Raw genomic sequence first — 56,293 nt, 5'->3', positions numbered from 1 at the left:
CCGTCGCCCCCGCCGTCTCCCCCGGTCCCGCGTCGCGCGGGCTCCCCGTCTCCATACCGCCAGCGTACGTAGGGGAGACTGTGTCCATGACTCCTACGACGGAGACCACGGTCGGGATCGGCGGTGCCGCGGAGAGCACCGACATGGTGCTCAACATCGGGCCCCAGCATCCGTCCACGCACGGCGTGCTGCGACTGCGGCTCGTGCTCGACGGCGAGCGCATCAAGCGCGCGGAGCCGGTGATCGGCTACATGCACCGCGGTGCGGAGAAGCTCTTCGAGGCGCGCGACTACCGCCAGATCATCATGCTCGCCAACCGCCACGACTGGCTGTCGGCCTTCTCGAACGAGCTCGGTGTGGTCCTCGGCGTGGAGCGCATGCTCGGCATGGAGGTTCCCCCGCGCGCGGTCTGGACGCGCACGCTCCTCGCGGAGCTGAACCGGGTGCTGAACCACCTGATGTTCCTGGGGTCGTATCCGCTGGAACTCGGCGGCATCACGCCGGTCTTCTACGCGTTCCGCGAGCGCGAGGTGCTCCAGAACGTGATGGAGGAGGTCTCCGGCGGACGCATGCACTACATGTTCAACCGCGTCGGCGGCCTCAAGGAGGACCTGCCGTCCGGATGGGCCGCACGCGCGCGTGACGCCGTCGCCGCCGTGCGCTCCCGCATGGACGTCTTCGACGACCTGGTCCTAGGCAACGAGATCTTCCGCGGGCGCACGCGCGACGTCGGCACCCTCACACCCGAGGCCGTGCACGCGTACGGCGTGAGCGGCCCCATCGCCCGCGCCTCGGGCGTCGACTTCGACCTGCGCCGTGACGAGCCCTACCTCGCCTACGGGGAGCTTCAGGACACCTTGAAGGTGGTCACCCGGACCGAGGGCGACTGCCTGGCCCGCTTCGAGATCCTGCTGGAGCAGACGCACAACGCCCTCGACCTCGCGGACGCCTGCCTCGACCGGCTCGCGGACCTCCCGCCCGGGCCGATCAACCAGCGGCTGCCGAAGGTCCTCAAGGCTCCCGAGGGGCACACGTACGCGTGGACCGAGAACCCGCTCGGCATCAACGGCTACTACCTGGTCAGCAAGGGGGAGAAGACCCCGTACCGGCTGAAGCTGCGCTCGGCCTCCTACAACAACATCCAGGTCCTCACCGAACTGCTGCCGGGCACGCTCGTCGCGGACATGGTGGCGATCCTGGGGTCGATGTTCTTCGTGGTCGGGGACATCGACAAGTAGAGATCACATCGAAGATCACACCGGAGATCGCACCGCGGTGGCGAGCGGGTCCGGAATGCCGACCGGCTGGAGGAGCCACCCGAAGTCGCCCAGTCCGCCCGCCGCGGTGAGTTCGGCGGCCTCTCCGGCGCTCGCGAGGGCGCGTACATAGGCCACGGGATCGGTGGAGGCGAGCGCGAGCGGAGGGCGTGCGCCGGTGATGCCCAGGGCGCGCAGCGCCTCGCGTTGCGGGACCAGGTGCGCGCCGGGGAGTGCGCACGCGTCCAGCGCGACGTGCGCCGTGATGTCGCACGACCCGTCCGGCACGGGCGCCGTCTCCCGCCCCTCGCGGAAGCCGGTGAGCGTCCCGCACAGCGGACGCGTCCCCACCGTGTGCGCGTAGTCGACGGCGACCGCCAGGCCCCGTTCGACGGCGGCGACCGCCGAGGCCCACGCCTCGTCCCTGGGCGCGCCGATCTCGGCGCGCAGCCCTTCCTCGGGCGGCAGCGGCCACCACCGTTCCAGCCACCGCGCCCCGGCACCGCCGACCGGCTCCCCGAGCCGCTCCTGCCCGTCGTCCCGTACGAGCACCAGGCGCGCCTCGCCCGCCGGGTCGACCTCGGCGACCTCCACCGGCACGTTGTCCAGCCACTCATTGGCGAACAGCAGGCCCGTGATCCCGCGCGGGGGCTCGGTCAGCCACTCGATCCGGTGATCGAGACCGTCGGGACGGTCGGCGACCTCGACGGCGTACGCGCGCGTGCGGGCCTGCACGTCGGTCGGCAGCGCGGCCAGGACCCCGGTGGCCAACTCGCCCCGCCCCGCCGCCATGTCGACGAAGTCGAGGGTCGCGGGCCGGCCGAGGGCGTCGTCGACGCGGCCCAGCAGCCGCGCCACGGCCCCCGCGAACAGCGCGGACGCGTGCACGGACGTACGGAAGTGCCCGGCCGGCCCCTCGGACCTGCGGTAGAAACCGCCCGGCCCGTACAGGGCGGCCTCCGTCGCCGTCCGCCACCCACGCCACTCACCGGTCGCTCCCGTGCCCACCGGGCAAGGCTAGGGCCTGTCGTCCGAGGGCACGCAATCAACAAAACTCCACCTTGGGGAGTACGCCCGCCGGGTACGGATCGGTCCTCCGGTTGACCCCGGCACTCACCGGCCTTCCCTACGCTGGGTTACGTGCAGCGCCTCTATGACTTCCTCCGACGCCACCCGACCTGGGTCGACTGCTTCTGGGCGGTCTTCCTGCTCGGGGTCTCGCTGGTCGGCGAGAACGCCCGTCAGGAAGCCGTGGGCACCGACTCCCCGGCGGCCGTCGGGCCGATCGTCGTCCTGTTGTGCCTGGTGATCGCGTTGCGCCGGCGCATGCCGGAGAAGATGCTGCTGCTGACGATCGCGGTCGGAGCGGCGCAACTGATGCTGGACGTCGCGACCGGCGCCGCCGACTTCGCCATGCTGGTGATCGTCTACACCGTGGCCGCGACCGGCGCACGCTGGGCCTCCCGGCTCGCGCTGGCCGTGGGTCTGTGCGCGGCCGCCCTGGCGCACATGCGCTGGCCGAACGAGCACACCGGTCCCCTCGGCAATTTCGCGGAGGTCGTCTTCACGACCGTGCCGTTCGCCCTCGCCTGGGTGCTCGGCGACTCGATCCGCACCCGCCGCGCCTACTTCGCGCAGCTGGAGGAGCGCGCCGCCCGGCTCGAGAAGGAGCGCGAGGCGCAGGCGAAGGTCGCGGTCGCCGCCGAACGCGCCCGGATCGCACGCGAGCTGCACGACGTCGTCGCGCACAACGTCTCCGTGATGGTCGTGCAGGCCGACGGCGCCGCCTACGTCCTCGACGCCGCGCCCGACCAGGCGAAGAAGGCGCTGGAGACGATCTCCTCCACCGGCCGCCAGGCCCTCGCCGAGATGCGCCGCCTGCTGGGCGTGCTGCGCACCGGCGAGCACCAGGAGGGCGGCGAGTACGTTCCGCAGCCCGACGTCGAGCAGATCGACGACCTGGTCGAGCAGTGCCGCACCTCCGGCCTCCCGGTCGACTTCAGGATCGAGGGCACCCCGCGCCCGCTGCCCAGCGGCGTCGAACTCACCGCGTACCGCATCGTCCAGGAGGCGCTCACCAACACGCGCAAGCACGGCGGGCCGAACGCGGGTGCGAGCGTGCGCCTGGTCTACTTCGACGACGGCCTCGGCCTGCTCGTCGAGGACGACGGCAAGGGCGCCCCGCACGAGCTGTACGAGGAGGGCGGCGCCGACGGCCGGGGCCACGGCCTGATCGGCATGCGGGAACGGGTCGGCATGGTCGGCGGCACCCTGGACGCGGGCCCCCGCCCGGGCGGAGGATTCCGCATCAGTGCCCTGCTCCCGCTGAAACCCGCGCACTGACACCACGCACGCCCCCTGTTGACACCTGTCAGACCCCCTCTGTCACCACCTGCTGACAGAGACGCACGGAAACCCAGGACACCCAGATGGAAGAGGCCCGATGACGATCCGCGTGATGCTCGTCGACGACCAGGTGCTGCTGCGCACCGGGTTCCGGATGGTGCTCGCCGCCCAGCCGGACATGGAGGTCGTCGCGGAGGCGGGCGACGGCGTCGAGGCCCTCCAGGTGCTGAGCTCGACCGCCGTCGACGTGGTGCTGATGGACGTCCGCATGCCGAAGCTCGACGGCGTGGAGACGACCCGCCGGATCTGCTCCGATCCGGAGCCGCCGAAGGTACTGATCCTGACCACCTTCGACCTCGACGAGTACGCCTTCTCCGGGCTCAAGGCGGGTGCCTCCGGCTTCATGCTCAAGGACGTGCCGCCCGGCGAACTCCTCGCCGCCATCCGTTCCGTGCACAGCGGCGACGCCGTGGTGGCCCCGTCCACCACGCGCCGTCTCCTCGACCGGTTCGCGCCGATGCTGCCCGCCACCGGCGGGGAGCCCCGGCACAAGGAGCTGGAGCGGCTCACCGAGCGCGAGCGCGAGGTCATGGTCCTGGTCGCCCAGGGCCTGTCCAACGGGGAGATCGCGGCCCGTCTCGTACTGTCCGAGGCGACCGTGAAGACCCACGTGGGCCGGATCCTGACCAAGCTGGGGCTGCGGGACCGGGTGCAGGTGGTGGTGCTCGCGTACGAGACCGGGCTCGTACGGGCCGGCGGCCACGGCTGATCGGACGGGCTCGAACGGCCCCGGCCCGAGGACCGACTGCCGGGGCCCCTACCTGAGGACCCCCTCCAGGAAGTCGCCGCCCAGCCGGGCCACCACGGCCACGTCCAGCTGGTGCAGGACGTACCGGCCGCGTCGACGGGTGGTGACCAGGCCGGCCTTCTTCAGGACGGCGAGGTGGCGGGATATCTCGGGGGCGGTCATGCCGTGCACCTGGGCCAGCTCGCTGGTGGAGTAGGCGCTGCGGGCCAGGTTGCGGCAGATGCGCATGCGGACGGGGTGCGACAGGGCGGTCAGCCGCAGGGTGAGCTGCTCGACCGACGGCGGCGCGGCGAGCTCCGGCGACCCCATCGGGTAGTGCAGCACAGGCTGCCAGCCGTACCGGTACAGGACGCTCAGGTGCGGCCAGCCCAGGCTCGTCGGGATGAGCAGCAGGCCGCCGTCGCCGGTCGCCGTACGGCCGCCGGCCAGCTTGTCGACCGTGATCCGCGCGGCGGCCTCGTCGAGGGTGACGACCGGGGACACCGACGCCAGCGCCTCACCCAGCCCCTTGCGCCGCAGCAGGTCGGTCTTGTGCCGGGCGTCCGCCGCGAGCTGGTGGCGCAGGCGGGACCAGGTCCCGGCGAAGAACGCCTGGTCGCAGTCCTCCAGGAACTGCCGCAGCCAGGCCCGTATGCGGGGCGGGTCGTCCAGCAGCCGCTGGCTGAACCGCACCTGGCGCGGTCCGCGGGTGGCGGCCAGCTCCAGCGCCAGCCGCTGCGCCTCGGGGTTGGTGAGCGCCCCCAGCCGCTGGGAGTGGTAGGGCACGGCGCAGGTGAACTCCAGGGCCGCGTCCACGAACTGCTCGTCCGTCAGCTTGTCCAGCAGGTCGAGTTCCTCGGCCAGGCCGGCACCCGGGAGCGCGCTCCCGCCGGCGATGCCGGCGCACGGCACGAAGAGGTCCGAGAACGTCGTCCGCCACAGGAAGTCCGCCTCGCACATGCGGTCCGCCAGGTGCGGGTCGAGCCCGGCGGTCACGCTGGTAACCCAGCCCTGCAGGCCCGGATGGTGCCCCGGCTCGGACAGCGCGTGCAGCGCCATGCCGAGCTCGGCCAGGGGCGAGGGGACGACGGCGACCCTCTCCGGCCGCAGCCCCGCGATGTCGATGTCCACGCTCATGTCCACATGGTGCACCCCACCACTGACAGCGCCCCGCCGATTGACGGCGCCCGTCAATCGGCGCGACGCCACCGTCGGGATCGGCGCACCGTGGGAGCACCGGGGCAGCCGCGGAGCCCGAACACCACGTCCCGAGAAGGCGATCCGTCATGACCATCACCCAGCAGTACTTCCTCGACACCTACCGGGCCCGGCAGCTCGGCGAGCCGACGCCGCCCGCGCCCGGCGCGAACGACTGGCAGGTCGTGCGCGAACTGCGTGACCGCCGCCGGTTCCAGGCGGTCCTCGCCGGGCGCCCGGCCCACGGCCGGCTCCGCCGGGCCCTGGGCCGCCGGCTTCGGCCGCGCTCCACGGGCTGACCTCCTCGGCCGCGTTCCACGGGCCGGCCTCCTCGGCCGCGTTCTACGGGCTGACCTCCTGGCCGCGTTCTACGGGCCGGCCTCCTCGGCCGCGTTCCACGGGCCGGCCTCCTCGGCAGCGTTCCACGGATGTTGACCCGCAAAGGGCCTCCTCACAGCGTTCTATCGGCCGATCTCGTCGGCCGCGCTCTCCCGGCCGGCCTCCTCGGTCAGCCGGGAGACGAACTCCGCGACCGCCGCCTTCACGTCGTCGGCCGTCCACTCCAGGCCGGAGGCGCGTATGCCGACCTCGGTCCAGGCCATGCCGGGGAACCGCGCCTCCCAGGCGTTGCCGAAGAGCGTGGTCCCCGTCTCCTCGGCCGTGCGGATCGCGGCCTCCGAGACGGTACGGGCGTCGTACGGCAGCCAGACCTGGAACTCGAACGTGTGCGGCTCGGCCGGGTGCACGCGCGTCCAGGGCAGCCCGGCCGCCGCGAAGCCCTCGCGCAGCGCGGCGGCCACCACGCGCGCGTGGCGCACGTAGTCGGGCAGCCGGGGCAGCTCCCGCTCCAGCCCGACGAGCGCCGCCAGCGCCGTGGGGAACTGCTGGAACACCATGCCGCCGTACCGGTGCCGCCACGCCCGCGCCTCCTCCACCAGCGTCTTCGGCCCGGCGAGGGCGGCGCCGCCGTAGCCGTCGAGGGACTTGTAGAACGACACGTAGACGCTGTCGGCGAGGTCCGCGATCTCGTCCAGGGGGCGGCCGAAGTGCGCTGTCGACTCCCACAGGCGCGCGCCGTCGAAGTGCACCACCGCGTCCCGCTCATGGGCCGCCGCGACGACTTCGGTGAGCTCTTCCCAGGTGGGCAGCACGAAACCGGCGTCCCTGAGGGGCAGTTCGAGCATCAGCGCACCGAAGGGCTCGTCGAAGTCACGCACCTCGTCGGCGGTGGGCTGCCGTGACTCGCCGCCGATGTGGACCGGACGCAGCCCGCTGACCTGGCTGAAGGCGTGGCGCTCGTACACCTCCGGGTGGGCGAGCGGGTGCAGGGCGACGGTCGGGTTGCCGGTGCGGCCCGCCCAGCAGCGCAGGGCGATCTGCTGGGCCATGGTGCCCGTCGGGAAGAACGCGGCGGCTTCCTTGCCGAGCAGTGCCGCGACCTTCTCCTCCAGGGCCTCGACGACTCCGTTGCCGTAGATGTCGGCCCGTTCGTCGAGGTCATGGACGTCCGGGGCGTGCTCCAGCAGCGCCAGGCGTTCGCGGAGCGTGCCGAGCCAGCCCGCGCGCGCGAGGGTGCGCTTCGAGCGCTGGTGGGCCCCGATGCGCCGCTCCCGGTGCCCCGCGCGCCACTCCTCTTCGGCGGGCTGCTCGGTCCCGCCGTCCACCTGCTCCGTCGTCTCACTCATGCCGGGGATCATGCCGTGGCCCCCGGGAACGGTCACCCGTATTTCCCTCGGCCGCGTCCTCCCCGCCACCCCGCATACGGGCCCGCTCCGTGTGGAACTACCCACAGCCTGTGGACAACCGATCGGCCCCTCGAACCGATCGCGTTAACATGACGAGAAATCGTCCGGTACCCGGAGCGGACTGGAACGGGAAGGTCACGGTCGCGTGAGTACAGTCCAACAACCAGACCCCAAGGACCGCCCCGCGCGGCTCACCGTGGGCGTCGTCGGCGCAGGCCGCGTGGGCCCCGCGCTCGCCGCGTCCCTCCAACTCGCCGGTCACCGCCCGGTCGCGGTCTCCGCGGTCTCCGAGACCTCCCGGCGGCGGGCCTCGGAACTGCTGCCCGGCGTGGCGGTCGTACCGCCCGCCGAGGTGCTGGAGCGCGCCGACCTGGTGCTGCTGACGGTCCCCGACGACGCCCTCCCGGGTCTGGTGTCGGGCCTCGCCGAGACCGGGGCCGTGCGGCCGGGACAACTGCTCGTGCACACCTCCGGGCGGTACGGCGCGAAGGTCCTGGACCCCGCCCTGCGCGCGGGCGCGCTGCCGCTGGCCCTGCACCCGGCGATGACCTTCACCGGCGCGCCGGTCGACGTCCAGCGTCTCGCCGGGTGCTCCTTCGGTGTGACCGCGCCGGACGAGCTGCGGCTGGCCGCCGAGGCCCTCGTCATCGAGATGGGCGGCGAACCGGAGTGGATCGCCGAGGAGAGCCGACCGCTGTACCACGCGGCGCTGGCCCTGGGCGCCAACCACCTGGTGACGCTGGTCGCCCAGTCCATGGAGCTGCTGCGCGCGGCCGGCGTGGCCGCTCCCGACCGGATGCTCGGCCCGCTGCTGGGCGCCGCGCTCGACAACGCGCTGCGCTCCGGTGACGCGGCCCTGACCGGCCCCGTCGCGCGCGGGGACGCCGGCACCGTCGCCGCGCACGTCTCCGAGCTGCGCAGGCACGCCCCGCAGGCCGTCGCCGGCTACCTGGCGATGGCCCGCGCGACGGCCGACCGGGCCCTCGCCCACGGGCTGCTGAAGCCCGAGCTCGCTGAGGACCTCCTCGGGGTACTCGCCAACGGGACCGACGGCGCCGAGGGAGAAGCCGGATGACGACCCTGCTGAGCACCGCCGACGAACTGCACGCACGCGTGCGCAGCGGTCGCCGTGCCGTGGTGATGACGATGGGCGCCCTCCACGAGGGCCATGCCACGCTCGTCCGCACCGCCCGGGAGATCGCCGGACCGGACGGCGAGGTCGTCGTCACCGTCTTCGTCAACCCACTGCAGTTCGGCAAGGGTGAGGACCTCGACCGCTACCCGCGCACCCTGGAGGCCGACCTCAAGATCGCCGAACAGGCGGGCGCGGACGCCGTGTTCGCCCCGTCCGCCGACGAGGTCTACCCCGGCGGCGCGCCCCAGGTCCGCGTCAGCGCCGGGCCCATGGGGGAGCGCCTGGAGGGCTCCTCCCGCCCCGGCCACTTCGACGGCATGCTCACCGTCGTCGCCAAACTGCTGCACCTCACCCGCCCCGACGTCGCCCTGTACGGACAGAAGGACGCCCAGCAGCTCGCCCTGATCCGCCGCATGGTCCGCGACCTCAACTTCGGCGTCGAGATCGTCGGCGTACCGACCGTGCGCGAGGACGACGGCCTGGCCCTGTCCAGCCGCAACCGCTACCTCGCGCCCGACGAGCGGCACACCGCGCTCGCCCTGTCGGGCGCGCTCTTCGCGGGCCGCGACCGGCACGCCGCCCAGGAGGCGCTGCGCGCGCGGGCCCGCGAAGTGCCCGCCACGCACGCGCGTGCCGAGGCGCTCAGTGCCCTGGGGGAGTCCCGCGCGGCGGCCGACGCCCACGCCGTCGCCAAGGCCGCCCCCGGCGGGCCCGCGGCCGTCCGCGCGGCCGCACGCCTGGTCCTCGACGACGCCGCCCGCCTCTCCCCGCCGCTCGTCCTCGACTACCTGGCCCTGGTCGACCCGTCCGACTTCACGGAGATCGGGGACGACTTCACCGGCGAGGCCGTTCTCGCCGTCGCCGCCCGGGTCGGGACGACCCGGCTGATCGACAACATCCCGCTGACCTTCGGAGCCGCCTCGTGACCAGCACAGGCATACGACTGCACGCGCCCGCCCCCGGGTGGTCCATCTCCGCGGACGTGGTGGTCGTCGGCTCCGGTGTCGCCGGCCTGACCGCGGCCCTGCGCTGCGAGGCCGCCGGCCTGCGCACCGTCGTCGTCACCAAGGCACGCCTCGACGACGGCTCCACCCGTTGGGCGCAGGGCGGCATCGCCGCGGCCCTCGGAGAGGGCGACACCCCGGACCAGCACCTCGACGACACGCTCGTGGCGGGCGCCGGCCTGTGCGACGCGGACGCGGTACGCCTCCTGGTCACCGAGGGCCCCGACGCCGTACGGCGGCTGATCGCGACCGGCGCCCACTTCGACGAGTCCTCCGAAGGGAACCTGGAGCTCACCCGCGAGGGCGGCCACCACCGCCGCCGCATCGCCCACGCCGGCGGCGACGCGACCGGCGCGGAGATCTCCCGGGCCCTCGTCGAGGCAGTCCGCGCGCGTGGACTGCGCACCATCGAGAACGCGCTCGTCCTGGACCTCCTCACGGACGCCGACGGCCGCACGGCCGGTGTCACCCTGCACGTCATGGGCGAGGGCCAGCACGACGGCGTGGGAGCCGTGCACGCGCCCCACGTGGTCCTCGCGACCGGCGGCATGGGCCAGGTCTTCTCCGCGACCACCAACCCGTCCGTCTCCACCGGCGACGGCGTGGCCCTCGCGCTGCGCGCGGGAGCGGAGGTCAGCGACCTGGAGTTCGTCCAGTTCCACCCCACCGTGCTCTTCCTCGGTATTGATGCGGAGGGCCAGCAGCCCCTCGTCTCCGAGGCGGTGCGCGGCGAGGGCGCCCACCTGGTCGACGCCGACGGGGTGCGCTTCATGGTGGGACAGCACGAGCTCGCCGAACTCGCCCCCCGGGACATCGTCGCCAAGGGCATCACGCGCCGCATGTTGGAGCAGGACGCCGAGAACATGTTCCTCGACGCCCGGCACTTCGGCGCCGACATGTGGGAGCACCGCTTCCCGACGATCCTCGCCGCCTGCCGTGCCCACGGCATCGACCCGGTCCACGAGCCCATCCCGATCGCCCCGGCCGCCCACTACGCCTCCGGCGGCGTCCGCACCGACGACCACGGCCGGACGACCGTTCCCGGCCTGTACGCGTGCGGCGAGGTGGCCTGCACCGGCGTCCACGGCGCCAACCGGCTCGCGTCCAACTCCCTTCTGGAGGGCCTGGTCTACGCCGAGCGCATCGCCGCCGACATCGCCGACGGCCGGGCCGAGAACGGCCTGCACGCCCGCGTGCCCGCCCCCGTTCCACAGCCCGAACAGCCGGCGCACCCCCTGCTGGGTGCGGAGGCCAGGTTCGCGATCCAGCGGATCATGACGGAGGGCGCGGGCGTCCTGCGCTCCGCCGACTCCCTCGACAAGGCCGCCGACCAACTCCAGCGGCTGCACACCGAGGCCCGCGACGCGCTCGCCGAGAACGGCAAGACCGCCGAGCCCGGCGTCGACACCTGGGAGTCCACCAACCTCCTGTGCGTGGCCCGTGTCCTGGTCGCCGCCGCCCGGCTGCGCGAGGAGACCCGCGGCTGCCACTGGCGCGAGGACCACGCCGAACGCGACGACGCGGCATGGCGCCGCCACATCGTCGTACGGCTGAATCCGGACCGCACACTCGCCGTACAGACCACCGATAGCGCAGACTTCCCCCCGACCCGGCAGCAGCCGGCTCAGCGTCCCCAGGAGCAGTGACAGAAGTGACCACCCCCGACCTTCCCCTCGCCCAGAACGGCGGCTGCGGCGACGGCTGTGCCTGTGGTGCCGAAACCGACGAGCAGTATCTGGAGTGCGGGCTGGACCCCGCGCTCGCGCAGCTCCTGGCCGACGCCGGACTCGACCCCGTCGAGGTCGAGGACATCGCCAACGTCGCCATCCAGGAGGACCTCGACCACGGCGTGGACGTCACGACGGTCGCCACGATCCCCGAGGACGCCGTGGCCACCGCCGACTTCACCGCGCGCGAGGCGGGCGTGGTGGCGGGCCTGCGGGTCGCCGAAGCGGTGATCTCAGTGGTCTGCTCGGACGAGTTCGAGGTCGAGCGGCACGTGGACGACGGCGACACCGTGAAGGCCGGGCAAAAGCTCCTGTCGGTCACCACGCGCACGCGTGACCTGCTGACCGCCGAGCGCAGCGCCCTCAACCTGATGTGCCGCCTGTCGGGCATCGCGACCGCCACGCGCGCGTGGGCGGACGCCCTGGAGGGAACGAAGGCCCGCGTGCGGGACACCCGCAAGACAACACCGGGGCTGCGCTCCCTGGAGAAGTTCGCCGTCCGCTGCGGCGGCGGGGTCAACCACCGCATGTCCCTCTCGGACGCGGCCCTCGTCAAGGACAACCACGTGGTCGCCGCGGGCGGCGTCGCCCAGGCCTTCAGGGCCGTACGGGAGGCCTTCCCGGACGTGCCGATCGAGGTCGAGGTCGACACCCTGCACCAGCTGCGTGAGGTCGTGGACGCGGGCGCCGACCTGATTCTCCTGGACAACTTCACGCCGGGGGAGTGCGAGGAGGCGGTGGCCGTCGTCGGCGGGCGCGCGCTGCTGGAGGCGTCGGGCCGGCTCACGGTGGAGAACGCCAGGGCGTACGCCGACACGGGCGTCGACTTCCTGGCCGTGGGAGCCCTCACCCACTCCTCGCCGATCCTCGACATCGGCTTGGACCTCCGAGCGGCCGAGTAGGAGCGGGAGCCGGCCATGCTGCTGACGATCGACGTGGGCAACACGCACACCGTGCTGGGCCTGTTCGACGGCGAGGACATCGTCGAACACTGGCGGATCTCGACGGACGCGCGCCGGACCGCCGACGAGCTGGCGGTACTGCTCCAGGGGCTCATGGGCATGCACCCGCTCCTCGGGGACGAACTGGGCGACGGCATCGACGGGATCGCCATCTGCGCGACCGTGCCGTCGGTGCTGCACGAGCTGCGCGAGGTGACCCGGCGCTACTACGGCGACGTCCCCGCGGTGCTCGTCGAGCCGGGCGTGAAGACGGGGGTACCGATCCTCTTCGACAACCCCAAGGAGGTCGGCGCCGACCGCATCATCAACGCGGTCGCGGCGATCGAGCTGTACGGCGGGCCGGCGGTCGTCGTGGACTTCGGTACGGCGACCACGTTCGACGCGGTCAGCGCGCGCGGGGAGTACGTCGGCGGGGTCATCGCCCCCGGTATCGAGATCTCCGTGGAGGCGCTCGGCGTCAAGGCCGCGCAGCTGCGGAAGATCGAGGTGGCCCGGCCGCGGAGTGTGATCGGCAAGAACACGGTCGAGGCCATGCAGGCGGGCATCGTCTACGGGTTCGCCGGGCAGGTCGACGGGGTCGTGAGCCGGATGGCGCGCGAGCTGGCGGAGGACCCCGACGACGTGACGGTGATCGCGACGGGCGGGCTGGCGCCGATGGTCCTCGGCGAGTCATCGGTGATCGACGAACACGAGCCGTGGCTGACGCTGATCGGCCTGAGACTGGTGTACGAGCGGAACGTGTCGCGGCTCTGAGCTCGCGGCGACGGCGGCGAGGGAGGGCGGGCGAGCCGAGCGGTTGTCGCGCGGCTCGCCGCCCCGACCCCGCGCCGGTTGCTCTCCGCGTCGGGTCCTGGCGGCGGGAGTCCTCCTTGGCGGTGGCCGTGCGTGAGGGCTCCCCCGCGTGATGGGGGTGTGGCGGCGGGACTCGGCGGTGGCCTTGCGTCGACGTTCGGCGGCGTGGGCTTGGTGGCGTGGGCTTGGCGGTGGCCATGCGTGACGGGGGCTTGGTGGCGTGGGCTTGGCGGTGGCCATGCGTGACGGGGGCTTGGCGGCGGCCCTTGCGGCTGCTCTCCTGACGGCCCGCGGCAGCGGCCTCCCTGTGACTGTGACTGTGACTGTGTCGCGGCGGGGCCTGGCGGTGGCCCTCATGCCGGCGCTGTGGCGGTGACCTTGGCCGCTGCCGACCCGCGGCGATCCGCCTGTGACGGCGCTCTCGTGGCGGCTCTCCGCAGCCGCCCTCCGGTGACGGCAGTCCGAGAGGGGTCCGCGGCTGCCCTCCGCACAGAGCCCTGCGTGACGGCGTCGGGTGACGGCCCTCCCTTGGCGGCTGCCCTCCGCGACAGCCCTGCCTGCCGCCCTCGGGTGACGGCCCTCCGCGAGTGGTCCTCTGCAGCCACTCTTACCGTCCTGGGTTGAAGCCTTCCGGACGGTCCCGGGTTGAAGCCTTCCGGACGGTCCCGGGTTGAAGCCTTCCGGACGGTCCCGGGTTGAAGCCTTCTGGACGGTCCCGGGTTGAAGCCTTCCTTACGGTCCCGGGTTGAAGCCTTCTGGACGGTCCCGGGTTGAAGCCTTCCTTACGGTCCCGGGTTGAAGCCTTCCGGACGGTCCCGGGCCGAAGCCCTCCTTACGGTCCCGGGCTGAAGCCCTCCGGACGGTCCCAGTCAGAAGCTCTCCAGCGGCGACCCTCCGAGTCCGACACGGCGCCGGAGCAGCGCTGACCTGGTGATGAGGGCCGTCCAGGCGGGTGGCGTCCCGCGCCACGCCTGTTCTCCTGTGTCGGATTTGTCTGATTAGCGCGTATCGTCGGCGCATGCCCACGCCATACGGATCCCGCGGCGGCATGGCGTTCGGCGCGGAGGAGCTGCGTGTGCTCCGCCGCGCCCTCGCCCTCGCCCTCCACCCCGGCCCCGCCTCGCCCGAAGACGTCCAGGACTGTCACCGTCTCGCCGAGTCCCTGGACGAGGCGATGCGCGAGGGCGCCCGGCTGAGGGACTTCCTGGTGGCCGACCTCGCCCGATACCGCGCCGCCCTGCCCGGCACCGCCGCCGGGTACCTCGCCCTCCTGCGGGAGGTGCTGGGCGCCGGCTACCAGCCCGTCCCCGAGGACCTCGCCGCCCTCGGCGCCCTGCGCGGCAATCCCGCCGCGGCCGCGCTCCTGGCCCACTGTCTGCGCCTCGCCGACCGCGACGACCCCACCCACCGGGCCCCCCGTCCCCGCACTCCGCGTCAGGTCGCCAGGACGCCCCGCCAGGAGGCTCAGCCGCTCTGCGGGTCCGCTCGGCCCACCCCGACCGTCCCTGCGTCCCGCACCCGCCTCCTGGCCCTTCCAGGGGGGCGTTCAGGAGGCCCTCCCCGAGGCGCTTTCGCCGATCCGCGCGCTGATCTGCCCGAGCCGGCGGAACGCCCCACCCCGAAGCCGCAGAAGAAGCCCGCCGAGAAACCGGCCGCTCCCAGACCCGCCGCCCCCAAGCCGGCGCCTTCGGAGCCCGCCCCGGCCCGCCGTCCCATCCCCACGCCGGGCGAGGTCTTCCCCCGCCGCAAGCCCACCCCGCCCTCTGCCGACTCCCCGCAACAACTGGCGGCGGGCTGACCCCCGCTTCTCCCTCGGGCCTCCCCCCGCGCCGCCCCGAACCCCACCCTGGCTACTCTGGCTCCATGGACTACGTCTCCGCGCTCGTGCCCCCGGTCGTGATGGCCGTGTTCTTCATCGGTGTGATCCGGGTGATCGTGAAGACCCAGGGCGGCGCCAACAAGGCCAAGGAGGACGCCGTCGTGGACGCGGCGCTCGCGCGGGCGGAGGGTGCCAGGCAGGCCCCCGCCGGCCCCGACGCCTGACGGCGCCGGCTGCCGAGGCGTACGGCTCGCGGGGCGATATCGTCGCCCCGACCGAGCTGTACGCCCTTTTTGTTCCTGTTTGCTGATGAAAGTGCACGTCCGGCACGCGATTGCCCAGATCTCCCACTATTGTTCTGAGGTGTGCCTCGCCCATTGGGAGAACTCGAAGACGCGGTCATGACGCGGGTGTGGAAGTGGAACCGCCCGGTGACCGTTCGAGAAGTCCTGGAAGACCTTCAGCAGGAACGGTCCATCGCGTACACCACGGTGATGACCGTTTTGGACAATCTTCATCAGAAGGGCTGGGTGCGCCGCGAGGCGGAAGGCCGCGCCTATCGATATGAGGCGGTCTCCACCAGGGCCGCCTACGCGGCCGCCCTGATGAACGACGCCTGGTCGCAGAGCGACAACCCCGCCGCCGCTCTCGTCGCCTTCTTCGGGATGATGAGCGAGGAACAGCGGCGGGCCCTGCGGGACGCCGTACGCATCGTCCAGGGGCCGGAAACAGCCGAACCCGCTCCACCGCGTGAAGCCGCCGAGGAGAACCCCGGCTCGGCAACGGAGGCGCGCGGGCGATAGCGTCCGCTCATGTCAGCAGAGAGCCCCGAAGTCACCGCTAAAGCCATCACCGTCCGGCGCGCCCGGACCGGCGATGTCCCCGCGGTACGCCGTCTCCTTGACGCGTACGTCCGCGGCGGCATCCTGCTCGACAAAGCGACGGTGACACTTTACGAGGACATCCAGGAGTTCTGGGTCGCGGAACGGGACGACAACGCCGAGGTGGTCGGCTGCGGCGCACTGCACGTGATGTGGGAAGACCTCGCGGAAGTCCGCACTCTCGCCGTGAAGCGGGGTCTGAAGGGCGCCGGGGTCGGCCACCAGTTGCTGGAGAAGTTGCTGCACACCGCGCGTTGGCTGGGCGTTCGCCGCGTTTTCTGCCTCACCTTCGAAGTGGACTTCTTCGGCAAGCACGGCTTCGTCGAGATCGGTGAGACGCCCGTCGACACCGATGTCTACGCCGAGCTCCTTCGTTCCTATGACGAGGGTGTCGCGGAGTTCCTCGGTCTCGAACGAGTGAAACCGAACACCTTGGGCAACAGCCGGATGCTTCTGCATCTGTGATCGGCTTGTGTGATCCACAAGGAAGTATTCCACCCGGACGTCCGTGCCGAGGTGCCCTATGTCCGAAACGCGTACGTTTTCGGGCCGGGGGAGGGCTGCCGGTCTCTGTCGGGGGTTTGTGTTTTTCCAGGAAAAGCGGTTTGCTTTCCGACGTACTGCAGTAGTGGATATAACAGGGGGCGGCGAAACGGGGACGCCGCGCACACCCCGGCCCTCACGTTATCGATGAAAGGAAATCCGGTGGCACAGAAGGTTCAGGTCCTTCTTGTCGACGACCTCGACGGCGGCGAGGCGGACGAGACCGTGACGTTCGCGTTGGACGGCAAGACGTACGAGATCGATCTCACGACTGCCAATGCGGACAAGCTGCGCAGCCTTCTCGATCCCTATCTGAAGGGTGGCCGTCGCACCGGAGGCCGTGCTTCGGGCGGGCGCGGAAAGGCACGAGCCGCTTCGAGTGGCAGCCAGGACACCGCGCAGATCCGCGCGTGGGCGAAGGAGAACGGACTCGAGGTCAATGACCGCGGCCGTGTTCCCGCGACCATTCGCGAGGCCTACGAGAAGGCCAACGGCTGAGCGCACGCGCGTCGCAGCCGGATTCGGTGGCAGTGTGTCGCCACCGTGTTCACCACGCGCACGAGATCGGGGGCGTCTCCACCGCCCCCCAGAGCCGACAGCGTCGGCAGCGAGGTCTCGACCTCGCACCCCGGGACGGGGGGCCGCAACCACAGGGCGGCCCCCGCTGCCGTTCCCGGCCCCCGCCGGGAAGACGGGGGCGCCTCGGGCGGCGCCGGGGCCTCCATGGCCCCGCCCGCACCGATCGGCACCAGATCCAGCGGCAGCTCGCCCCACTCCAGCCACTCCAGGAGCCCCGGCACCTCCTCCGCGCCACCCGCGGCCACCAGCAGCTGCATACGGTCGGCCCGCACCGCCACCGGAGCCCCGGGACCCAGCTGCCGCAGGGCCGCGATGCCGGCCTCGAGCGGCACGTCCAGCACGTCGAAGCGCAGGCCCACGGCGAGCCTCGGTGGAGCCCCCGGGCGCCCGGGCACCATCACCCAGCCCAGCTCGTTCTCGTACCAGAGCCGAATCCGGTCGGTCGGGTGGAGCGGACTTCGGGGAAGAGGGACGGGGAGAGAGGCGGTGGATCGCGTGCGGACTGAACCAGTCATGCCAAGGCCAACCGTCGAAAGACCTCCGAAGTTACGCTGGGTGTCCGTGCCGATGCGCAGCGTGCCGGATCCGGGGGGTCGAGAGGGCGCGACGGGACGCAAGGTTGTTCGCCCATAGCGGAGGGAACCGGGGCCTGCGGCATGGAGTGTCAGTCCCAGCGGGTAAGACATCCCTAGTGGGAGGGGGCGACACGCAGGAAAGGCCGTCTCGCGTTCGCCATCGGCGTACTGGCGACTGGGGTAACGGTCTGGCCTGCGGGAACATCGTCTCGCACCATCGGGTTGGAGCAGATGTCGGCGTCACGGGTCAGGAGGCCATCGACGGTGTCGGCAGTTGGAATGAGCGGTCCCCGCTTGCGGGACTAAGCTGCGGAAGGACAGGGAGGGGAAGTTCCCCCCACTGCCTGACCGCTCTGAGGAGCGATTAACGATGTTCGAGAGGTTCACCGACCGCGCGCGGCGGGTTGTCGTCCTGGCTCAGGAAGAAGCCCGGATGCTCAACCACAACTACATCGGCACCGAGCACATCCTCCTGGGCCTGATCCATGAGGGTGAGGGTGTCGCCGCCAAGGCCCTTGAGAGCCTCGGGATTTCGCTCGAGGCGGTCCGCCAGCAGGTGGAGGAGATCATCGGCCAGGGCCAGCAGGCCCCGTCCGGGCACATCCCCTTCACCCCCCGTGCCAAGAAGGTCCTGGAGCTGTCGCTCCGCGAGGCCCTTCAGCTGGGCCACAACTACATCGGCACGGAGCACATCCTGCTCGGCCTGATCCGCGAGGGCGAGGGCGTCGCCGCCCAGGTCCTCGTCAAGCTGGGCGCAGATCTGAACCGAGTGCGGCAGCAGGTCATCCAGCTGCTCTCCGGTTACCAGGGCAAGGAGACCGCCACCGCCGGCGGGCCTGCCGAGGGCACCCCCTCGACGTCCCTGGTCCTCGACCAGTTCGGCCGGAACCTCACCCAGGCCGCTCGTGAGTCCAAGCTCGACCCGGTCATCGGGCGCGAGAAGGAGATCGAGCGGGTCATGCAGGTGCTGTCCCGCCGTACGAAGAACAACCCGGTCCTGATCGGTGAGCCCGGCGTCGGCAAGACCGCCGTCGTGGAGGGACTCGCCCAGGCCATCGTCAAGGGCGAGGTGCCCGAGACCCTCAAGGACAAGCACCTCTACACCCTGGACCTCGGCGCGCTGGTCGCCGGCTCCCGCTACCGCGGTGACTTCGAGGAGCGCCTGAAGAAGGTGCTCAAGGAGATCCGCACCCGCGGCGACATCATCCTGTTCATCGACGAGCTGCACACGCTGGTCGGTGCGGGTGCCGCCGAGGGCGCCATCGACGCCGCTTCGATCCTGAAGCCGATGCTGGCCCGCGGTGAGCTCCAGACCATCGGTGCGACCACCCTGGACGAGTACCGCAAGCACCTGGAGAAGGACGCGGCCCTGGAGCGCCGCTTCCAGCCCATCCAGGTCGCCGAGCCGTCCCTGCCGCACACGATCGAGATCCTCAAGGGTCTGCGCGACCGGTACGAGGCCCACCACCGTGTCTCGATCACGGACGAGGCACTGGTCCAGGCCGCCACCCTGGCCGACCGGTACATCTCGGACCGCTTCCTGCCGGACAAGGCGATCGACCTGATCGACGAGGCCGGCTCCCGGATGCGCATCCGCCGGATGACCGCGCCGCCGGACCTGCGCGAGTTCGACGAGAAGATCGCCGGCGTCCGCCGCGACAAGGAGTCCGCGATCGACTCGCAGGACTTCGAGAAGGCCGCCTCCCTGCGCGACAAGGAGAAGCAGCTCCTGGCCGCCAAGGCCAAGCGGGAGAAGGAGTGGAAGGCCGGCGACATGGACGTCGTCGCCGAGGTCGACGGCGAGCTGATCGCCGAGGTCCTCGCCACGGCCACCGGCATCCCGGTCTTCAAGCTGACCGAGGAGGAGTCCTCGCGTCTGCTGCGCATGGAGGACGAGCTCCACAAGCGGGTCATCGGCCAGGTCGACGCCGTCAAGGCGCTGTCGAAGGCGATCCGTCGTACGCGTGCCGGTCTGAAGGACCCGAAGCGTCCCGGTGGTTCGTTCATCTTCGCCGGCCCGTCCGGTGTCGGTAAGACCGAGCTGTCCAAGGCGCTCGCCGAGTTCCTCTTCGGCGACGAGGACGCGCTGATCTCCCTCGACATGTCGGAGTTCAGCGAGAAGCACACGGTGTCGCGTCTCTTCGGTTCGCCCCCCGGCTACGTGGGCTACGAAGAGGGCGGCCAGCTGACCGAGAAGGTCCGCCGCAAGCCGTTCTCCGTCGTCCTCTTCGACGAGGTCGAGAAGGCCCACCCGGACATCTTCAACTCGCTGCTGCAGATCCTGGAGGACGGTCGTCTGACCGACTCCCAGGGCCGGGTCGTGGACTTCAAGAACACGGTCATCATCATGACGACCAACCTCGGCACCCGGGACATCTCCAAGGGCTTCAACCTCGGCTTCGCCGCCGCGGGTGACACCAAGTCCAACTACGAGCGCATGAAGAACAAGGTCTCGGACGAGCTCAAGCAGCACTTCCGCCCCGAGTTCCTCAACCGTGTCGACGACGTGGTCGTCTTCCCGCAGCTGACCCAGGACGACATCCTGCGGATCGTCGACCTGATGATCAGCAAGGTGGACGAGCGCCTCAAGGACCGGGACATGGGCATCGAGCTCTCCCAGACCGCCAAGGAGCTGCTGTCCAAGAAGGGTTACGACCCCGTGCTGGGTGCGCGTCCGCTGCGTCGCACCATCCAGCGCGAGATCGAGGACACGCTGTCGGAGAAGATCCTCTTCGGCGAGCTGCGCCCCGGTCACATTGTGGTCGTGGACACCGAGGGCGAGGGCGAGACCAAGACCTTCACCTTCCGGGGTGAGGAGAAGTCGGCGCTGCCGGACGTCCCGCCGATCGAGCAGGCGGCCGGCGGAGCCGGGCCGAACCTGAGCAAGGACGCGTAAGCGCTCCGAACGCCCGAAGGGGGCCGGTGCTTTCGAGCACCGGCCCCCTTCGCGTGCGTACGGCCCCTTCGCGGGAAGACGGCTTACGACAGCTGCCCGTCGTAGTCCGGCAGCTTGAACGTCTTCTCGGCGTGGCCGCCCGAGAGGTCGGTGGCGCTGTTACCGATGTTCGCGATGATCGTGAAGCCCTTGTTCTCGATGTCGACGCGCTGGGCGGTCTTGTAGGCGGCGACATCCTTGAACAGGTCGAGGAAGCCGCGGACGTAGAGGCCGGAGACCTTGTAGCCGACGTACTTGAGGTTGTAGTCGGTCACGCCGGAGATGATGCCCGGGCGGGCGGTGACGAAGAACAGCGAGACGCCGTGGTCCTGGGCGTACTTGGCGACGTCGAGGACCGGCTTGTTGGCCGGCGCCGGGTAGCTGAAGCCGAAGTCGCTCTCCAGCGTGGTGTTGTCGATGTCGAGGACGATCGCCTGCTTCTCGCCCGGCTTGGTGCTCGCGATGCGCTGCTTCAGATAGGGCAGAGCCTGGCCCATCACGGCCTGACAGTCCTTCTGCCAGGTGGCGTAGTCGACGTCCTCGGCGGCGGTGGCGGTGGCGGTGGCGACGGTGGAGGGGCTGGTGGTCGTCGCGGCCTGGGCACTGGCGGGAACGGCCAGCGCCGTGATGGCGACGGCGGTTATCGCGGTCATGCCAAATCTGCGCGTCCAGGTACCTCTGGTCATGGGTGGGGGTCCTCTCGCGTCCGAGCTCTGCCGATGTCGTGGGCATGCTGGTGGGTGGGAGTGGCTTGAGGGGAACCAGCGGGTTACTGGACGGTAGCGGCAGGTCGGAGAGCGCTCACATGGGTCGGTGAGTGATTGTGGCGAGAGTCACAGAGGGAGGGGTCGCTCGTAGGCCTGTCGGTACATCAACTCGCCTGGCTTGGCGATGAGTTCGGCCTGCCTGGGTGGGGAAGCTCGCGACGGAACGCACGCCTACTCGGTGACGGAGTCGCCCTTCGTGCGCCCTTCTCGGGCAGCGTAGTGCCCGTCACATTAAAGGGTCATTCGATGGGGTGGGCCGGTGACATGCCGCACAGCCGATTTGTCCGGTACTACCGAAAATAGTGATAGCGGAAATATGGCCAAAACGGACTTTATGGATGGGTTCGATGCCGCTGTTCCCGTGCCCTGAGCGGTGCGGCTGGGAATGGGCGTTTTGTCAATGAGTGTGTGATCTCGGCGTTTAGTACTAGATTCCGTAGTAGGTCACACATTTGGGCGTAATCGACCCCCGGGGTTACCAAGGGATGGCCCATTCGGCGGATGTCCGTCCGCCGGGTGGTTTCTTCTGTCCCCTTCCCCATGAGGTTTCGATGTTCCAGCGCGTCTCGTCCCGTTCTTCTCGTACGTCCATGCTCCGCACCCGTGTGGCTGGCGTGGCCGCCGCCGTCGGCGTGTCGGTCGTGCTGGGAACCGGGGTCGCGTCGGCCGTGGAGGTCACCGGCGCCAAGGCCGCGTCGGCCGCCTCGTGGGTCGACCCGGTGGCGAAGTACAAGCTCAGTGCGAAGTTCAACCAGGCCGGCGGCATGTGGTCGCACAAGCACTCCGGGCAGGACTTCGCCGTGCCGAGCGGCACCAAGGTCATGGCCGCGCACGGCGGCACGGTCGTCAAGGCCGGCGGCAACGGCGCCGGTGACGGCCCCGCCTACGGCAATGCCATCGTCATCAAGCACGGCAACGGCGTGTACTCCCAGTACGCGCACCTCTCCCGCGTCCAGGTGAAGGTCGGCCAGATCGTGAAGACCGGTCAGCGCATAGCCCTGTCCGGCAACACCGGCAACACCAGCGGCCCGCACCTGCACTTCGAGATCCGCAGCACCCCGAACTACGGCTCGGCGATCGACCCCGTCAAGTTCCTGCACTCCAAGGGCGTGAAGGTCTGACCGCCCGTTGATCAGGCGCCCTGATGCGCCTGGGTCACCAGATCGATGGCGACCTCGAGGACGGCCTCGCGCTTCTCCTCGAGGTCGCCTTCGAGGTCGTGCAGGAAATGCATGCCCGCGTGCAGCGTGAAGATGGCGCTGACGCAGCGGACCTGGTCGACCAGTGGGGCGTCCGGGTCGATGATGATGTCGCGCAGGCCGCGCAAACGGTCCTTGAACGAGTCGCCGATCTCCAGCTCCCGCACCGTCGCCTGGTTCTCCTGCATGAAGCGGAAGAGCGGTGAGGCGTCGGCGAGGTGGCCGCCGTAGCGCCGTACGATCTCCTGCTTGGTCTCCAGGGTGTGCGGCTGGGCCGCACCCCACTCGATCAGTTCCTCCATCGGCTTCGTCAGATCCTGGAAGATGCTGACTATGATCTCTTCCTTCGTCTTGAAGTGGTAGTAGAGCGCCGCCTTGGTGACGTCCAGGTGCTCGGCGATCTCGCGCAATGAGGTCTTCTCGTAGCCCTGCTCGGCGAAGAGTTCGAGTGCCACGTCCTGGATGCGCTGTCGCGTGTCGCCGCGCCGCTGCCGCTTGGTGCCGTCCATCGTGCCGCCCATCTTCGCGCTCCCCCGAACTATTCGAAACTTACTTGACGCCCGGCTAGTTACGGGTCTACTTTCCTGAGTGTAGTGAACTAGCCGGGCGGCAAGTAAGTGGGCCGTTGCCGGGGGGAGTGGAAGACGATGGCGGACGCACAGCCTGTGAATGAAGAAGCAGCAACAGAATCGGGCAAACAGCCCAAGAGTGTACGAGTGGTCCTGCTCGCGCTCATGATCACCATGATGCTCGCGATGCTGGACAACATGATCGTGGGCACCGCGATGCCGACGATCGTGGGTGACCTCGGCGGGCTCGAGCACCTGTCCTGGGTGGTCACCGCATACACGCTGGCGACGGCCGCCTCCACCCCGCTGTGGGGCAAGCTCGGCGACATGTACGGCCGCAAGGGCTCCTTCATGACGTCGATCGTGATCTTCCTGGCCGGCTCCGCGCTGAGCGGTATGGCGCAGAACATGGGGCAGCTCATCGGCTTCCGTGCCGTTCAGGGGCTCGGCGCCGGTGGTCTGATGGTCGGCGTCATGGCGATCATCGGTGACCTGATCCCGCCCCGGGAGCGCGGCAAGTACCAGGGCATGATGGCCGGCGTCATGGCTTTGGCGATGATCGGCGGTCCGCTGGTCGGTGGCACCATCACCGACAACTGGGGCTGGCGCTGGTCCTTCTACATCAACCTGCCGCTCGGCGTCGTGGCGCTGGCCGCCATCAGCGCGGTGCTGCACCTGCCGAAGAAGCGGGCCGAGGCACGCATCGACTACCTGGGCGCCACGCTGCTGACCATCGGCATCACCTCGATCGTGCTGGTGACCACCTGGGGCGGCACGGAGTACGCCTGGAGCTCCGCGCGGATCATGGAGCTCATCGCGATCGGTGTGGCCGCGCTCGTCGGCTTCGTCTTCTGGCAGACCCGGGCCGCGGAGCCGGTGGTCCCGCTGCACATCTTCCGCAGCCGCAACTTCACCCTGATGTCCCTCATAGGCTTCATCACCGGCTTCGTGATGTTCGGCGCGACGCTCTTCCTGCCGCTGTACCAGCAGTCCGTGCAGGGCGCCTCCGCGACCAACTCCGGACTGCTGCTCCTGCCGATGCTCGGCGCCATGCTCGTCACCTCGATGGTCGCGGGCCGGGTGACCACGAACACCGGCAAGTACAAGATCTTCCCCGTGGTCGGCAGCACCCTGATGATCGTCGGCCTGTACCTGCTGTCCCTCATGGACACCGAGACCAGCCGCCTCACCTCCGGTGTGTACATGGCCGTCGTCGGCCTCGGCATGGGCTGCCTGATGCAGATCACGATGCTCGTCGCGCAGAACAGCGTCGAGATGAAGGACATGGGCGTCGCCTCCTCGTCCACCACCCTCTTCCGTACGCTCGGCTCCTCCTTCGGTGTCGCGATCATGGGCGCGCTCTTCAACCACCGTGTCCAGGACGTCATGGCCGAGCGGGCCGGCGCGCTGGGCTCGGAGATGACCGAGCAGTCCGCCCAGATCGACGCGCCCCACCTGGCGCAGCTGCCGGCGGCGGCGCGGGAGGCCTACCAGCACGCTGTGTCGGCCGGCACCCACTCGGCGTTCCTCCTCGGAGCGGTCATCGCGGTGGGCGCACTGCTCGCGGCCGTGTTCGTGAAGGAGGTCCCGCTCAAGGGCACCGGGCCGCAGAAGCCGGGCGAGGGACCGGCGGCGGGTACGGCGGCACAGCCGCCCATGGTCGAGGCGGTCTGAGCCATCCGGGGCCGCCTCGTCGAGGCCGTCCCACCCCGCGTCACTGACATGAAGGCCCCCGGCGCGCGTGCCCGCACCGGGGGCTTCGGCGATGCGCCGCTCACCCCGGGGAGTGCGCCGACCGCGGTGGCGTGTCAGCGCTCCCGTGTCACCATCGGCCCGTAGACAGTTTCGAGACCTTCAAGGCGCGCGGTGTGGAGTTCATCCAGGAGCCGCAGGAGCGTCCGTACGGCATCGAGGCGATCTTCCGCGACGACAACGGCAACTGGACCTCACTGCCCGAGCGCGGCGAGGAGCTCGACTCCTCCAAGGACTTCGGCTGAGGCGCCGCCTGCGGCCGCCGGGGGACCGGTCGGAGGGCAGGCTCAGGGCAGCGTCTGATAGCTCCCCGTGTTCGTGGGGGCGTGTTCCGGCAGCCACAGCACGGCGACCGCGCCCTCCGCCGGTATGTGCTCGGGCGCGCCGGCCGGCCGGATGTTGCGGAACGTCAGCCGGGCGCCCAGCACCCGCGCCTGACCCGCCGCGATGGTCAGACCGAGGCCGTGACCCGCGCCGGAACGGTCGCTCCGGCCGGTGCGGAAGCGGCTCGGTCCGTCGGCGAGCAGGTCCTCGGGGAACCCGGGACCGTGGTCGCGGACCCGGATCACCCGGCCCTCGACGCTGACCTGGATCGGCGGCTTGCCGTGCCGTGCGGCGTTGGCCAGCAGATTGAACAGCACCCGCTCCAGGCGCCGCGGGTCGGTGGTGACCTCCGACTCGTGCACCACCCGCACCTCGATCGCGGGGTCCTTCGCCGCCACCCGCCGGGCCACGAACTCGCCCAGCACGATGTCCTGGAGCTCGGCCCGCTCGGACGCCCCGTCCAGCCGGGCCACCTCCAAAACGTCCTCGACGAGCGTGCGCATCGCCTTCGCCCGGTCCAGCACCAGCTCCGTCGGCCGACCGGGCGGCAGCAGCTCGGCCGCCGTCAGCAGACCGGTCACCGGGGTGCGCAGCTCGTGCGCGATGTCGGCGGTGACCCGGCGCTCCGCCTCCAGACGTTGCTGCAACGCGTCCGCCATCGCGTCCACCGCGCTCGCCAGGTCGTCGGTCTCGTCCCGCACCACCCCGCCGATCGCGTCCCGCACCCGCACGTCCGTCTCGCCCCGGGCGACCTGATTGGCCGCGGCCGCCGCCTTGCGCAGCCGGCGCGACAGCTGCCCGCCGATGAGCACACCCAGGGCGCTGCCGACGAAGACGACCGCGATGGACCCGATCACCAGGGCCTGGTCGAGGTCCTTGAGGATGTCGATGCTGCGGTCGGTGAATCCGGTGTGCAGGGACAGCACGTGGCCGTCTTTGACGGGCACGGCCGCCCAGATGTCCGGCACACCCCCCGGCCGGTCGGACACGAACGTCGCCCGGCGCCCCTCGGTGACCTTCTGCCGCAGCTCCGACGGCAGGTCCGGGTCGTCGATCTTGATGCTGGGGAAGTTCGGCCGCCCCGAAAGCTCGTAGTTGCGCTGGGCGATCCGGACCCGCTCGTCCGCGAGGTCACGCGCGTTGTCCAGCATCGACACCCGCGCGGCGTTGTGCACGACCAGACTGAGCGCGATCGCGACGAGCGCACCCACCAACGCGATCGCCGCGCTCAGCTTCCACCTCAGGCCGGTACGCATGCCCGCGTGCTCCACGTGCCCCCCGCGTGTCGGGTCCAGGTGCCGGAAGATGCCGCGCATGACGCCCCGCTCAGGCCTTCAACTTGTAGCCGAAGCCACGGACCGTCTCGATGCGGTCCTGGCCGATCTTCGTCCGCAGCCGCTGCACATGGACGTCGACCACGCGGGTGTCCCCTCCCCAGCCGTAGTCCCACACCCGCTCCAGCAGCTTGTCGCGCGACAGGACCGTCCCCGGCGCGGAGGAGAACTCCAGCAGCAGGCGCATCTCGGTGGGCGTCAGGGCCACGGGCTGCCCGGCCCGGCGCACCTCCATGCCCTCGGTGTCGACCTCCAGTTCACCGAAGGTCAGCACGCCGCCCTGCGCCGCGGAGCCGCCGTCGTCCGGCCGGTCGCCGCCGGCCGCGTGCCCGAACCGGCGCAGCACCGCGCGGATCCGGGCGACCAGGACGGCGCCGTCGAACGGCTTGGTCACGTAGTCGTCGGCGCCCGCCTCCAGGCCCAGCACGACGTCGATCGAGTCGGCGCGCGCCGACAGCATGATCACCGGCACGGTGGACTCGTCCCGGATACGTCGGCACAGGCTCACGCCGTCCAGGCCGGGAACCATGACGTCCAGCAGCGCGATGTCGGGGCGGTCCGCCCGGAACGCCTCCAGGCCGGACAGCCCGTCGGGCATGGCGGTGACCGCGAAGCCGTCCCGCTCCAGGGCGAGCTGGGTGGCCTCACGGATGACGTCGTCGTCCTCGACGAACAGGACGTGGGTCTGATCTGCCATCCCGGTGCTCTCAGTCCTCGTGTCGGTCTCGGTGTCGGTCTCGGTGTGGGTCGTGTGTCACGTGCCTTCACCCATGCATCGGATCGAGTGGGCCGATCGGTTCACGCCGTCCGGAAAATTTCTGCTGGGAACTTCTGCCGGAGGTGCCGAAGGTGCCGGAGGTTCCTGCCGGAGATTCTTGCTCAACTGTGCTCGGGCGCCACCGTGGGCTCCCCGCCGACCGCGTTGCTGTAGTCGTTGTGCGTGCGGTACTTCTCGGCGAAGCGGTTCGCGGCCCAGTGATACGTGATCACGTTCTCGCCGGACGGATTCGACACCGGGTCGCCCTTCTCGTAGACCTGCTCGGTAACGACCAGGTCGCCGCGGTCGATCTCGGCGTAGACCGGGGGCTCCTCGGCCTTGAACACGTTCTTGTAGCGGCCGTCGGCCTCCCGGTACACGTACGCGCCGACACCGACGGCGTCGCTGCACGTGCGCACGTTGACCACGATGTCCTCGGCACCTCCGCCGGTGACGTCGCCGTAGGACACGTCGACCGGGTACTCGTCGGCGACGCACGGCTTCAGCTCGCGCTTGACCTCCGCGGAGACCACCGGGTCGTCCTTGACGAGCCGGACCGCCTCCCTCCGGTCGGGGGTGGCGGTGGGCGTCGGAGTGGGCAGCGCGGCGGCCGACGCGGCCCCGCCCGCCACCGCGTCCGCGTGCGCCGGCCCCTCGTCACGGGCTCCGGTGCCGCCGGTGGCGCACGAGGCGACGAAAAGGGTGAGGGCGGCGAGCACGGCCGCCGCCGTGATCGCCGCCTGGAAGGTTCCTCGGGCCGGTGTGGGCCCGGCCCCGGTCAGGCCGCCGCGCAACGCTCCCGCTCCTCACGCTCCAGCGCGCGTGCGTCCAGTTCGCGGGCCTCCAGCTCCTCACGGAGCCGGGCGAGCGCCCGGTGCAGCGTGCTCTTGACCGTTCCGGCCGACATGCCGAGGGCGGCGGCCGTCTCCTCCGTGGACATCTGCTCCCAGTGTCGCAGCACCACGACACTGCGCTGCTTCGGAGCGAGCACCTTCATGGCGTCCATCAGCAGGGCGCGGTCGGCGTGCTGCTCGGTGGAGTCGTCGACCGAGGCGTCCGGGAGCTGCTCGGTCGGGACCTCCTCCAGCTTGCGGGCCCGCCACCACTCGGTGCGGGTGTTGATCATCACGCGGCGCAGGTAGGCGTCCGCCAGCCGCTTGTCCGCTATGCCGTCCCAGCGGCCGTACGTCCGCACCAGGGCCGTCTGAAGGAGGTCCTGGGCGTCGACCGGGTCCGGGACCAGCCGACGGGCGCTGCGCAGCAGCGCGTCCTGCCGGGTGCGGACGTACTCCTCGAATTCGAGCACCTCGCCCTGCGCCATGATCAACCGCCTCCGCTCCCCGTTTTCCGGCCTGTTCCGTCGGCCGGTTTTCTCACTGCATCGGGGGACGGTCCGCGGTGCGTGTGGTCTGCCTGTGTGGCCGTGTGGTCCGCAACCGTCCCGTGCCCGTCGGGCACGAGGAAGAAGCTACGGAGCGGTTGTCACGGCGCTGTCCGAAGCAGCCTGCGGACAGCGCTCGGCTGTCCGTCGGTTGTGTAACGAAAGCAGGAAACGGGTAAAGCGGCTGGATGGTTCGTGTGTATATGGGGTGATTTGGTGATGTGGGGCGCCGTTACGACGGCCCGTACGCCTGTGATGTGTCTGTGCGTCAGCTCAGCGGCAGCCGATAGAGCCCGCCCGGCAGGGGCTCCACCAATCCGTCCGCCACGAGCCCGTCCAGGGCCCGGGCCCGCTGCACCGGCTCGTGCCACACCCGGTCCAGCACGGCCTGCGGGACCGGCGCGTGGGCCTCCCTGAGCACGGCGAGCAGCTTGCCGCGGACCTGCCGGTCCGTGCCCGCGTACGTCTGCCCGCGACGCGGCGGGCCCTCGTGCTCCGGCTTGCCCGCGAGCCGCCAGGCGCACTGAGCGGCGATCGGACAGCGGTGGCACGTCTCGCTCTTCGCCGTGCACACCAGCGCGCCCAGCTCCATGGAGGCGGCGGCCCACCGCGCCGCCGTCCGCTCGTCCTCGGGCAGCAACGTGCGCGCGAGCCTGCGCTCGGCGGCCGTGGTGGCGTTCGGCGGGTACCGCACGCCGGTGACAGCGCGCGCGAAGACGCGCCGCACATTGGTGTCCAGCACGGCGTGCCGCCGACCGTAGGCGAAGGAGGCGACGGCCGCGGCCGTGTACTCGCCGATGCCGGGCAGCGCCAAGAGCTGCGCGTGGTCGGACGGTACGTCGCCGCCGTGCCGCTCCGTTATGGCGACCGCGGCACCGTGCAGGCGCAGGGCACGGCGCGGGTAGCCGAGCCGGCCCCAGGCGCGCACCGCCTCACCGGGCGCCTCCTGGGCGAGGTCGGCGGGCCGGGGCCAGCGCGCCATCCACTGCTCGTAGACGGGCAGGACGCGGTTCACCGGCGTCTGCTGCAACATGAACTCACTGACCATCACGCCCCAGGCGCCGGCCTCGGGGCGCCGCCACGGCAGGTCGCGGGCGTGCTCCTCGAACCAGTCGATGACAGGGGCGTGCAGGCTCTCTCCGGGGGATGGGTCCTCGCCGCGGCGCGGGCCGGAGACGGCGTCGGCGGGGCTGCTGTGCGGGGGCTTCGTGGGCGCAGTCATGACCTTCCGATCCTCCCACGCCGACCGCCACACGCGCGTGCACCGCCACCCCGGTCGTGCCGCCCCGCCCGAAGCACCTGACGATCGACAGCGGCGCCGCCCCGCCCGAAGTACCTGACGATCGACAGCGGTGCCGCCCCGCCCACCGCTTGTAGCGTCGGGCGGATGGAACGTCCTCGCGCGCGTGAGCGCGTTCTTCTCTGGGCGGCGCTGGCGCTCCCGGCGCTCGGCGCTGACCGCCTCGGGCTGAACGAGCCGCGTCCGGTCTGGCAGGAGGGGGCCGGGCTCGGGGTGCTCGCCGTGGCCGTCGCCGTGTCCCGGCGCCACCCCCTGGTCGCCTTCGCGTTGACGGCCGCGCTGAACCTGACCGCCGCCCCAGCCCTGTTCAGCGTCTCCTACGGCCCCGCCCTGGGCGCCTTCGCCCTGCTGCTCGGTCTGCGCGCGGCCCGGATACGCCCCGCGGCTCTCGTCCTCGCCGCGGTCGCCGGCGCGGGCTGGGCGAGGATCGCGCTCATCGGGGTGGACCCGGTACCCGAGTTCGTGGTCCTGATGGCCACGCTGCTCTTCGGCTGCGTCTTCCCCTGGCTCGGCGGCCGCTACTGGCGGCAGGGCCGGGAGCTGGCCGAGGCGGGCTGGAACCGGGCCGCCCGGCTGGAGGACGAGCGGCGCGGCGCCGAGGAGCGCGCCCGGCTGCGGGAACGCGCGCGGATCGCCCAGGACATGCACGACTCCCTGGGACACGAACTGAGCCTGATCGCCCTCCGCGCGGGCGCGCTGCAGGTCGCCGCCGACCTCCCGGAGCAGCATCGCGCGGCCGCCGCCGACCTGCGCGCGGCCGCCGCCGACGCCACCGACCGTCTCCACCGCATCATCGGCGTCCTGCGTGAGGACGACGAGCCGGCACCCCTGACCCCGGCGGGCGAGAGCGTCGAACAACTCGTGACCCGCGCCGCCGAGTCGGGGCTGCCGGTGCGCTGGGAGCCGACGGGAGCCACCCCGGCCATCACGCCGGGCGGGGTCACCGAGCGGATCCTGTACCAGGTGGTCCGCGAGGCCCTCACCAACGCGGCCCGCCACGCGCCGGGCGCCCCCGTCACCGTAACGGCCGCGGAGGACGCCGAGGACGCCGACGGCACGACCGTCACCATCACCAACGGACGCCCCACTCAGGAGGGTTCGTCCTCCTCGGGAGGCTCGGGCGGCTCGGGCGGTTCGGGCCTGGCCGGCCTGCGTGCCGCGGTGAGCGCGCTGGGCGGCGACTTCGAGGCCGGCCCGCACCAGGACGGCTTCCGGGTGCGGGCTCACGTCCCCGCACAGCCCGCGCCGCCCACGACCCGCCCTGCCGCCCCCTCGGCGCCCTTCACCCGGGCCCGCCGCCGCGTCGTCCTCGCCCTCGCGGGCGCGGCCTGCGCGGGTGTCGTCCTGATCGGCGCGGGCTTCGGCTGGTACGCGTACACGAAGACCCACGCGGTGCTCGCGCCCACCGCCTACGTGAAGCTGCGCATCGGCGCGTCGGCCGAGGAGGTCGCGCGCGTCCTGCCGCAGCGCTCCGTGTCGGACCCGCCCACCGATCGGGCCCCGAGGCCGCCGCGGGGCACCCACTGCCGCTACTACCGGGCGAGCGGTGAACTCCTCGTCTCCGTCGACCACTTCAGACTGTGCTTCGACGACGAGGGGCGCCTGGTCGCCAAGGACGTGGTCCCCGGAGCCGGTCCGTCCGGCGAGGGACGCGAGGAGTACAGGGAGTTCGCAGGATGATCCGCGTACTGCTGGCGGACGACGAGGCGATGGTACGGGCAGGTGTGCGCGCCATCCTCACGAGCGGTGGCGGGACGGAGATCGTCGCCGAGGCCGGGGACGGACGTGAGGCGGTGGAACTGGCCCGTGCCCACCGCCCGGACGTGGCCCTGCTCGACATCCGCATGCCCCGCCTGGACGGCCTCGCCGCCGCGGAGGAGATCGTACGGACCGTGCCCGGCACGGCCGTCGCGATGCTGACGACCTTCTCGGAACAGTCGTATGTGGCACGGGCGCTCGGTGGCGGTGTCACCGGGTTCCTGCTCAAGTCCGGTGACCCGTACGAACTGATCGCGGGCGTACGGGCCGTCGCGGGCGGGGCCGCCTTCCTCTCCCCGAAGGTGGCCCGTTACGTCGTCGACGGCCTCGGCGGCGGACGACTGGCCCGGGAGTCGGCGGCACGCGCGCGTGTGGGGCGCTTGAGCCCGCGCGAGCGCGAGGTCCTCGCGCTGGTGGGCGCGGGGCTGTCCAATCCGGAGATCGCCGCCCGGCTGCATCTCGTCGAGGGCACGGTGAAGGCGTACGTGAGCGCGGTCCTCGACCGGCTCGGCGTCCGCAACCGCGTGCAGGCGGCGATCGTGGCCTATGAGGCGGGATTGGCGGACGGGGCCGAGGGAGCGGGCGGGTGAGGCTCAGCGCTGCTCCGCCCCGGCGTGCACGGCGCCCGGGGGCGGCACCTGCCCCGGCCCGGTGAACCAGCGCAGGAGGCCCGCTGAGGACCCCCGCATCGCCTCCGCCACCCGCACCGCTGGACGTGTGCCCAGGCGTACGACGACGGCGGCGGCGACCGCGCCGAGCAGCAGTCCCGCGGCGACGTCGTGCGGGTAGTGCACCCCGACGAAGACTCGGGAGAAGGCCATGAGCAGGGCCGACGGGACCGTCAGCCACAGCAGTGCGCGTCGGGCGAGTGCCAGGGCGACGGCGGCGGCCCCGGCGATGGTGGCGTGGTTACTGGGGAAGGACCAGTCGCCGTACGACGGACAGGGCGAGAGGGAGGCCGCGGCGTCGGCGACCGCGCGGCACGGACGCTCCTCGGTGAGGGCGGTCTTCAGCACCTCACTGCAGACGTACGCCAGAGCAGTGGCCAGAGGTGCAAGGGCCGCGATCGCGAAGGCATGGGTCGTGCCGCGGCGGGACCGCCACCATGTCGTGACGAACAGCGCGGCGAACAGCAGGAGTCCGCCCTCCGTCCAGGCCTCGGTCAAGTGCTGTACCCACACGGGGGTGTCATGGGCGAGATCGGTGATGTCGCGGTAGAGCCCGGCGTCCTCGGAATTCATGGTCACCGAAAGTATGCGTCCGGCCGTGGTCGTCACACCCTGCGATCGTCGTGTGCCGCACCTGACGAAAGACAGGGGTGGGGCGGCCGGTTCCGGGATGATGATCGTGAAAAGTTGTGCTTCCCGGCGGCGGGTGAGGCGAGCGAACTCGGTGATCTCTCGTACAGTTTGGGCCGTGGGATCTCTGCGCAATCCGGTCGGGCCGCTTCCCTCCTCCATCTACTGGCGACGGAGGGCCGTACTGCTGTCCGTGGTAGCCCTGTTGACGCTGTTGATCGCCTGGATCGTCCTCGCGGGCGGAGGGGGCGGGAAGAACCAGGGCGACGGCTCCAACGGCAAGAATCCCGCGCCCACGATCACTCCGGGCCCCTCCAGTTCCGGGCCCGCCATCAGTCAAGCCCCGGGCGGACGCGACGAGTCGGGCGGCGGGGACTCCAGCGGCTCCGGATCCGACGAGGGTGCGAGCTCCGGTTCCGGCTCTGGTTCCGACGACGGTTCGGGGAACGGATCGGGTTCCGGCTCCGGTTCCGGTTCTGGTTCCGGGGGCTCCGGTGGGACCGAGGGGGCCGGTTCGGGCCCGGCGGGATCCAGCGGGGTGGGCGAGGTCACCGTCGGCTCGGGCGGTACGGGGACCGCGCTGTCGGGTGGCTCCACTCTTCCCAACTGCACGCCCAGTGTGGTCACGTTGCGCCTGCGCAGCGTCCGCAACACCTACTCGCCCGACCAGACGCCGGCGTTCCAGCTGGTCGCCAAGAACACCTCCGCGCACGACTGCAAGGTCGATCTCGGCCCGAAGAACACGGTGTTGACGGTCACGCAGGCGGGCAGCGAGGACAACTACTGGTCGTCGGCGGACTGCCCCAAGATCACCGGCAGCATGCTGTACCGGGTGCCCGCGGACACCACCATCACCTACACCGTGAAGTGGGACCGCAAGCCGAGCGCCCCGAAGTGCGCGACACCGCCCCCCGGGTCCGCGGGAGCGGGGACGTACCTGCTCGAGGCGAAGGCACCGGGATTCTCGAAGGCGAAGGCGTCCTTCGTACTGTCGGCCGACTAGGGGCTGCCCCGGCGGCTCGGGTCGCAGGAAGGCAGTGGTGACTCATCGACCCAGGTGGGCGTGCCGGACCCCGCGTCTGCGGCATGATCCGCCGGACAACCCATAGCGGGCGTGCGCCCCGCGCCCGACGGTCGTCAGGACCGGCACTCGGGATCGGCGCCTGCCGTCAGACGTAGCGCTCCAGGATCGACGACTCCGCCAGACGGGACAGCCCCTCGCGGACGCTGCGGGCGCGGGCCTCGCCCACACCGTCGACCGTCTGGAGGTCGTCCACGCTCGCGGCCAGCAGCTTCTGGAGGCCGCCGAAGTGCTCCACCAGGCGGTCGATGATGGCGCCGGGGAGCCGGGGGACCTTGGCGAGGAGGCGGAAGCCGCGCGGGGAGACCGCCGAGTCGAGGGCCTCGGGAGAGCCGGTGTAGCCCAATGCGCGGGCCACCGTGGACAGCTCGAGGAGCTCGGCGTGGGAGAGGGCGTCCAGCTCGTACAGGGCCTCGTCGACCGTGCGGGAGCGCTTCGCCGTCGGCTCGGGGACGTAGTCCCGCACGACCAGCTCGCGCTCGGGCTCCACGCCCGCGATCAGCTCGTCGAGCTGGAGGGCGAGCAGTCGGCCGTCCGTGCCCAGTTCGACCACGTATTCGGCGATTTCGGTGGCGATGCGGCGCACCATCTCCAGTCGCTGGGCGACAGCGGAGACGTCCCGGACCGTCACGAGGTCCTCGATCTCCAGCGCCGACAGTGTGCCCGCGACCTCGTCCAGGCGGAGCTTGTAGCGCTCCAGGGTCGCCAGCGCCTGGTTGGCGCGGGACAGGATCGCCGCCGAGTCCTCCAGGACACGGCGCTGACCGCCGACGTACAGCGCGATCAGCCGCATGGACTGCGAGACCGAGACCACCGGGAAGCCGACCTGCTTGGAGACGCGGTCCGCCGTGCGGTGCCGGGTGCCCGTCTCCTCCGTGGGGATCGTCGCGTCGGGCACGAACTGCACGCCCGCGCGGAGGATCTTCGACAGGTCCGAGGAGAGCACGATGCCGCCGTCGAGCTTGCACAGCTCGCGCAGCCGGGTCGCCGCGAACTCGACGTCCAGGACGAAACCGCCCGTGCACATCGTCTCGACCGTCTTGTCGAAGCCGAGGACGATGAGACCGCCGGTGTTGCCGCGCAGGACCCGCTCGAGGCCGTCACGCAGCGCCGTGCCGGGAGCTACCGCGCTCAGTGAAGCGCGCATCAGGCCGTCGGCACCGGAGCTCCCGCCGGACTTTCCGGGAGCTGTCGCCCGGTCGTTGGCTGCCACTGCACTCCTCGGGTCGCAGGTTCTGGGGCGCTCCCGTTTCGCGCACTCGGTTCGTACGGACGGGCGAGACCTGGGCAAAGTCTACCGGCGCTCCTCCGCGTCCTGCGGGGCCTCTCGCCGACGGGAGCGCGGCAGTACCCGCAGAGCGTCCCCCATGTCGGCGACTTCCAGCACCTTCATGCCGGCGGGGATCTTGCCCGGGTCGCCCGGCACGAGCGCGTGCGTGAAGCCCAGGCGGTGTGCCTCCGCGAGCCGGCGCTGGACGCCCGTGACCCGTCTGACCTCGCCCGCGAGGCCCACCTCGCCGATCGCGACGAGGTTCTTCGGCAGGGGGGTGTCGCTGGCCGCGGAGGCCAGGGCGAGGGCGATCGCGAGGTCGGCGGCCGGCTCCGAGAGCTTCACTCCGCCCACCGTCGCCGAGTAGATGTCCCGCTTGCCCAGGGCGCTGATCCGGCCCCGCTGCTCCAGCACCGCCAGCATCATCGAGACGCGGGAGGTCTCCAGGCCGGACGTCGTGCGCCGGGGCGAGGGGATCTGCGAGTCGACCGTGAGCGCCTGCACTTCGGCGACCAGGGGCCGGCGGCCCTCGAGGGTGACCGTCAGGCAGGTGCCCGGGACCGGTTCGTCACGACGGGTCAGGAAAAGTCCGCTTGGGTCGGCGAGGCCCGTGATGCCCTCGTCGTGCAGTTCGAAGCAGCCGACCTCGTCCGTCGTGCCGTAGCGGTTCTTGACGCCCCGCACGAGACGCAGGCGCGCGTGCCGGTCGCCCTCGAAGTGCAGGACGACGTCCACGAGGTGTTCGAGGAGGCGGGGGCCGGCGATCGCGCCGTCCTTGGTGACATGGCCCACAAGGAGGGTGGACATCCCACGCTCCTTGGAGGCCCGGATCAGGGCGCCCGCCACCTCCCGCACCTGTGCCATGCCGCCCGGGGCGCCGTCGATCTCCGGAGAGGCCACCGTCTGCACGGAGTCGAGGATCAGCAGCGACGGCTTCACCGCGTCCAAGTGGCCCAGCACGGCCGCCAGATCGGTCTCGGCGGCGAGATACAGATGGTCGTCGATGGCCTTGATGCGGTCGGCGCGCAGGCGGACCTGGCTCGCCGACTCCTCGCCCGTCACATAGAGCGTGCGGTGTTCGTCACTCGCCGCCTTGGCCGCCACGTCGAGCAGCAGCGTCGACTTGCCGACGCCGGGTTCACCCGCGAGCAGCACCACCGCGCCGGGGACCAGTCCGCCGCCCAGCACCCGGTCCAGCTCCGGCACGCCGGTGGTACGAGCGGTCGCCTGGCGGCCGTCGACCTGGCCGATGGGCACGGCGGAGGTGGTGACCCGACCGGGCGCCGTCGTACGGACAGCGGGCGCGCCGTACTCCTCGATCGTCCCCCACGCCTGGCACTCGGGGCAGCGACCGAGCCACTTGGCCGTCTGCCAGCCGCACTCGGTGCAGCGGTAGGACGGGCGGTCCTTGGTGGTCTTCGTACGGGCAGCCATGGACGAAACCGTAGCCCCCACCACTGACAACGCGGGAGCCGCAGCACTGCCTGCCCGGACACCCGCCTGGCGCCGGCGGACACCCGCCTGACGTCCCCATCAGGCGCGAGCCGCGGAGTAAACCGTTCCGCTCCCCTTTTGAGGGATCGTTTCACCCGTACGAATTAAATGTGCTCAAGGGGCGAGATGGGGGCATCTCCGGCCACCTACGGTCGCACGGGTGATGAACAGCAGTCCGGAGATTTCGACCCGCACCACCGGCGCGCACCGTGCGCAGCGTGAGGCGCGCGATCGCGGGGCGGCGCGCACGGTGGTCCAGCGGCCGCCCGCGCGCTACGAGCCGTATTTGGACGGCCTGTTCACGTACTGCCTGTCCGTCCTGTGCGACCACGACGCGGCGACCGCGGTCCTCGGTGACGTCCTCGCGCTCGCCGAGCGGCGCGGGCAGCGCGTCCCGGAGGCCGCCGGCGACCGCAGGGCCTGGCTGTACGCGCTGGCCCGCTGGGCGTGCCTGCGCAAGCTGGCCGAGGCCAAGCAGAAACGTCAGGCCACGCACGCGGCGGGGCGCCACGGCACCCGCCGGTCGCGTACCGCGCAGCCCGCGGGGCCGCCCGTCTCCGAGGAGGCCCAGGAGGAGCGGCGGCGCGAACTCGCCCAGCTCGCCTGGCCGGAGGCCGCGGGGACGACACCCGAGCAGCGCGAGGCGCTCGAACTCGCGGTGCGCCACCATCTCGCCGCCCACGAGGTCGCCGCCGTCCTCGGCATGGACCTCGCCGCCGCCCGCGACCTGCTCGCGGCCGCGGCCTGCGAGGTCGAGCGCACCCGCGCCGCCCTCGCGGTGGTCGAGACCGGCACCTGTCCGAGCGTGGCCCGTCTCGCCGGCGACAACCAACTGGTGCTCGGCTCCGCCCTGCGCCGCGAGCTGGTCCGGCACGTCGACGACTGTCCGCGCTGCCGCCGTACCGCCGAGCGCGCGGTCCCGGGCCGCTGGCCCGGCGCCACCGTCACGCCCGCCGAGCTGCCCGTCCTGGAAGCGCCCCGCGCGGCGCTGCACGTCGCCCTGGCACACCATCCGCGCGCGCGGGGCGTCGCCGTGCCCCGCTTCGACCGGCGCGGTTTCCCGATCGACCCCAAGGACCGCGTCGCGCGGAGAGACCGGCTACGCGCGCGTGCCGTCACGACGACCGTCGTGGCCACCGTCGTCGCGGCGCCGGTGCTCGCGCTCTGGGCCGCGTACCGGGGCACGCCGACCGCCGAGGGCGCGGAAAGCCGTCCGGCCAGCGCGAGCGAGCTTCAGGGCCCCGACAGCCTGGACGGCGAGACGGCGGGCGGGTACGAGAACGCCGGCAACGCCAGCACTCAGCGCGGTCGCCGTCCCGTCAAGAGCGGCCAGCCCGACGTCTCCGTGGAGGTCATCAGCGCCCCGGGGGCCGCCGCGCACGGGGCGGGCCATCTGGCGGTGGAGGCCGGCAACAGCGGCGACACCACGCTGATCACCCTGACCGCGAGCGGTGACGCCCCGGTCCGCTGGTCGGCGTCCACCGCGGCGGCCTGGCTCTACCTGAGCCGGTCCTCCGGAACCCTCCGGCCCGGCGAATCGTTGACGATCAAGGTGTACGTCGACTCGCTGCGGGAGCCCTCCGGGCACTGGAGCGCGCGCGTCGCGATCGCCCCGGCGGGCGCGGTCGTCTCCATCGAGGGCTACGGCACGGCCCCCGGCCCCTCCGACCCCCACCCCACACCGCCCGAAGGCCCGCCCCACCCGGAACCCACCCCCACGACCCCGCCCACCCCGGACCCCACTCCGACGACCACACCCCAGTCCCCGGAGCCCACCGCCGACGCCTCGACCCCGCCTCCCACGGAGGCCCCGGACCCGTCACCGGGGAGCAGCGACGCGCCCAGCCCGTCGGGTGGCTGAGGGGAAGGGGCCGGGCGCTCAGCCCCGGGGCGGGGGCCCACGACGCCTTCGCCCGGGTTTCGATGCCCGCGCTCGGGGAGAGTGGTGTCTCGAGTCCGTCGGTGGCCGGCCGGGAGGGGGCGGGCGAACACTGTGACCTGCCCCTGGAGCGCGGTCGGCGCCGCGGAGCCGCCGCGTTCCGCCGCGGGACCGAATACCCCCTCCGCACACCCCCGGCCGTCGGCCCTACGCTCCCGCAGTCCCCGTCGGATCCGCCGGATCCGCCGGGTGGGGTGCGACCAGCGGCAGCTGGGCTGCCAGGCGGGCCTCGCACAGTTCCACGAGGCGGTCGTAGCCGGCCTTGCCCATCAGTTCGGTCAGTTCGGGGCGGTAGGACACGTACACCGGGTCGCCGGCGCCGTGCGCCGAGGTCGCCGAGGTGCACCACCAGTGGAGGTCATGGCCGCCGGGGCCCCAGCCACGCCGGTCGTACTCGCCGATCGACACCTGGAGCACGCGCGTGTCGTCGGGCCGGTCGATCCAGTCGTACGTACGCCGGATCGGCAGCTGCCAGCACACGTCCGGCTTGGTCTCCAGCGGCTCGCGGCCCTCCCGCAGCGCCAGGATGTGCAGCGAGCAGCCGGCACCGCCCGCGAACCCGGGCCGGTTCTGGAAGATGCAGGAGCCGTTGAACGGGCGGGTCTGCCGGGAGCCCTCGTCGTCCTCCGAGGTCCAGCCGTTCTCCGTGCCCTCGTCGTGGTGCTGCCAGATGTCCGGAGTGAGTCGCGCCACATGCTCGGCGACCCGCTTCTCGTCGTCCTCGTCGGAGAAGTGGGCGCCCAACGTGCAGCAGCCGTCGTCGGCGCGGCCCGCCTGGATGCCCTGGCAGCCGCTTCCGAAGATGCAGTTCCACCGAGAGGTCAGCCATGTCAGATCGCAGCGGAAGACCTGCTCTTCGTCCGCCGGATCCGGGAACTCCACCCACGCGCGCGCGAAGTCGAGGCCCTTCTCGTCCGCTGCCAGGGCCTTCTTCGACACCTTCGACGCCTTCGGTGACTTCGCCGGCTTCCCCTGCGAAGAACCGTCGATGGATTTGTCGGGCTTCGCCTTTTTCGTCTTTGGCACCCGTCCAGGGTAAGTCGCCCGAGGCCCGTCCCGGCACCGCTCCGGGGGCGGAAGATCCCGCAGCTGGCAGTAGCGTGCCCTACATGAGACTCGGTGTCCTCGACGTGGGATCGAACACTGTGCACCTGCTGGTGGTGGACGCACACCCCGGCGCACGTCCGCTGCCCGCGCACTCGCACAAGGCGGAACTGCGCCTTGCCCAACTCCTCGACGGCGACGGGGCCATAGGCCCCGAGGGGGTCGACAAACTGGTCTCCGTCGTCCACGAGGCCCTCCAGGCCGCCGAGGACAAGGGTGTCGAGGACCTGCTGCCGTTCGCGACCTCCGCCGTGCGCGAGGCCAGCAACGCCGACGACGTCCTCGCGCGCGTGCAGGACGAGACCGGCGTCGAGCTCCAGGTGCTCACCGGCGCGGAGGAGGCCCGGCTCACCTTTCTCGCCGCCCGCCGCTGGTTCGGCTGGTCGGCCGGCAAGCTGCTCGTCCTGGACATCGGCGGCGGCTCCCTGGAGATCGCCTACGGCATCGACGAGGAGCCCGACGCCGCGGTCTCCCTACCTCTGGGCGCGGGCCGGCTCACGGCCGGGTGGCTGCCCGGCGATCCGCCCGACCCCGAGGACATACGGGCCCTGCGTCGGCACGCGCGCGCGGAGATCGCCCGTACCGTCGGTGAGTTCAGCCGCTTCGGCGCCCCCGACCATGTCGTGGCCACGTCCAAGACGTTCAAGCAGCTCGCACGCCTCGCCGGCGCCGCCCGCTCGACCGAGGGCCTCTACGTTCAGCGCGACCTCAAGCGGGAGTCCCTGGAGGCCTGGGTGCCGCGTCTGTCCGCCATGACGACCGCCCAGCGCGCCGAGCTCCCCGGCGTCTCCGAGGGCCGCGCGGGCCAACTCCTGGCGGGCGCGCTGGTGGCCGAGGGCGCGATGGACCTCTTCGGCGTCGAGGTGCTGGAGATCTGTCCCTGGGCCCTGCGCGAGGGCGTGATCCTGCGCCGCCTCGATCACATGGGCTCGGTGCAGCCACCTCACGGGCATGGCCACCTCAGGGACGCGGAGCCGCACATCGAAGCGGTTCCGCGCCCTTGACTCGTGACCTGCGCGATCCGGTGGCCCCCGCGGGGCCGTGGGGGCCACCAGGACCGGTCATCCCGGCCGACGGCCATGTTGTCCGGGACCGCCGGAACGCACCGTGGGCCAGGTGAAGCCGAACCGGCCGACGGCCATGTTGTCCGGGACCGCCGGAATGCACCGTGGGCCAGGTGAAGCCGAACCGGCCGACGGCCATGTTGTCCGGGACCGCCGGAACGCACCGTCGGCCAGGTGAAGCCGAACCGGCCGACGGCCATGTTGTCCGGGACCGCCGGAACGCACCGTCGGCCAGGTGAAGCCGAAGTCCCCGCCGGTCACCGTCGCACCGGGGGGCGGCCTTCAGGTCGGCCGGCGCCTTCGCCGAGCAGCCGGCGCCGCCGCCGTGGGCGACGAAGGACTCCGGCAGCCACGCGCGGTCGCTCGTCCCACCGTTCACCTTCGGCGACCGCAGTACGTGTCCGTGGAGGCGCCCGGCGCGTTCACGGTGATCGTCCGTCCTGCGGGGTACATGCCGAGCGCGGCCCCACACGTCCTTGCGTCCGCCGTCATCCGTGCGTCCGGTGAAGAGCCCCGGTGGCCGGAAGGCGTGTGCGACGGGCCACAACGGCGCACGGAAGCCCGGCCCCACCCCGGCCCCACCCCGTACGCTGTCCCTCGTGGCAGAACCAAGGGACGTGGTCCGGATCCCGGATGCGAAGGTCGCCCTCTCGACGGCTTCCGTCTATCCGGAGTCGACGGCGACGGCCTTCGAGATCGCCGCGCGCCTGGGCTACGACGGCGTCGAGATCATGGTGTGGAACGACCCCGTCAGCCAGGACATCGACGCGCTGCGCAGACTCAGCGACTACCACCAGGTCCCGATCCTGGCCGTGCACGCCCCCTGCCTGCTCATCACCCAGCGCGTCTGGTCCACCGACCCCTGGGTCAAGCTCCAGCGCGCCCGCTCGGCGGCCGAGAAGCTCGGCGCGTCCACGGTCGTCGTGCACCCGCCGTTCCGCTGGCAGCGGCAGTACGCGCGCGACTTCGTCGCCGGAATCTGGCGGATGGCCAACGAGACGGACGTACGGTTCGCCGTCGAGAACATGTACCCCTGGCGCTACCGCGACCGCGAGATGCTCGCCTACGCCCCCGACTGGGACGTGACGAAGGACGACTACCGGCACTTCACGATCGACCTCAGCCATTCCTCCACGGCCCGCAGCGACGCACTCCAGATGGTCGACCGCATGGGGGACCGCCTCGGCCACGTCCACCTCGCGGACGGCAAGGGGTCGGCCAAGGACGAGCACCTCGTGCCCGGCCGCGGCAACCAGCCCTGCGCCGAACTGCTGGAACGTCTCGCCGTGACGGGTTTCGACGGTCACGTCGTCATCGAGGTCAACACCCGGCGCGCCATGTCGGGCGCGGAGCGCGAGGCCGACCTCGCCGAGGCCCTGGCCTTCGCCCGCCGGCACCTGGCCGCCGGAGCGAAGGTGCCCCGGCGATGACCGGGGCCACCGCCCGGCGCCGCGGCCGCCCCCCGCGTACGGAGGCCGCCGACACCCGCGACCGCATCCTCGCCTCGGCACGCGAGGAGTTCTCCGAGCGGGGCTACGACAAGACGTCCGTGCGCGGCATCGCCAAGGCGGCCGGCGTGGACTCCGCGCTGGTCCACCACTACTTCGGCACCAAGGAGCAGGTCTTCGAGGCGGCCGTCGAGGTCGCCTTCGCGCCCGCCCTGAACGCGCCCGAGGCGATCGCCGACGGCCCGCTGGACGGGGTAGGAGAGCGGTTCACCCGCTTCGTCCTCGGCATCTGGGAGAACCCCACCAGCCGTAAGCCCCTGCTGGCGATCCTCAGGTCCGCGGTCAACAACGACACCGCCGCCGCCGTCTTCCGCCGCCTGGTCGCCACCCAGCTGCTGCGCCGTGTCGCCGCCCAGCTCGACCTGCCGGACGCGGAACTGCGCGCCGAGCTCGCGGCCGCGCAGCTCGTGGGGTGCGCGATGCTGCGCTACGTGATCAAGGTGGAGCCGCTGGCGTCGGCGGACCTCGAGCAGATCGTCGCCCGGGTGGCGCCCGTGGTCCAGGGGCACCTCACGGCGCCGTGAGCCCCGGTTTCCCGAGACATGCGTCCCGCATTCCGGACAGCCCGTCCCGACCCCTGGATGACCGGCGTACGCTCGTTAGCAGTCAGAAGTCTCTCTGATCGCAGTCTCTGAAGGAGCGAGCGACGATGCCCGAGCTGAGGTCCCGCACAGTCACCCACGGCCGCAACATGGCGGGCGCCCGCGCCCTTATGCGCGCCTCCGGTGTACCCGGTGCGGACATCGGCCGAAAGCCGATCATCGCGGTCGCCAACAGCTTCACCGAGTTCGTCCCGGGCCACACCCACCTCCAGCCGGTCGGCCGGATCGTCAGCGAGGCGATCGTCGAGGCCGGCGGCATCCCGCGTGAGTTCAACACGATCGCCGTCGACGACGGCATCGCGATGGGCCACGGCGGCATGCTCTACTCCCTGCCCTCCCGCGACCTGATCGCGGACAGCGTCGAGTACATGGTCGAGGCCCACTGCGCCGACGCCCTGATCTGCATCTCCAACTGCGACAAGATCACCCCGGGCATGCTCAACGCGGCCCTGCGCCTGAACATCCCCACGGTCTTCGTCTCCGGCGGCCCGATGGAGTCCGGCCGGGCCACGCTGGTCGACGGCACGGTCCGCACGCTCGACCTGGTCGACGCGATCTCCGACGCCGTGAACGACAAGATCTCGGACGAGGACATCCTCCGTATCGAGGAGAACGCCTGTCCGACCTGCGGCTCGTGTTCCGGCATGTTCACCGCCAACTCGATGAACTGCCTCACCGAGGCCATCGGCCTCTCCCTCCCCGGCAACGGCTCGGTCCTGGCCACCCACACCGCGCGCAAGCAGCTCTACGTCGACGCGGCCAACACGGTCATGGACATCACCCGCCGCTACTACGAGGAGGACGACGAGACGGTCCTGCCGCGCTCCGTCGCCACCTTCGCCGCCTTCGAGAACGCCATGGCCCTGGACATCGCCATGGGCGGCTCGACCAACACGATCCTGCACCTGCTGGCCGCCGCCCAGGAGGCGGGCGTCCCCTTCGGACTCAACGAGATCGACACGGTCTCCCGCCGGGTTCCCTGCCTGGCCAAGGTCGCGCCGAACGTCGCGAAGAACCGCACGTACTACATGGAGGACGTGCACCGCGCCGGCGGCATCCCCGCCCTCCTCGGCGAGCTGCACCGCGGGGGCCTGCTCAACGAGGACGTGCACTCCGTCCACAGCCCGTCCCTGGCCGACTGGCTGAAGACGTGGGACGTGCGCGGCGGCTCCCCGTCCCCCGAGGCGGTCGAACTGTGGCACGCGGCCCCGGGCTGCGTCCGCTCCGCCGAGGCCTTCTCCCAGTCCGAGCGCTGGGAGGCCCTCGACGAGGACGCCGAGGGCGGCTGCATCCGCTCCGTCGAGCACGCGTACTCCAAGGACGGCGGCCTCGCCGTCCTCAAGGGCAACCTCGCCGTCGACGGCTGCGTGGTCAAGACGGCCGGCGTCGACGAGTCGATCTGGACCTTCGAGGGCCCGGCGGTCGTCTGTGAGTCGCAGGAAGAAGCCGTCCAGAAGATCCTCACCCAGGAGATCAAGGAGGGCGACGTCGTCGTCATCCGCTACGAGGGCCCCAAGGGCGGCCCCGGCATGCAGGAGATGCTCTACCCGACCTCGTACCTGAAGGGGCGCGGCCTGGGCAAGGCGTGCGCGCTGGTCACGGACGGCCGCTTCTCCGGCGGCACCTCCGGCCTCTCCATCGGCCACGCCTCCCCCGAGGCGGCCGGCGGCGGCACCATCGCCCTCGTCGAGGACGGCGACCGCATCCGCATCGACATCCCGGGCCGCACGATCGAGCTGCTCGTCGACGATGCCGAACTGGCCCGCCGCGAGGAGGCGCTGGGCGGCGTCTACGCCCCGAAGAACCGCGACCGCAAGGTCTCCGCGGCCCTGCGCGCCTACGCCGCGATGGCCACCAGCGCGGACAAGGGCGCGGTGCGCGACGTCAGCAAGCTCGGCTGAGCCCCGCTGGGCCACCGTATGTGCCACTGAGGGCCGCCCCTGCTGGGGGGGCGGCCCTCACGCGCGCGTGGCACCGTGCCCGGGGCCACCGCTCGTGGGCCTCGCTCGCGCGCCTCGCTCGTGGCCTGTCACCACCCCGCCGGGTCGCGCGCGTCCACGCCGAACACCGTGCCGTCGGGGGCGCTCGCGAAGACGCGGCCGCCGTTGAGCACCGGCACGGGCAGTGTGGCCGCGATCCCGCCGGCGCCGGTGCCCAGGCGGGGTGGTGTCTGCCCGACGAGCCGGCCGGTGCGGGCGTCCACGGCGAGCAGCCGCCCGTCGGCCGCCGTGACGTACACATGGGCGTTGTCGGCGACCGGGGCGGAACCGCGGCTCACTGACGTCTCCAGGATCCACAGCCGCTTGCCCGAGTCGACGTCGACGGCCTCCAGCGAGCCGCCGTTCCCCAGGATGTGCGCCACGTTCCCGTGCACACTCGCCTGCGCGCTCTGGCGTGGGACCGGCAGTTTCGCCCGGCGGGAGGCCTTCGTCGCGGGGGTGTAGCGCACGACGGCCTGCGCACGGCTGTAGACGTTGTCGACGGACAGGAAGAACACCGACCCGTCGTGTGCCCCGATCGGCTGGAGCGTCCCCTTGAGCAGCGTCTGCCACCGCGCCTTCCCGGTGGCCGGGTCAAGGGCGGTGACCCGCGTGCGCGTCCCGTCGGCGGTGTCGCTCGTGGCGTACGCCAGCGGGTCGCCGACGAAGGAGGACAGCGTCGGCCTGCTCTGCCCGGGCAGGGACCGCTTCCACTTCGTGTCGCCCGAGGCACCGTCCACGCCGGTGACGGTCCCGTCGGCGCCGCGCAGCAGGAGCATGCCACCGGCCGGCTGGAGCAGGCCGTACTCGGGCACCTTCCGCTGCCACCGCGGCTCGCCCGACGCCGGGTCGAGCGCCTCCAGCCGCCGTCCGTGGTCCGCCGACGCCTGGACGAGCCCGCCCGCCACGACCGGCGGCCCGCCCCAGCGGGACGTGTCGGCGGTGTGCTTCCACAGCAGGGAACCGTCGGCCGGATCGAGCGCGAAGACCAGCCCGGGCTGCGCGCACAGCAGCTTCCCGGCGCCGTAGGAACACTGCCGCACACCGGCGGTCGCGGAGGCCGGCTTCGCCTCCCATGCCTGGAACGCGGCCGCCACGGCTCGGGGCGCCGCCGGTTTCGGCATGCTGTCCTCGCTGCCGAACCAGTGCACCGAGCCGAGCACACCGCCCACGACCAGCACCACGGCACCGGCGACGAGCACCGCCCTGCGGCGCAGCCACCCCACGGAACCCCTGCGCCGCGCCTCGAACTCGGGCGGCTCGGGCGGCCCCGGCACCTCGACCTTGACCACGGCCTCGCCGGGCCGCTCGTCCAGGACGGACCTCTGCTCCGGAATGAACGACTGGGTGTCGTACGACGCCGCCACCGACCGCAGCTCGCGCATCAACTCGTCCGGTGTGGGCCGGTCCTCGGGCTCCTTGGCGAGACAGCGCAGCACCAGCGGAGCGAGGCTCTCCGGGATGCCGGTGAGGTCCGGATCGTCGTGCACCACCTGGTAGGCGACGACGTACGGGCTGTCGGAGTCGAACGGCCCGCGTCCCGTCGCCGCGTGCACCAGCACCGAGCCGAGCGCGAAGACGTCGGCGGCCGGCCCGACCTCCCGCGGCCGCCGGAACTGCTCGGGCGCCATGAAGGGCGGAGTGCCGATCAGCTTCCCGGTCTCCGTGCGCAGTTCGCTGTCCTTGGGCCGCGAGATACCGAAGTCGATGACCTTCGGCCCGTCGTCGGCGAGCAGCACGTTGCTGGGCTTCAGATCCCGGTGGACGACCCCGACCCGGTGGATGTCCCGCAGCGCCTCGGCGAGCCCGGCCATCAGCCGGCGCAACTGGGCGGGCGTCATGGGGCCGTTCCGCTTCACATGCTCGGAAAGGGTCGGGCCCGGGATGAACAGGGTGGCCATCCAGGGCCGCTCGGCCTCCGGGTCGGCATCGACGACGGGTGCCGTGAAGGCCCCGCTGACCCTCCGCGCGGCGCCCACCTCCTGCCGGAACCGCCCTCTGAACTCGGGGTCCTTGGCGAACTGGGCGTGTACGACCTTCACCGCGAGCTTCAGGCCCGAGGTGCTCCGGGCCAGATGGACGATCCCCATGCCACCGGAGCCCAGACACGAGTCCAGACGGTAGTGCCCGGCGTACTCGGGAAGTTCCGCTTCCGCGCCCGCTCCGGTGTCCTGCCGTGGCGCCATGGGACCACCCCCGTGCTGTTCTGTCCGCGCGCGCGACGCACGGAGCCTAGTCGATGACTCGTACGAGACAGAGGCGGCTTGCTAGCCTCCGTGTACGAGTTGCGTACATGTGTTTCATGTCGCCTTTCTGGGGAGTCAACGGGATCCCATGACGATCATGGGTTCAACGGGGGGAGATCGCATGTCTGTCGAGCACGTGGAAGAAAGAGACCAGAGCGCGGAGAAGGACGGGACCGAGGGAGTGACGACGGCCGTCCGCTCCTACCCGGTGGCCCCCGGCGTCCGCCTCAACGTCCGCAGCGGCCCCGGCACCGCCTACGGCATCGTCCGCACCCTCGCCGAGGGTGCCTACGTCCCGATCTACTGCCAGACCCCGGGCACGACGGTCGCCGGCCCGTACGGCACGTCGAACATCTGGGACAACATCGGCAACGGCGAGTTCGTCTCCGACGCGTACGTGAAGACGGGCAGCGACGGCTACGTGGCGTCACGCTGCGGCTGACGAGGCTCGGGGGAGGCGGACGCCCGGGGCGGGGGGCCGGGTTGCCCCCTGGGCAGGCACCTCGTGTCGTCTCCGGGGCGCCTTGGGCTGGTCCCTGGCGCCTTGGGCTGGTCCCTGGCGCCTTGGGCTGGTCCCTGGCGCCTTGGGCTGGTCCCCGGCGCCTCGGGCTGGTCCGGGCATTTTGGGGCGGCCCTGGGCGTCGGGGGCGACATCATGAGGTCCGAGGGTTGCCCCGGGTATTCAGGGTCGGCCTCGGACCTCCCGATGGGCCCCCGGGTATTCAGGGGGCGACCTTGGGCATCCGGGGTCGACTCCATGGGGTCCGGGGTTTGCCCCCGGGCATTTCGAGTCGGCTCCCGGGAACCCGGGTTCGCTCCGGGCACTTCGGTTCGGCTCCTGGGCGTCCTGCGGGCGTCCCCAGGGCCGGTCCGGGACAGGCCTTCCTGGTCGGCCCGGGACAGGCCTTCCGGGCCGGCCCCGGACGGGCCTTCCTGGTCGGCCCGGGAGGCCCCGCGCAACGGCTCGCACACCGGAGCCATAATCGAGCCGTGAGCGACGAAACCGACACCCCGGGCACCCTCGCAGTCCCCGCGGCCGACCCCACCGGTCCCCGCCCCGAGCCCCTGCGCTTCTTCGGCACCACCTGGGTGAACCACGACAACGGCTACACCGCCCGCCGGATCGGCGTGGCCGTCGGCTCCCTCGCCGCGGCCGTCGCCTCCTGCGTCGTCCTGCGCCTCGCCTTCGACGGCCTGCGCATCGCCGACACCGGCAGCTTCGTCACGCTCCTCGTCGTAGTGATGTTCGCCGTCTGCAGCGCCCTCGCCTTCGGCCACACCTGGGGCGGCTTCAGCAAGCGCCCCGACCCCGACCGCCAGGCCTCCCTGCGCGGCCTGCTCGCCATCGGCTTCGTCGGCGCGCTCCTCGCCCACTTCGTCCGCTCCCTCACCGAGGCCCCCGGCGAGAAGCTGCATCGGGTGGAGTACGAGACAGCGCGCAAGCACCACGAACGCCGCACCACCCGCCGCTCGGGCAACCCTTCGAAGAAGCGCCGCCGGTCATAAGCCTCCCGGCCGCCCGGACCCGCCGCCGCATGAAGCCGACGCCCTGGCTACTGTCCCGGCCTTGGCGCGACTTGTCCCGGCCTTGCGCGACTGTCCCGGCCCCGTGCCCTAGCTGCGGGGCCCGCACCCACACCCGCGCCCCGGCCCTGACGCGGCTGTCTCCGCCCGCGCCATCACCCCGACGCCCGCCCAACTGTCCCGGCTCGACTTTCCCCGCCCCGGCGCCGTTGCTCCGGCGCCCGCACCTGGGCCCCGACCTCCGCCCCAGGGCACTGTCCCGGCCTCCGTGCCGCCACCCAACGTCCGCCCCACCGTCCCGGCCCCGTGCCGCCGCTCCGCCGCGCCCGCGCCCCTACCCGGCCCGGCCCCCGCACCACTGCCGGGGCCCCATGCCACCCACTACCCGGCGCCCATGCCATTGCCCCACCTCCCGCTCCAGCGGGCCGCAGGCCACCGCCGAACTCCCCGTCTTCTCACCGAAATCCCACCCTCCCTGTCTCCGACCCGCGCCACCATGGCCCTATGACGGCCACCTCCCACTCCACCCGAGCCCACTCCTTCAACGCCGCCGCAGCGCAGTACGCCGCGAACCGCCCCTCGTACCCCTCCGCCCTCTTCGACGCGATCGAGGACCTGGCCGGCCGTCCCCTCGAAGGCGCCCGCGTCGGGGACATCGGCGCCGGTACGGGCATCGCGACAGCCCTGTTGCACGCCCGCGGCGCCGACGTGATCGCCGTGGAGCCCGGTGACGGTATGGCGGCCCAACTGCACTGCACGCTCCCGCGGGTACCGCTCGTCCGCGGCGACGGCAACGCCCTCCCACTCGCCACCGACTCCGTCGACTTCCTCACCTACGCCCAGGCTTGGCACTGGACCGACCCGGCCCGCTCGGTGCCGGAGGCCCAGCGCGTGCTGCGGCCGGGAGGCGCGCTGGCGCTGTGGTGGAACACGGGCCCGGCCGACGTCCCTTGGCTCTCCGAGCAGGCGGACCGCGTGCGCGACCACTTCGGCGGCGAGTACAAGAACCAGCAGGGCGCGTCCGACATCCGCTCGGAAACCGCGTTCCGAGGCGCCCCGGCCGCCCCCGCCCACGCCAAGCGTGTCGTCCGCTGGAGCCGCACGGTCCCCCTCGACACCCACCTCGCCAACATAGGCAGCCACTCGATCTTCCTGGTGCAGGGCGAGGGGGCGACGAACGCCTTCCTCGCCCGCGAGCGCGAGCACCTGCTGGAGGTCTTCCCCGACGGCATGGTCGAGGAGGTCTACGACGTCCTGCTGATCGTCGCCACGCCCTGACACCCACCCTGACGCCATCCCCTGCACGACGGCCACCGACACGGCCCGGAATCACCGCCCGAGCCGCAGCGCGCCCAGCCCGAGCTGCACCAGCCCGGCCGCGCACACCAGCACCCCGAGGGCCCCCGGGCCGTACGCCCGCACGGCCTCGAGGACCAGCACGGTCAGCCCCGCCGCGGGACCGCTCACCTGCAGGCTGCTTCCGGGCAACGCCCCGGCGACCAGCCCGCCGACGATCCCGGTGACCAGCCCCAGTTCGGCGGGCACGCCGGACGCCACGGCGACGCCCACGCACAACGGCAGCGCGACGAGGAAGACGACGAGGGAAGCGGACAGATCGGCCTTGCGTACGGCACAGCGCATGACAGCAGCACCTCCGGTGAAGGACGGGAGATGCGTGGGCGCCGGACCGGTGGAAGGCACGGCGAAGTGAAATCCATTGTCGGCAACAGCCGCCCCCGGCACAGCGGTTGTGCACCGTCGTTCTCGGAAGGCGGAAGCATCCGATCCGGACGCGCCCCTTCCGATCGCCCCGCCACGCGCCTGCGCCACTTCACGCACCACCGCACGCACCACGGCACGCACCACGGCACGCACCACGGCACGCACCACGGCACGCACCACCGCACGCACCACGCACGCGCGACCGCGCGCCACCACGCACGCGCGACCGCGCGCCACCACGCACGCGCGACCGCGCGCCACCACGCGCACCCATGTGCGGTGCCCCTTGACGGCACCCCGCCCCCGGCTCATTATTCATCACATGATGAATTATTCTCCCGCGCACTCACCCGGTCACTCACCCGAGCCCTCCAGCTCCTCCAGCCCCTCCACCCCAGCCCCGGAGCCCCCGGAACCCGCCGCCGTACACGCCGAGAACCTCACCGTCGTCCGCGGCCCCCGCACCGTCCTGCACCGCCTCGACTTCACCGTCCCGCGCGGCCAGATCACCGGCCTCCTCGGCCCCTCGGGCTGCGGCAAGAGCACCCTCATGCGCTCCGTCGTCGGCACCCAGGCCAAGGTCGCCGGCACCCTCGACGTCCTCGGCCGCCCCGCCGGCCACCCCGCGCTCCGCACCCGCATCGGCTACGTGACCCAGGCCCCCTCCGTCTACGACGACCTGACGGTCCGCCAGAACCTGGACTACTTCGCAGCGATCCTCGACCCGGGACGCGCGGCCGCCGACCGCCGCGCCGAGGACGTCACCCGAGCCATCGCCGACGTCGACCTCACCAGCCATGCCGACGCCCTCGCCGGAAACCTCTCCGGCGGCCAGCGCAACCGCGTCTCCCTCGCCGTCGCCCTCCTCGGCGCCCCCGAACTGCTCGTCCTCGACGAACCCACCGTCGGCCTCGACCCCGTCCTCCGCCGCGACCTCTGGAACCTCTTCCACGACATCGCCACCACCCGCGGAGCGACCCTCCTCGTCTCGTCCCACGTCATGGACGAGGCCGAGCGCTGCCACCGCCTCCTCCTCATGCGCCAGGGCGAGATCCTCGCCGACGGCACCCCCGAGGCCCTGCGCGGCCGCACCGGCGCCGACACGGTCGAGGCGGCCTTCCTGCACCTGGTCGACCAGGCGGCCGAGACCGCCCGCGAGAAGGAGACGACCCCATGACCGCCGCCCCCACCACCGCCACAGCCCCGACCAGGGGCCTGAACGCCTCCCGCACCACCGCAACCGCAGCCCGCGTCCTGCGCCAGCTCCGCCACGACCCGCGCACCATCGCGATGATGATCCTGATCCCCTGCGTGATGCTGCTCCTGCTCCGCTACGTCTTCGACGGCAGCCCCCGCACGTTCGACAGCATCGGGGCCTCGCTCCTCGGGATCTTCCCGCTCATCACGATGTTCCTGGTCACGTCCATCGCCACCCTGCGCGAACGCACCTCGGGCACCCTCGAACGCCTCCTCGCCATGCCCCTCGGCAAGGGCGACCTCATCGCCGGCTACGCCCTCGCCTTCGGCGCCCTCGCCATCGTCCAGTCGGCCCTGGCCACCGGCCTCGCCGTCCGGCTCCTGGGCCTCGACGTCACGGGCAGCGCCTGGCTCCTGCTCCTGGTGGCCCTCCTCGACGCCCTCCTCGGCACCGCCCTCGGCCTCTTCGTCTCCGCCTTCGCCGCCTCGGAGTTCCAGGCCGTCCAGTTCATGCCGGCCGTGATCTTCCCCCAACTCCTCCTCTGCGGCCTCTTCACCCCCCGCGACAACATGCACCCCGTACTCGAGACCATCTCCGACGTCCTCCCCATGTCCTACGCCGTGGACGGCATGAACGAGGTCCTGCACCACACGGACATGACGGCGACATTCGTACGGGACACCCTGATCGTCGCGGGCTGTGCCCTCCTGGTCCTGGGCCTGGGAGCGGCAACCCTGAGGAGGCGCACCCCCTGAGCCACCCAGCCGGCGCCCACCCCCGCTTTCCGCCCACCGGACACCCACCCCGCACCCCCACCCCCGGTGCGAGGATGAACCACATGACCCAGAAAGTCGCAGTCCTCGGCACCGGAAAGATCGGCGAAGCCCTCCTCAGCGGCATGCTCCGCGGCGGCTGGCCCCCCGCCGACCTCCTCGTCACCGCCCGCCGCCCCGAACGGGCCGAAGAGCTCCGCGCCCGCTACGGAGTCACCCCGGTCACCAACGCGGAAGCCGCCAAGACCGCCGACACCCTGATCCTCACGGTCAAGCCGCAGGACATGGGCACCCTCCTCGACGAACTCGCCCCGCACGTCCCCGCCGACCGCCTGGTCATCAGCGGCGCGGCAGGCATCCCCACCGCCTTCTTCGAGGAGCGCCTCGCCGCCGGCACTCCGGTCGTCCGCGTCATGACGAACACCCCCGCCCTCGTGGACGAGGCGATGTCCGTCATCTCAGCCGGCACCCACGCCACCGCCGACCACCTCGCCCACGCCGAGGAGATCTTCGGCGCCGTCGGCAAGACACTCCGCGTCCCCGAGTCCCAGCAGGACGCCTGCACCGCCCTCTCCGGCTCCGGCCCGGCGTACTTCTTCTACCTGGTCGAAGCCATGACGGACGCCGGCATCCTGCTCGGCCTGCCCCGCGACAAGGCCCACGACCTGATCGTCCAGTCCGCCATCGGCGCCGCGACGATGCTCCGCGACAGCGGCGAACACCCGGTCAAGCTCCGCGAGAACGTCACCTCGCCCGCCGGCACCACCATCAACGCCATCCGCGAACTCGAGAACCACGGCGTACGAGCCGCCCTCATCGCCGCCCTCGAAGCCGCCCGCGACCGCAGCCGCGCGCTGGCCTCCGGCAAGAAGGACTGAAGCCCGCCGGGCGCGGTCAGACGCCCGCCGCGCCCACGACCTCCTCCGTCGTCACCACCCGCGCGAACCCGCCCCCGTGCAGGGACACCGCGGAAGCCTGCGCGATCTCCTCCGCACTCCGCCGCCAGCCGAACGGACCCCGCAGGTCGAACGTGTACGTGGCGTCGAACGCGACCACCACGTCGAACCCCAGGTTCCCGCCCATCCGCGCGGTCGTCTCCACGCACATGTTGGTCTGGATCCCGGCGAGCACGAACTGCGAGATCCCCTCCGCCTTCAGCCAGGCCCCCAGATCCGGCGTCCCCAGAAACGCCGAGTTCACGGTCTTCGTGAGGAACAGCTCCGGCCCCGCGCCCTTCCCGCGCCGCTGCTCCACGTACTCCTTGAAGTCGTTCCCCTCGTACCCCCGCCGCAACGGCGACTGCGGCTTCGGCGAGTCGTGCCGCACGAAGACGACCGGCCGCCCCGTCGCCTGCCATACGTCGATGAGGGCGGCGATGTTCTCATCGGCCCCGGGATTGTTGCGCGTCCCCCAGAAGGCCGGCTCCTCGAAGCCCTTCTGTACGTCCACGACCACCAGCGCTGCGTTCTCCGCGATCTCCATGCCCACGATCCTGCCGCCGCGGCCACCCCCACCCCAGGGGGTCAAAAGACAGCGATCGATGGTTTACTGCCACTCATGGAGCCCGCGTACCGAGTCGCCCTCGTCGCCTTCCCCGGCATCCGCGCCTTCGACGTCTCCGTCATCACCGAGGTCTGGGGAACCGACCGCACCGACCGCACCGACCGCGGCGCACCCGCCTTCGACCTGCGCAGGGTCGCCGCCGACACCACCACCCCCATCCCCATGCGCGGCGGCCTCGCTCTCCTCCCCGACCGCGCCCTCACCTGGCTTGCGAAGGCCGACCTCGTCGTCGTCCCCGGCCTCGACGACCACCTCACCCCGGCACCCGCCCTCGTCCTCGACGCCCTCCGCCGCGCCCACGCCCGCGGCACCACCATCGCCGCCCTCTGCGGCGGCGCCTTCACCCTCGCCCAGGCCGGCCTCCTCGACGGACGCCGAGCCATCACCCACTGGAACCTCATCGACCGCCTGCGCGCCCACCACCCCCAGGTCAACGTCGTCCCCGACGCCCTCTTCATCGAGGACCACAACATCTGGACGGCCGCCGGCACCGCGGCCGGCATCGACCTCTGCCTCCACCTCGTGCGCCGCGCCCACGGCGCCGAGGCGGCCGCCACCATCGCCCGCTCGATGGTCACGGCCCCGTTCCGCACCGGCACCCAGGCCCAGTTCATCGAACACCCGACCCCACACGCCGACCGTGACGCCGACGCCCTCGCCGCCGTACGCGAACACGCCCTGCGCCACCTCCACGAACCCCTCACGGTCGGCGACCTGGCCGCCCACGCGGGCATGTCCCCGCGCTCCTTCGCCCGCCACTTCACCGCCGCCACCGGCACGACCCCCCTGCGCTGGCTTCTGGACCAGCGCCTCGCCGCGGCCCAGAAGCTCCTCGAACGCACTGACCTCCCCATGCCCGAGGTCGCCCGCCGCGCAGGTTTCGGCAGCGAGGTCACGATGCGCCAGCACTTCGCCTCGCGCCTCGCCACCAGCCCGCGCGTCTACCGGGCCGCGTTCAGCACCGGCTCCACCACCGGCGGCAGCAGCCCGATCGCGCGATAGGCGGCATCCACGACGGGCCGCGCCATCGCCCGAGCCTTCCCGGCACCCGCCGCCAACACCCCCTCGACATAGGAGGGATCCGCACACAACTCGCGGTGCCGCTCCCGCAGTGGCCGGAGCGTCTCGATCACGGCCTCGGCGGTGTCCTTCTTCAGATCGCCGTACGACGCGTACGCCCCGCTCAGCTCCTCAGGCTCCCCACCCGTACAGGCAGCCAGAATCTCCAGCAGATTCGCGAGCCCCGGCTGCGTCTCCCGGTCGTACACCACGTCCTGCCCGCTGTCGGTGACGGCCCGCATGACCTTCTTCCGCACCACGTCCGGCTCATCCAGCAAATAGACGACCCCAGGGCCCACGTCATCGCTCTTGCCCATCTTCGACGTCGGGTCCTGCAGATTCATCACCCGCGCCGCCACCCCCGGACGCGTCGCCCGAGGCACCACGAACGTGTGCCCGTACCGTTGGTTGAACCGCACCGCCAGATCCCGCGTCAGCTCCACGTGCTGCACCTGGTCGTCCCCGACCGGCACCTCGTCACTGCCGTACGCCAGGATGTCCGCCGCCATCAGCACGGGGTACGTCAGCAACGACAGCCGCACACTCCCACCCCGGGCCCGCTCCCGCGCGGCCTTCTCCTTGTACTGGATCATCCGCCGCATCTCACCGTCGGTCGCCACGCACTCCAGCACGTACGACAACCGTGTGTGTTCGTCGACATGGCTCTGGACGAACACCGTGCACAACTCCGGATCCAGCCCCGCCGCGAGCAACAACGTCGCCGTCTGCCGACTGAGCCTGCGCACCCGCGCCGGATCGTGGTCCACGGTCAGCGCGTGCAGGTCGACGACGCAGAACAGCGCGTCCGCCTGATGCTGATCGACCGCGGCCCACCGCCGCATGGCCCCCAGATAATTCCCCAGCGTCAGATGCCCCGTCGGCTTGATCCCGCTGAAGACCCGCTTCATCTCCACTCCACCTCCTGGTCGAGGCCGCCGCCCGGCCGGCCGACCCCCTGGTGCTGCTGAGGGAGAAACAACAACGGCCGCCGAAGCGGCGGCCGTTTCCTGCATACGTGAGTCCGGCCGCCGTCAGGCGGCCCACCACAGCTGGGTGCACGTACGCGTAGTCATGACCCCCACAGTACGCCCGGAGGGTGCCGCCCGCCCGGGAGTTGACACGTCCCACCCCCATACGTAGTGTTCTCCGGGTTGTCCGACGTGAGCGCCGACTCCGGTCGGTCCCCGGACAGCCACTCCGCAAGTACCAACCATCATGTGACGAACAGTCGTCTGTCTGTCTGTCGTCGTCTGATTGCGTGCGTATTCACGGAATGAGGAATCCGCGTTCGAAAGGACGCAGCCCCCGATTGGCTTCGGGAGCAGGGAATCCGCTAAAGTCTCACTCGTCGGAACGGCCCAACGGCCGGGAAGACAACCCCCCTCTGACTGGGAATCAGGACCGAAAGGATCTGATAGAGTCGGAAGCGCCGGAAAGGGAAACGC

The 56,293-nt window shown here is 71.7% G+C and carries 51 protein-coding genes and 2 pseudogenes (1 of these 53 cut by a window edge); 33 read left to right on the top strand and 20 right to left on the bottom strand.

Annotated elements, in window-relative coordinates:
* Positions 1–55 carry the beginning of a PH domain-containing protein gene (locus IG99_RS34575; protein ID WP_037681184.1) on the bottom strand. The gene continues 515 nt to the left of window position 1, outside the view, so the window shows 55 of its 570 coding nt (coding positions 1–55); its start codon is at positions 53–55; the stop codon falls past the left edge of the window.
* 31 nt (positions 56–86) lie between these two features.
* On the opposite strand from IG99_RS34575, the gene IG99_RS34570 reads away from it, so the two are divergent.
* Positions 87–1,238 (top strand): NADH-quinone oxidoreductase subunit D, encoded by a 1,152-nt coding sequence (locus IG99_RS34570; RefSeq protein ID WP_037681183.1) that lies wholly within the window; start codon positions 87–89, stop codon positions 1,236–1,238.
* Between the two features lie 15 nt (positions 1,239–1,253).
* Here the strand turns inward: IG99_RS34570 and IG99_RS34565 are convergent, their stop codons facing one another.
* A complete protein-coding gene (locus tag IG99_RS34565; RefSeq protein ID WP_037681181.1) occupies positions 1,254–2,264 on the bottom strand; it encodes an SAM-dependent methyltransferase in 1,011 nt (336 codons plus the stop codon).
* A 132-nt stretch (positions 2,265–2,396) separates the two neighbouring features.
* Here IG99_RS34565 and IG99_RS34560 point away from each other — a divergent pair, with 132 nt between their 5' ends.
* Positions 2,397–3,599: a sensor histidine kinase gene (locus tag IG99_RS34560; protein ID WP_037681179.1), complete on the top strand. Its 1,203-nt coding sequence runs from the start codon at positions 2,397–2,399 to the stop codon at positions 3,597–3,599.
* 100 nt (positions 3,600–3,699) lie between these two features.
* Positions 3,700–4,371, top strand: coding sequence for a response regulator (locus IG99_RS34555; protein ID WP_037681177.1), 672 nt, complete (start codon positions 3,700–3,702; stop codon positions 4,369–4,371).
* A 48-nt stretch (positions 4,372–4,419) separates the two neighbouring features.
* On the opposite strand, the gene IG99_RS34550 is transcribed toward IG99_RS34555, so the two are convergent.
* A complete protein-coding gene (locus IG99_RS34550; protein ID WP_037681174.1) occupies positions 4,420–5,526 on the bottom strand; it encodes a DUF5937 family protein in 1,107 nt (368 codons plus the stop codon).
* A 149-nt stretch (positions 5,527–5,675) separates the two neighbouring features.
* On the opposite strand from IG99_RS34550, the gene IG99_RS34545 reads away from it, so the two are divergent.
* On the top strand, positions 5,676–5,885 hold the full coding sequence (locus IG99_RS34545) for a hypothetical protein (protein WP_037681171.1): 210 nt from the start codon (positions 5,676–5,678) through the stop codon (positions 5,883–5,885).
* 162 nt (positions 5,886–6,047) lie between these two features.
* Here IG99_RS34545 and IG99_RS34540 read toward each other — a convergent pair whose 3' ends face one another.
* Positions 6,048–7,283: a threonine aldolase family protein gene (locus tag IG99_RS34540; RefSeq protein ID WP_037681217.1), complete on the bottom strand. Its 1,236-nt coding sequence runs from the start codon at positions 7,281–7,283 to the stop codon at positions 6,048–6,050.
* A gap of 193 nt (positions 7,284–7,476) precedes the next feature.
* On the opposite strand from IG99_RS34540, the gene IG99_RS34535 reads away from it, so the two are divergent.
* The 10 genes from IG99_RS34535 (at position 7,477) to IG99_RS34490 (ending at position 16,692) form a co-directional block, all read left to right on the top strand.
* The gene (locus tag IG99_RS34535) at positions 7,477–8,406 is read left to right on the top strand and encodes a Rossmann-like and DUF2520 domain-containing protein (RefSeq protein WP_037681169.1); all 930 of its coding nucleotides are present in this window, start codon (positions 7,477–7,479) and stop codon (positions 8,404–8,406) included.
* The gene (gene panC, locus IG99_RS34530) at positions 8,403–9,392 is read left to right on the top strand and encodes a pantoate--beta-alanine ligase (RefSeq protein WP_037681167.1); all 990 of its coding nucleotides are present in this window, start codon (positions 8,403–8,405) and stop codon (positions 9,390–9,392) included. Before IG99_RS34535 ends, panC begins: the two co-directional genes overlap by 4 nt.
* Complete coding sequence (locus IG99_RS34525) at positions 9,389–11,116, top strand: L-aspartate oxidase (RefSeq protein ID WP_037681164.1); 1,728 nt, start codon at positions 9,389–9,391, stop codon at positions 11,114–11,116. Before panC ends, IG99_RS34525 begins: the two co-directional genes overlap by 4 nt.
* Before the next feature lie 5 nt (positions 11,117–11,121).
* A complete protein-coding gene (nadC, locus tag IG99_RS34520) occupies positions 11,122–12,099 on the top strand; it encodes a carboxylating nicotinate-nucleotide diphosphorylase (protein ID WP_037681161.1) in 978 nt (325 codons plus the stop codon).
* A gap of 15 nt (positions 12,100–12,114) precedes the next feature.
* Complete coding sequence (locus IG99_RS34515) at positions 12,115–12,912, top strand: type III pantothenate kinase (RefSeq protein WP_037681159.1); 798 nt, start codon at positions 12,115–12,117, stop codon at positions 12,910–12,912.
* A gap of 1,087 nt (positions 12,913–13,999) precedes the next feature.
* Positions 14,000–14,749 carry a hypothetical protein gene (locus IG99_RS34510; protein ID WP_037681154.1) on the top strand — a complete coding sequence of 250 codons (750 nt, stop codon included), beginning with the start codon at positions 14,000–14,002 and terminating at the stop codon, positions 14,747–14,749.
* Between the two features lie 65 nt (positions 14,750–14,814).
* Positions 14,815–14,994 (top strand): hypothetical protein, encoded by a 180-nt coding sequence (locus IG99_RS34505; RefSeq protein WP_037681151.1) that lies wholly within the window; start codon positions 14,815–14,817, stop codon positions 14,992–14,994.
* 177 nt (positions 14,995–15,171) lie between these two features.
* Complete coding sequence (locus tag IG99_RS34500) at positions 15,172–15,573, top strand: BlaI/MecI/CopY family transcriptional regulator (RefSeq protein ID WP_037681147.1); 402 nt, start codon at positions 15,172–15,174, stop codon at positions 15,571–15,573.
* Positions 15,574–15,582: 9 nt separating this feature from the next.
* A complete protein-coding gene (locus IG99_RS34495; protein ID WP_037681144.1) occupies positions 15,583–16,116 on the top strand; it encodes an amino-acid N-acetyltransferase in 534 nt (177 codons plus the stop codon).
* 240 nt (positions 16,117–16,356) lie between these two features.
* Positions 16,357–16,692, top strand: coding sequence for a histone-like nucleoid-structuring protein Lsr2 (locus IG99_RS34490; protein ID WP_037681141.1), 336 nt, complete (start codon positions 16,357–16,359; stop codon positions 16,690–16,692).
* On the opposite strand, the gene IG99_RS34485 is transcribed toward IG99_RS34490, so the two are convergent.
* A complete protein-coding gene (locus IG99_RS34485; RefSeq protein WP_037681138.1) occupies positions 16,671–17,288 on the bottom strand; it encodes an SCO3374 family protein in 618 nt (205 codons plus the stop codon). The two genes, IG99_RS34490 and IG99_RS34485, sit on opposite strands and share 22 nt — an antisense overlap.
* A 430-nt stretch (positions 17,289–17,718) precedes the next feature.
* Between IG99_RS34485 and IG99_RS34480 the strand changes: the two genes are divergently transcribed.
* Complete coding sequence (locus IG99_RS34480; RefSeq protein WP_037681136.1) at positions 17,719–20,244, top strand: ATP-dependent Clp protease ATP-binding subunit; 2,526 nt, start codon at positions 17,719–17,721, stop codon at positions 20,242–20,244.
* 83 nt (positions 20,245–20,327) lie between these two features.
* On the opposite strand, the gene IG99_RS34475 is transcribed toward IG99_RS34480, so the two are convergent.
* Entirely contained in the window at positions 20,328–20,969 is a 642-nt protein-coding gene (locus IG99_RS34475) for an HAD family acid phosphatase (RefSeq protein WP_037681134.1), read from the bottom strand.
* A gap of 632 nt (positions 20,970–21,601) precedes the next feature.
* Between IG99_RS34475 and IG99_RS34470 the strand changes: the two genes are divergently transcribed.
* Complete coding sequence (locus IG99_RS34470; protein ID WP_037681132.1) at positions 21,602–22,171, top strand: M23 family metallopeptidase; 570 nt, start codon at positions 21,602–21,604, stop codon at positions 22,169–22,171.
* A gap of 11 nt (positions 22,172–22,182) precedes the next feature.
* On the opposite strand, the gene IG99_RS34465 is transcribed toward IG99_RS34470, so the two are convergent.
* Positions 22,183–22,770, bottom strand: a complete 588-nt coding sequence (locus tag IG99_RS34465; protein ID WP_037681129.1) for a TetR/AcrR family transcriptional regulator — start codon at positions 22,768–22,770, stop codon at positions 22,183–22,185.
* A 126-nt stretch (positions 22,771–22,896) separates the two neighbouring features.
* Here IG99_RS34465 and IG99_RS34460 point away from each other — a divergent pair, with 126 nt between their 5' ends.
* Both IG99_RS34460 and IG99_RS34455 read left to right on the top strand, forming a co-directional pair.
* The gene (locus tag IG99_RS34460) at positions 22,897–24,492 is read left to right on the top strand and encodes an MDR family MFS transporter (protein ID WP_037681127.1); all 1,596 of its coding nucleotides are present in this window, start codon (positions 22,897–22,899) and stop codon (positions 24,490–24,492) included.
* 173 nt (positions 24,493–24,665) lie between these two features.
* Positions 24,666–24,815, top strand: a pseudogene (locus IG99_RS34455) (VOC family protein); the annotation flags it as partial.
* Positions 24,816–24,857: 42 nt separating this feature from the next.
* On the opposite strand, the gene cseC reads toward IG99_RS34455, so the two are convergent.
* From cseC to IG99_RS34430, 5 genes are all read right to left on the bottom strand, one after another.
* Positions 24,858–26,150 (bottom strand): two-component system sensor histidine kinase CseC, encoded by a 1,293-nt coding sequence (cseC, locus tag IG99_RS34450; RefSeq protein ID WP_107056092.1) that lies wholly within the window; start codon positions 26,148–26,150, stop codon positions 24,858–24,860.
* A 70-nt stretch (positions 26,151–26,220) separates the two neighbouring features.
* Positions 26,221–26,925, bottom strand: coding sequence for a two-component system response regulator CseB (gene cseB, locus IG99_RS34445; protein WP_037681121.1), 705 nt, complete (start codon positions 26,923–26,925; stop codon positions 26,221–26,223).
* A gap of 182 nt (positions 26,926–27,107) precedes the next feature.
* Complete coding sequence (locus IG99_RS34440) at positions 27,108–27,779, bottom strand: hypothetical protein (RefSeq protein WP_234312058.1); 672 nt, start codon at positions 27,777–27,779, stop codon at positions 27,108–27,110.
* Entirely contained in the window at positions 27,764–28,306 is a 543-nt protein-coding gene (locus IG99_RS34435; RefSeq protein ID WP_037681215.1) for a SigE family RNA polymerase sigma factor, read from the bottom strand. Before IG99_RS34435 ends, IG99_RS34440 begins: the two co-directional genes overlap by 16 nt.
* Before the next feature lie 328 nt (positions 28,307–28,634).
* A complete protein-coding gene (locus IG99_RS34430; RefSeq protein WP_037681118.1) occupies positions 28,635–29,588 on the bottom strand; it encodes an HhH-GPD family protein in 954 nt (317 codons plus the stop codon).
* 165 nt (positions 29,589–29,753) lie between these two features.
* Here IG99_RS34430 and IG99_RS34425 point away from each other — a divergent pair, with 165 nt between their 5' ends.
* Both IG99_RS34425 and IG99_RS34420 read left to right on the top strand, forming a co-directional pair.
* Positions 29,754–31,346, top strand: a complete 1,593-nt coding sequence (locus tag IG99_RS34425) for a sensor histidine kinase (protein WP_037681117.1) — start codon at positions 29,754–29,756, stop codon at positions 31,344–31,346.
* On the top strand, positions 31,343–32,014 hold the full coding sequence (locus tag IG99_RS34420) for a response regulator transcription factor (RefSeq protein ID WP_037681113.1): 672 nt from the start codon (positions 31,343–31,345) through the stop codon (positions 32,012–32,014). Before IG99_RS34425 ends, IG99_RS34420 begins: the two co-directional genes overlap by 4 nt.
* A 3-nt stretch (positions 32,015–32,017) precedes the next feature.
* Here IG99_RS34420 and IG99_RS34415 read toward each other — a convergent pair whose 3' ends face one another.
* Positions 32,018–32,665 (bottom strand): phosphatase PAP2 family protein, encoded by a 648-nt coding sequence (locus IG99_RS34415; RefSeq protein ID WP_037681214.1) that lies wholly within the window; start codon positions 32,663–32,665, stop codon positions 32,018–32,020.
* 175 nt (positions 32,666–32,840) lie between these two features.
* Here IG99_RS34415 and IG99_RS34410 point away from each other — a divergent pair, with 175 nt between their 5' ends.
* Positions 32,841–33,725: a hypothetical protein gene (locus IG99_RS34410; protein WP_199815674.1), complete on the top strand. Its 885-nt coding sequence runs from the start codon at positions 32,841–32,843 to the stop codon at positions 33,723–33,725.
* Positions 33,726–33,891: 166 nt separating this feature from the next.
* Here IG99_RS34410 and disA read toward each other — a convergent pair whose 3' ends face one another.
* Both disA and radA read right to left on the bottom strand, forming a co-directional pair.
* Positions 33,892–35,016 carry a DNA integrity scanning diadenylate cyclase DisA gene (disA, locus tag IG99_RS34405; protein ID WP_037681106.1) on the bottom strand — a complete coding sequence of 375 codons (1,125 nt, stop codon included), beginning with the start codon at positions 35,014–35,016 and terminating at the stop codon, positions 33,892–33,894.
* Positions 35,017–35,097: 81 nt separating this feature from the next.
* Positions 35,098–36,507, bottom strand: coding sequence for a DNA repair protein RadA (gene radA, locus IG99_RS34400; protein ID WP_037681104.1), 1,410 nt, complete (start codon positions 36,505–36,507; stop codon positions 35,098–35,100).
* Between the two features lie 220 nt (positions 36,508–36,727).
* Here radA and IG99_RS34395 point away from each other — a divergent pair, with 220 nt between their 5' ends.
* Positions 36,728–38,428: a BACON domain-containing protein gene (locus tag IG99_RS34395; protein WP_037681101.1), complete on the top strand. Its 1,701-nt coding sequence runs from the start codon at positions 36,728–36,730 to the stop codon at positions 38,426–38,428.
* 225 nt (positions 38,429–38,653) lie between these two features.
* Here the strand turns inward: IG99_RS34395 and IG99_RS34390 are convergent, their stop codons facing one another.
* Positions 38,654–39,532, bottom strand: coding sequence for a hypothetical protein (locus IG99_RS34390; protein ID WP_037681099.1), 879 nt, complete (start codon positions 39,530–39,532; stop codon positions 38,654–38,656).
* A gap of 83 nt (positions 39,533–39,615) precedes the next feature.
* On the opposite strand from IG99_RS34390, the gene IG99_RS34385 reads away from it, so the two are divergent.
* From IG99_RS34385 to ilvD, 4 genes are all read left to right on the top strand, one after another.
* Positions 39,616–40,614 (top strand): Ppx/GppA family phosphatase, encoded by a 999-nt coding sequence (locus IG99_RS34385; protein WP_234312057.1) that lies wholly within the window; start codon positions 39,616–39,618, stop codon positions 40,612–40,614.
* A 659-nt stretch (positions 40,615–41,273) separates the two neighbouring features.
* On the top strand, positions 41,274–42,104 hold the full coding sequence (locus tag IG99_RS34380; protein WP_037681095.1) for a sugar phosphate isomerase/epimerase family protein: 831 nt from the start codon (positions 41,274–41,276) through the stop codon (positions 42,102–42,104).
* On the top strand, positions 42,101–42,706 hold the full coding sequence (locus tag IG99_RS34375) for a TetR/AcrR family transcriptional regulator (RefSeq protein WP_037681091.1): 606 nt from the start codon (positions 42,101–42,103) through the stop codon (positions 42,704–42,706). Before IG99_RS34380 ends, IG99_RS34375 begins: the two co-directional genes overlap by 4 nt.
* 125 nt (positions 42,707–42,831) lie before the next feature.
* Entirely contained in the window at positions 42,832–44,685 is a 1,854-nt protein-coding gene (gene ilvD, locus IG99_RS34370; protein ID WP_037681088.1) for a dihydroxy-acid dehydratase, read from the top strand.
* Between the two features lie 128 nt (positions 44,686–44,813).
* On the opposite strand, the gene IG99_RS34365 is transcribed toward ilvD, so the two are convergent.
* Entirely contained in the window at positions 44,814–46,949 is a 2,136-nt protein-coding gene (locus IG99_RS34365) for a serine/threonine-protein kinase (protein ID WP_037681085.1), read from the bottom strand.
* Between the two features lie 181 nt (positions 46,950–47,130).
* Between IG99_RS34365 and IG99_RS34360 the strand changes: the two genes are divergently transcribed.
* The 3 genes from IG99_RS34360 to IG99_RS34350 all read left to right on the top strand — a co-directional run bounded on the left by IG99_RS34360 (position 47,131) and on the right by IG99_RS34350 (position 49,811).
* Entirely contained in the window at positions 47,131–47,451 is a 321-nt protein-coding gene (locus IG99_RS34360) for an SH3 domain-containing protein (RefSeq protein ID WP_037681082.1), read from the top strand.
* A 548-nt stretch (positions 47,452–47,999) separates the two neighbouring features.
* The gene (locus IG99_RS34355) at positions 48,000–48,515 is read left to right on the top strand and encodes a hypothetical protein (protein WP_037681079.1); all 516 of its coding nucleotides are present in this window, start codon (positions 48,000–48,002) and stop codon (positions 48,513–48,515) included.
* A 522-nt stretch (positions 48,516–49,037) separates the two neighbouring features.
* The gene (locus IG99_RS34350; protein ID WP_037681075.1) at positions 49,038–49,811 is read left to right on the top strand and encodes a class I SAM-dependent methyltransferase; all 774 of its coding nucleotides are present in this window, start codon (positions 49,038–49,040) and stop codon (positions 49,809–49,811) included.
* Between the two features lie 54 nt (positions 49,812–49,865).
* On the opposite strand, the pseudogene IG99_RS34345 reads toward IG99_RS34350, so the two are convergent.
* Positions 49,866–50,174: pseudogene (locus IG99_RS34345) on the bottom strand (SulP family inorganic anion transporter); the annotation flags it as partial.
* A 403-nt stretch (positions 50,175–50,577) separates the two neighbouring features.
* Between IG99_RS34345 and IG99_RS34340 the strand changes: the two are divergent.
* The 3 genes from IG99_RS34340 (at position 50,578) to proC (ending at position 53,104) form a co-directional block, all read left to right on the top strand.
* Complete coding sequence (locus IG99_RS34340; protein WP_037681071.1) at positions 50,578–51,432, top strand: ABC transporter ATP-binding protein; 855 nt, start codon at positions 50,578–50,580, stop codon at positions 51,430–51,432.
* Entirely contained in the window at positions 51,429–52,208 is a 780-nt protein-coding gene (locus IG99_RS34335; protein ID WP_037681067.1) for an ABC transporter permease, read from the top strand. Before IG99_RS34340 ends, IG99_RS34335 begins: the two co-directional genes overlap by 4 nt.
* 83 nt (positions 52,209–52,291) lie before the next feature.
* Complete coding sequence (gene proC, locus IG99_RS34330) at positions 52,292–53,104, top strand: pyrroline-5-carboxylate reductase (protein ID WP_037681064.1); 813 nt, start codon at positions 52,292–52,294, stop codon at positions 53,102–53,104.
* Between the two features lie 16 nt (positions 53,105–53,120).
* Here the strand turns inward: proC and IG99_RS34325 are convergent, their stop codons facing one another.
* A complete protein-coding gene (locus IG99_RS34325; RefSeq protein WP_037681062.1) occupies positions 53,121–53,708 on the bottom strand; it encodes a cysteine hydrolase family protein in 588 nt (195 codons plus the stop codon).
* A 75-nt stretch (positions 53,709–53,783) separates the two neighbouring features.
* On the opposite strand from IG99_RS34325, the gene IG99_RS34320 reads away from it, so the two are divergent.
* Positions 53,784–54,791 (top strand): GlxA family transcriptional regulator, encoded by a 1,008-nt coding sequence (locus IG99_RS34320; protein ID WP_037681058.1) that lies wholly within the window; start codon positions 53,784–53,786, stop codon positions 54,789–54,791.
* Here IG99_RS34320 and trpS read toward each other — a convergent pair.
* Entirely contained in the window at positions 54,731–55,756 is a 1,026-nt protein-coding gene (gene trpS / locus IG99_RS34315; protein WP_037681210.1) for a tryptophan--tRNA ligase, read from the bottom strand. The two genes, IG99_RS34320 and trpS, sit on opposite strands and share 61 nt — an antisense overlap.
* Positions 55,757–56,293 lie beyond the last annotated feature (537 nt).

It is taken from the genome of Streptomyces griseus subsp. griseus, assembly GCF_000720255.1.
GTDB classification, from domain to species: Bacteria; Actinomycetota; Actinomycetes; order Streptomycetales; family Streptomycetaceae; genus Streptomyces; species Streptomyces griseus_I.
The sequence above is the reverse complement of the archived record's forward strand: the minus strand, read 5'-3'. Positions and strand labels throughout refer to the sequence as shown.

What these genes read in the sequence shown, in the direction of transcription:
- IG99_RS34570 (WP_037681183.1), top strand. Translation starts at nt 87, where the DNA reads ATGACTCCTACGACGGAGACCACGGTCGGGATCGGCGGTGCCGCGGAG.
- IG99_RS34555 (WP_037681177.1), top strand. Translation starts at nt 3,700, where the DNA reads ATGACGATCCGCGTGATGCTCGTCGACGACCAGGTGCTGCTGCGCACC.
- IG99_RS34550 (WP_037681174.1), bottom strand. Translation starts at nt 5,526, where the DNA reads ATGAGCGTGGACATCGACATCGCGGGGCTGCGGCCGGAGAGGGTCGCC.
- IG99_RS34545 (WP_037681171.1), top strand. Translation starts at nt 5,676, where the DNA reads ATGACCATCACCCAGCAGTACTTCCTCGACACCTACCGGGCCCGGCAG.
- IG99_RS34540 (WP_037681217.1), bottom strand. Translation starts at nt 7,283, where the DNA reads ATGATCCCCGGCATGAGTGAGACGACGGAGCAGGTGGACGGCGGGACC.
- panC (WP_037681167.1), top strand. Translation starts at nt 8,403, where the DNA reads ATGACGACCCTGCTGAGCACCGCCGACGAACTGCACGCACGCGTGCGC.
- IG99_RS34515 (WP_037681159.1), top strand. Translation starts at nt 12,115, where the DNA reads ATGCTGCTGACGATCGACGTGGGCAACACGCACACCGTGCTGGGCCTG.
- IG99_RS34510 (WP_037681154.1), top strand. Translation starts at nt 14,000, where the DNA reads ATGGCGTTCGGCGCGGAGGAGCTGCGTGTGCTCCGCCGCGCCCTCGCC.
- IG99_RS34505 (WP_037681151.1), top strand. Translation starts at nt 14,815, where the DNA reads ATGGACTACGTCTCCGCGCTCGTGCCCCCGGTCGTGATGGCCGTGTTC.
- IG99_RS34500 (WP_037681147.1), top strand. Translation starts at nt 15,172, where the DNA reads ATGACGCGGGTGTGGAAGTGGAACCGCCCGGTGACCGTTCGAGAAGTC.
- IG99_RS34495 (WP_037681144.1), top strand. Translation starts at nt 15,583, where the DNA reads ATGTCAGCAGAGAGCCCCGAAGTCACCGCTAAAGCCATCACCGTCCGG.
- IG99_RS34485 (WP_037681138.1), bottom strand. Translation starts at nt 17,288, where the DNA reads ATGACTGGTTCAGTCCGCACGCGATCCACCGCCTCTCTCCCCGTCCCT.
- IG99_RS34480 (WP_037681136.1), top strand. Translation starts at nt 17,719, where the DNA reads ATGTTCGAGAGGTTCACCGACCGCGCGCGGCGGGTTGTCGTCCTGGCT.
- IG99_RS34475 (WP_037681134.1), bottom strand. Translation starts at nt 20,969, where the DNA reads ATGACCAGAGGTACCTGGACGCGCAGATTTGGCATGACCGCGATAACC.
- IG99_RS34470 (WP_037681132.1), top strand. Translation starts at nt 21,602, where the DNA reads ATGTTCCAGCGCGTCTCGTCCCGTTCTTCTCGTACGTCCATGCTCCGC.
- IG99_RS34465 (WP_037681129.1), bottom strand. Translation starts at nt 22,770, where the DNA reads ATGGGCGGCACGATGGACGGCACCAAGCGGCAGCGGCGCGGCGACACG.
- IG99_RS34460 (WP_037681127.1), top strand. Translation starts at nt 22,897, where the DNA reads ATGGCGGACGCACAGCCTGTGAATGAAGAAGCAGCAACAGAATCGGGC.
- cseC (WP_107056092.1), bottom strand. Translation starts at nt 26,150, where the DNA reads ATGCGTACCGGCCTGAGGTGGAAGCTGAGCGCGGCGATCGCGTTGGTG.
- cseB (WP_037681121.1), bottom strand. Translation starts at nt 26,925, where the DNA reads ATGGCAGATCAGACCCACGTCCTGTTCGTCGAGGACGACGACGTCATC.
- IG99_RS34435 (WP_037681215.1), bottom strand. Translation starts at nt 28,306, where the DNA reads ATGGCGCAGGGCGAGGTGCTCGAATTCGAGGAGTACGTCCGCACCCGG.
- IG99_RS34430 (WP_037681118.1), bottom strand. Translation starts at nt 29,588, where the DNA reads ATGACTGCGCCCACGAAGCCCCCGCACAGCAGCCCCGCCGACGCCGTC.
- IG99_RS34425 (WP_037681117.1), top strand. Translation starts at nt 29,754, where the DNA reads ATGGAACGTCCTCGCGCGCGTGAGCGCGTTCTTCTCTGGGCGGCGCTG.
- IG99_RS34420 (WP_037681113.1), top strand. Translation starts at nt 31,343, where the DNA reads ATGATCCGCGTACTGCTGGCGGACGACGAGGCGATGGTACGGGCAGGT.
- IG99_RS34415 (WP_037681214.1), bottom strand. Translation starts at nt 32,665, where the DNA reads ATGAATTCCGAGGACGCCGGGCTCTACCGCGACATCACCGATCTCGCC.
- radA (WP_037681104.1), bottom strand. Translation starts at nt 36,507, where the DNA reads ATGGCTGCCCGTACGAAGACCACCAAGGACCGCCCGTCCTACCGCTGC.
- IG99_RS34385 (WP_234312057.1), top strand. Translation starts at nt 39,616, where the DNA reads ATGAGACTCGGTGTCCTCGACGTGGGATCGAACACTGTGCACCTGCTG.
- IG99_RS34375 (WP_037681091.1), top strand. Translation starts at nt 42,101, where the DNA reads ATGACCGGGGCCACCGCCCGGCGCCGCGGCCGCCCCCCGCGTACGGAG.
- ilvD (WP_037681088.1), top strand. Translation starts at nt 42,832, where the DNA reads ATGCCCGAGCTGAGGTCCCGCACAGTCACCCACGGCCGCAACATGGCG.
- IG99_RS34365 (WP_037681085.1), bottom strand. Translation starts at nt 46,949, where the DNA reads ATGGCGCCACGGCAGGACACCGGAGCGGGCGCGGAAGCGGAACTTCCC.
- IG99_RS34360 (WP_037681082.1), top strand. Translation starts at nt 47,131, where the DNA reads ATGTCTGTCGAGCACGTGGAAGAAAGAGACCAGAGCGCGGAGAAGGAC.
- IG99_RS34350 (WP_037681075.1), top strand. Translation starts at nt 49,038, where the DNA reads ATGACGGCCACCTCCCACTCCACCCGAGCCCACTCCTTCAACGCCGCC.
- IG99_RS34340 (WP_037681071.1), top strand. Translation starts at nt 50,578, where the DNA reads ATGATGAATTATTCTCCCGCGCACTCACCCGGTCACTCACCCGAGCCC.
- IG99_RS34335 (WP_037681067.1), top strand. Translation starts at nt 51,429, where the DNA reads ATGACCGCCGCCCCCACCACCGCCACAGCCCCGACCAGGGGCCTGAAC.
- proC (WP_037681064.1), top strand. Translation starts at nt 52,292, where the DNA reads ATGACCCAGAAAGTCGCAGTCCTCGGCACCGGAAAGATCGGCGAAGCC.
- IG99_RS34325 (WP_037681062.1), bottom strand. Translation starts at nt 53,708, where the DNA reads ATGGAGATCGCGGAGAACGCAGCGCTGGTGGTCGTGGACGTACAGAAG.
- IG99_RS34320 (WP_037681058.1), top strand. Translation starts at nt 53,784, where the DNA reads ATGGAGCCCGCGTACCGAGTCGCCCTCGTCGCCTTCCCCGGCATCCGC.
- trpS (WP_037681210.1), bottom strand. Translation starts at nt 55,756, where the DNA reads ATGAAGCGGGTCTTCAGCGGGATCAAGCCGACGGGGCATCTGACGCTG.